Here is a 56,420-nt window from a genome sequence, read left to right as displayed (position 1 = left end):
GTCCCCGTTGAAACTGCAAAATCTATCGCAGAATCAGTTAAGCGCTCCTTATGATTGAACAAACACTCACAGTGTCTGAGCTAAAAGGAAACACTGCTTGGCTGATCTCAGAGCAAAAACCTGCCTGTGAGGGCTGCAATGGTAAATGCGGCTCTCAAGTTTTTAGCAAGCTTTTTGGTACTCATAAAAAAGCATTCCCACTCTCTATCCCCCAAAAATTGAGTGTTGGTCAAAAGGTAAAATTGGCGCTCGATGACAGCAAGGTTGTACAGCACGCGCTTTGGGTTTACCTCTTACCTTTGATCATGGCATTTATTGGTATGTTCGGTGCCTTACTTCTTTTTTCATTATCAGAACCCGGGCAAATTGGCTTTGCAGCCTTTTTTGCGTTTTTAGGCTTTTTGATGGCGAAAAAGAAGGGGCAAAGCCTAAAACATGAGGTGAAAGTGATAAAAATTTATCCAATTAGCCTTCCAGTCACGCAAATAGATGGTGATTAAGTCAAATAAATTGTAAAATCGTCGTTTAATCTCTATTTGTGAATAACAGAAGTTTAGAATCCAGTATATGAAGCATATCCGTAACTTTTCAATTATAGCCCATATAGATCATGGAAAATCGACACTTTCGGACCGCTTAATCCAGGTATGCGGTGGCTTGTCAGACCGCGAAATGCAGCAGCAAGTACTGGATTCAATGGAACTCGAGCGTGAGCGCGGTATTACGATTAAAGCGCAAAGTGTTACCTTGAACTATACAGCACAAGATGGCGAAACCTATCAGTTAAACTTTATCGATACACCAGGACACGTTGACTTCACTTATGAAGTATCACGTTCATTGGCTGCCTGTGAAGGTGCATTATTAGTTGTCGATGCAGGTCAAGGTGTAGAGGCACAGACGCTTGCCAACTGTTACACAGCAATTGAAATGGACTTAGAAGTCGTTCCAATTCTGAATAAAATTGATTTACCTCAGGCCGATCCTCTGCGCGTTGCAGAAGAAATCGAAGAGATCGTAGGTATTGATGCGCTAGAAGCTGTGCAATGTAGTGCGAAGACCGGTATTGGTATTGATGCCGTTCTAGAAGAGATTGTAAAGGAAATTCCACCACCTGAGGGTGATGTGAATAAGCCATTACAAGCGTTGATCATCGACTCATGGTTTGACCCTTACCAAGGTGTTGTATCACTTGTACGTATTAAGCATGGCCAACTACGTAAGGGTGAAAAAATCAAAATTATGTCTACGGATCAAGTTCATATCGTAGATAAAATTGGTATTTTCACGCCAAAGCAAACCGAGACAGGTGCGCTAACGAGTGGTGAAGTGGGCTTTATCATCGCAGGTATTAAAGACATTCATGGTGCACCAGTTGGTGATACGATAACCCTTGCAAAAGCGCCAGCAGAAGAAACACTGCCGGGCTTCCAGAAAGTGAAGCCGCAAGTTTATGCGGGTATGTTCCCAATCTCTTCAGATGATTACGAAAACTTCCGTGATGCACTGAATAAATTGAGCTTGAATGACGCATCTTTGTTCTTCGAGCCTGAAAACTCTACGGCACTTGGTTTTGGTTTCCGCTGTGGCTTCTTAGGTATGCTACACATGGAAATCATCCAAGAGCGTCTAGAGCGTGAATATGACATGGATCTTATCACCACTGCGCCTACAGTGGTCTATGAAGTTGAAACCAAAGATGGTGTTATTCAAATCGATAACCCGTCTGATTTACCACCGGTTAATGACATCTTAGAAATCAGAGAGCCGATTGTAGAAGCCAACATCTTGGTACCACAAGAGTATTTAGGTAATGTGATTACGTTATGTATCGAGAAGCGTGGTGTACAAACTAAGATGAGCTATCACGGTAATCAGGTTGCAGTAACATATGAATTGCCGATGGCTGAAGTGGTTATGGACTTCTTCGATAAATTGAAATCGACGAGCCGCGGCTTCGCATCGCTTGACTATAACTTCAAACGTTTCCAGGTATCTGACATGGTTCGCTGTGATATTCTCATTAATGGTGATAGAGTGGACGCACTTGCGATCATTGTTCACCGTGATAATGCACAGAGCCGTGGCCGTCAGTTGGCTGATGCTTTGAGAGAGTTAATTCCAAGGCAGATGTTTGATATTGCGATTCAGGCTGCGATTGGCAACCACGTAATTGCCCGTACAACGGTAAAACAGTTACGTAAAAACGTAATTGCGAAATGTTATGGTGGTGACGTGAGTCGTAAGAAGAAGCTATTACAAAAGCAAAAAGAAGGTAAGAAACGCATGAAGCAATTAGGTAACGTTGAAGTGCCGCAAGATGCGTTCCTTGCAATATTAAAAGTAGGTAAGTAACAGGAATTATTATTTATGGCAGGTTATTTTTCGGTCTTTCTCGTGCTGTTGACTTTGGGATCGGGCCTGATCTGGTTGATAGATCACTTAGTGTATGCACCAAAACGTAAGGAACGTATTGCCCTTGCCCAAGGCGCTTCAGAACAGCCTTTGGATCAAGAAGTTATTGACCAGATTGCACCTGTGCCTGCCATAACTGATAGTGCAAAGTCTATCTTTCCAATGATTGCGGCGATCACAGTGTTTCGCTCATTTATCTTTGAACCCTTTCAAATTCCGTCAGGTTCAATGATGCCAACGTTGTTGGATGGAGACTTTATTTTGGTGCAAAAATATGCGTACGGCATTAAAGACCCGGTTTGGCGTTCTCAGCTAGTTGATGTTGGTGAGCCAGAGCGTGGTGATATTGCTGTATTCAAATTCCCGTTGGACGAGCGTATTGACTTTATCAAGCGTATTGTCGGTTTGCCTGGCGATCGAATTGTTTATCGTAATCGTCAGCTTTTCATTCATCCAAAATGTGAAGAGGGCGAGCAAAGCCGAAATGGACTAGCGTGTGGAGAGTTCAACAAGATTGACGTTGAGATTGTTAATCGTGATGAATTTAAGCAAGGCTCTATGCCACTAGTACGTTTGACAGAATCTCTACCTAATGTTGAACATGATATTTTAATTAACCCGAAAGCACTGGAACTGTCAGAGCGTTATTACCAGCAACCTGGTACTCGCCGAGATGAGTGGGTCGTTCCAGAAGACAGCTATTTTGCTGTCGGCGATAACCGTAACAATAGTCAGGACAGCCGCGTATGGGGCTTTGTTCCTAAAGAAAACTTAGTTGGAAAAGCTGTATTCATCTGGATGAGTTTTGATTTTGATAACGGTCCAGATAGCTTATTGCCAGGCTGGGTTCCAACAGGTGTTCGTTTTGAACGCCTAGGTAATATTCAGTAACAATGAAAAAGAACGTCACAGAATTATATAAAAAGATAGGCTACGATTTTGCAGAGCAAGCATTGCTTGAACAGGCAATGACACATCGTAGCCATAAAGGTCAACATAATGAACGCCTAGAATTTCTAGGCGATTCTATTTTAAGCTTTGTTATTGCAGATGCTTTGTATCACAAATTTCCAAAAGCGCGTGAAGGCGATTTGAGCCGTATGCGGTCAACTTTGGTACGTGGACAGACACTTGCAGAGTTTGGTGTTGAGTTTGGCTTAGGGGATTACCTAAGGCTTGGTCCAGGTGAGCTCAAAAGCGGTGGCTATCGCAGGGAGTCAACTTTGGCTGATGCGGTAGAAGCGATTATTGGCGCGGTGTTTTTAGATTCAGACATCGAGACCTGTAAGACGCTTGTACTTAAGTGGTATAAGAGCCGCTTAGAAGCTATCTCTCCAGGACATAACCAGAAAGACCCGAAAACGCTACTGCAAGAGTATTTGCAAGCCAGAAAGCTACCATTACCTGCGTATCAGGTAATTGATACTAAAGGGCAAGCACACAATCAGACATTCACGGTTGAGTGTACTGTAAAGGGTATGGATAGTATTATTTCTGTGGGCAGTTCGCGTCGTAAAGCAGAACAAAAGGCCGCAGAGCAAGCATTGAAGATTTTAAAAGATGAATCCTAACACCCATTGCGGCATGATTGCGATTGTTGGCCGCCCAAATGTAGGTAAATCCACTTTGCTCAACAAAATTGTTGAGCAAAAGGTCAGTATCACATCTCGCAAACCACAGACCACGCGTCATAGAATTATGGGGATCCACACCGAAGATAACTATCAAGCTGTCTACGTGGATACACCAGGCCTTCATATTGAAGAAAAGCGTGCCATTAACCGTTTAATGAACCGTGCTGCAAGCAGTTCAATTGGTGATGTTGAACTCATTATTTTTGTCGTTGAGGGGACGCTTTGGAACCAAGATGATGAAATGGTTCTAAACAAGGTAAAAGACAGTGGTCGCCCTGTTTTGGTCGTGATGAATAAAAGCGATCAAGTTAAAGAAAAAGAAGAGATTTTGCATCATATGCAATGGCTCAGCGAGCAGCATGACTTTGTTGGTATTGTGCCAGTCTCTGCGAAAATCGGTAAAAACATCGACATGGTAAAAGAAGAGGTTAAAAGCCGACTTCCAGAATGCGAGTTTTATTTTCCAGAAGATTATGTCACAGATCGCTCCATGCGTTTTCTTGCGGCGGAAATTGTCCGTGAAAAGCTAATGCGCTTTATGGGTGATGAGCTACCTTATTCTGTCACGGTTGAAATTGAACAGTTTAAGTGGCAAGACAATGGTGTTTGGCAAATTAATGCGTTGATTTTAGTTGAACGTGAATCACAAAAACGCATGGTGATCGGTAACAAAGGCGAAAAGCTTAAAGTGATCGGCCGAGAAGCACGTCGTGACCTTGAGGACATGTTAGATAATAAGGTGTTCTTAGAATTGTGGGTTAAAGTGAAATCTGGCTGGGCTGATGATGAGCGTGCGCTACGAAGCCTAGGCTACGGAGAAGACTGATTGGATAGTGACTTTCGACAAGCATATTTGCTCCACCGGCGACCGTATAGAGATTCGCAAGTGATGTTAAATATGCTCGTTGAAGGCATTGGTCAGCTTTCTATGTTGGCCAGGATTAAAGGCAAACGCGCATTGCGTCAAAATGCGTCTTTACAGCCTTTTACTTGCTTGCTGATCCGATACGCGGGCAAGTATGATCTGAAGTTTTTAAATGACTTTGAAATCCAATCTCCACCCCTGATGTTTAAAGGCACAGATTTGTATTGTGCTTTTTATCTTAATGAACTATCCCATCGTATTATCCCTGTTAATGAGCCGCTCGATCATGTATTTTGCTTGTATCAGGAGCACCTCAGACAGCTCTATAGTAACGCCCACAATATGGCAATAGTCGCGCATGGACAACCGTCAAAAAGTCCTGCGAATAGTGAACACATTGAGACCATATTGCGTAACTATGAGTTTAAGCTTTTATATGAGCTTGGGGTCGGCATCGAATTTGATTACGATGCGTTTGGTGCCCCTATTGAGGCAGCGAATTATTATCAGTTTGTCAGAGAGGTGGGATTTTGTCCCAGTGACGATATCCAGCGTAGTTTTTCAGGTGAAACCCTGCTTGCTATCGCATATGGAGAGTACAGCTCGCTCCTCTCTAGAAGGCAAGCTAAAGCATTAAGCCGTTATTTATTAAAACCTTTGCTAGGTAGTAAACCACTTAAAAGCAGAGAACTTTTTCAACCAAGGTAGAGTAATGAAAGATATTTTATTAGGTGTAAATGTCGACCATATTGCGACGTTAAGACAAGCTCGTGGTACCAGTTACCCTGATCCAGCCCATGCAGCGGCTGTGGCTGAGCACGCAGGTGCAGATGGCATCACTATCCACTTACGAGAAGATCGTCGACACATTCAAGATAGAGATGTGTATGTCATGGCAAAAACCATTCAAACACGAATGAACCTTGAAATTGCGGTGACAGATGAAATGTTGGATATCGCTTGTGAAGTAAAGCCTGAATATGTTTGTCTTGTGCCTGAAAAGCGTGAAGAGTTGACAACGGAAGGCGGCTTAGACGTGATTGGTAATCAGCAAAAAGTGGCTGAAGCGGTTGAAAAGTTGAGTGCAGCGGGCATTAAAGTGTCTTTGTTTATCGATGCGGATAAAGCACAAATCGATGCGGCAAAAGCGACACAAGCGCCTTACATTGAAATTCACACAGGTGCTTACGCTGATGCCGAATCAGACAGTGAGCAGAGTGCGGAACTTGAGCGCATTCGTGAAGGTGTGCAATATGCCGATTCTATTGGCATTATTGTCAATGCTGGTCATGGCCTCCATTACCACAACGTAAAACCCATTGCACAAATGCCTGAAATATATGAGTTAAACATTGGTCATGCGATTATTGCCCGTGCAGCGATTGATGGCTTAGAAAAGGCTGTAAGAGATATGAAACGCATTATGCTTGAGGCAAGACAAGCTTAACTAGTCACAGCGAAGTGATAGCGATAAAAAAACCCAGCTCTAAGCTGGGTTTTTTAATTATTGAGCTGACAGATGGTCAATAACCACTTGGTGGTGCTCTTTTGTTTTGAACTTATTAAATACGTGCTTGATTACACCGTCTTGTCCAATTAAGAAACTAATACGGTGAATACCATCATATTCTTTACCCATAAACTTTTTCAGGCCCCAAACACCGAATGCATCCGCAATGGCGTGGTCCTCATCTGAAAGAAGGTCAAAATTGAGCTCTTTTTTGGTTTCAAAGTTCTTAAGCTTTTTAACAGGATCTGGGCTAATGCCAACAGCGACCGTATTAAGCTCAGCAAGTTGTTCTTTGTGGTCGCGAAGTTGCTCTGCTTGCACTGTACAACCTGGTGTGAGTGCTTTAGGGTAGAAATAAACTAAAACCTGGTTTGCTTCGAGCAATGTGCTCAACGCCACCGTTTCACCGTTTTGGTTTTCTAATGTAAAACTAGGTGCGTTATCACCTGCTTGTAATGTATTCATTAATGATCCTTAGCGAATGCGTCTGAAAACATAATGTACGTTTGAAATACTAGATAGTTCTTCAAACTTTATTTTAAATTGTTCGAAATCTAATTCTGCGGGGGTATTGAATTCTAGCTCGCAGCGCATGCGTAGCTCGTCGTCTTCCTCAAAAGTATCAGATTTAAGTGAGCAGATACTGATATTTTGCTCAGCAAAAAAACGTGTAACGCGGCTTAACGTGCCTTGTGTATCAATGCCAGTATATTCTAGTGTGTATCCTGCACTAAAATCGTTCTCTGTATGACTTGATGTTCGCTTCATCATCGTGAGCAAGCCCAACTCCATACTTTTTACAGGTAAAGTGTGCTCAACTCGACTTATAGCGGCGATATCACCAGAGAGTAACATCGTAAACGTAAATTCGTTACCGAGAATCGCAATCCTGCTATCAATGATATTACAATTACACTCACTGACAAGTTCAGTGAGCTCACTGACAATGCCAGATCTATCTTCCCCTATTGCAGTTAAAACAAGTTGATGTGAAGTAAAAGTAGTCATATCGACGTCCTAGTTAGCTGTCGTCAAGTGAGTCATAGAGGTTACGTATATTTGTACAGCGGCGAATACTATCATAGATTAAATGCCAGTCCTACTTGTTCGCCGTGATTGCACCGCCTCACGGATTAGACAATTCAAACGTGTGTTTCTTGTGTTTGCCCAGTTTGCCAAGTAACATAGTGCAAATTTTTTTAAATTTACCCATCAGACTAAAAAGAAAATTAGTGTGATTGGCAGTGAACCATTTCAGCATTCCTTAATCTTAAGTGAAAGAATAATTACATAGTGGGTTTGCTAAGGAGTTTTATTAGTGCAGTATTGGGTCCCTAAAGCGCTAACGTTAGGCGTTGTACTCGGTTTATCAGGTTGTAGTGTATTTACAAATGACACGCATCAAAAGAAAAACTATCGTGTCCATGAGTCTGTGCAAGTTCCCGCAGATCTCGAGCAACCGTATCAAGATAAAGAATTCCAAATGAATGTTGCTGTCTACGAAAATGATGCTGAGCCTCAGAGCTTCCGCCCGCCACAGCAAGTTCTAACGTTGGCGAAAGGCAGCTGGGCTGAAGATAAAGAAGATGTTGCGCGCATCTACTTCGATAAAAATGATGGTATAGAAGCACTCGATGATTTTATTTGGGCTGCGGTTGAAGGTGTCATCAATAACCATCAATCTTCAATTGAGAATGACGATCGACGCAATGGCAAGCTCACCACTGGTTGGTATTCCATTATCGAAGCAGAAGATGGTTGGTTCTGGGAGACGGTGACCGAAGTATCTAAACAGAGATTTGAGTTTACCCTTTCTCAAGAAGATCACCAACGTACAGCTTCTTTAGAAGTTAAATTGGTTGATTACCAAAGTGATAAAGTAGCATTAGACGGCATGCTAAGGCAGCAACTTGAAGTACGCGCATTGAATGAAGTTGTGGCTGAGTTCGATTATAGATATCGCTTGTTAGAGGTTGAGTTACGTAAGCAACAAGGCGTGTTGTCACTTGATCTTGGGTACGATAATGCAGGTAATGCTGCGCTGATTACGCTTGCAGATAGAAGCACGGTTATGGAGCGATTGTCTAACTTCTTAGAACGCGTCAATTTCACGATTATACGTATCGACGGCGAAAGTAATGAAGTACTGGTTAGATACAAAAAACCTGAAAGTAGCGTTTGGGATTCAATATGGGGTGAAGAGGCGTCGACTCTGAATTTGGCCGATGGTGATTACACTATCTCAGTCGGGGTGACGGATGATGAACAGACTTCGCTCACTTGGTCTGATGCTGAGGGTAATGTACTTGATGCAAAAACCATGGAAACGCTTCAACAGGGGTTGGTAACGGCCCTGCGTAATCGCGGACTAAGTATATAATTACAAACCGCTAAGTAGTTCAGGAAAGAGCGAAAGCTCTTTTCTTTTTTTTGGGATTTAGAAATGATGTCAGATACAACGCAAACATCGCCTGTGAATTGGCGAACTTGGTTCGCATTCATTGTACCGTCGCTAATAGGGGTGTTCCTATTTATGACACCTGTTGCAATAGGTGATGCGATGACGATTCCGATTGCTGTGCTAGCAAAAGAGCTACAGAACTTAACCAGCCCTTTCATACACGCACTCATCGTCTCAATTGTCTGTATCACAGGTGTGTTGAGTATCGTCATTAAGGTGTTTAAACCTGCCGCGCTATTGAAGAGCGATTTAGTCAGACATCTTTTTGATGTGAGCTGGATCTGGGTTGTAACACGCCTTTTTGGTATGTTATTTATCCTGATGACATTTTTCAAAGTCGGCCCTGAGTTAATCCATTCAAGTGGTACTGGGGCGTTGGTTTTAAATGACCTGCTGCCTGTGCTGTTTTCTGTGTTTGTTTTTGCCGGCTTACTGTTGCCACTGTTATTAAACTTTGGTTTGTTAGAGCTGGTTGGCACATTACTTACCAAGGTCATGAGACCGTTATTTGGTGTTCCTGGTCGAAGTGCCGTTAACTGTGTGGCTTCATGGCTCGGAGATGGTAGCGTTGGTATTTTAATGACCTCTCGTCAATATGAAGACAAGCATTATACACAACGTGAAGCGGCTATTATTGGTACGACGTTCTCTGCTGTATCTATCACTTTTTGTCTAGTGGTAATAGGACAAGTCAAGCTAGAGCACCTATTTGCACCTTTTTACCTGACGGTATGTGCCGCTGGTGTAGTAGCCGCAATCATTGTGCCTAGACTTCCTCCTTTGAGTTTCAAAAAAGATATCTATGTTGATGGCACGACGCATAATCAAGATTCTGAGGCGGTCCCAGAAGGCAAGACTCTATTTGGACATGCGTTAGATGTTGCTTTGCAAAAAGCACACAATGCGCCAGGTGTAAAAGGAACGGTGAAAGAAGGCGTATCTAACGCGCTAGACATGTTATTTGCAGTATTGCCCGTCGTGATGGCTGTGGGCACATTTGCATTGATTATTGCTGAAGAAACACCAATCTTTCAGTTTTTAGGTCAGCCTTTCATTCCATATCTAGAGCTACTACAGGTACCTGAAGCGGCAAAAGCGGCTGAGACCATTGTGGTCGGTTTTGCTGATATGTTTATACCATCTATTTTAGCGGCGAGTAATATTGAAAGTGATGTGACGCGCTTTATTATTGCGGCATTGAGTGTGACACAGCTCATTTATATGTCAGAAGTAGGTGCGCTATTATTGGGGAGTAAAATCCCAGTGAATATCTTTGAGTTATTTGCAGTATTTATCTTAAGAACGTTGGTCACTTTGCCTGTGATTGCTTTGATGGCGCATTGGTTAGTCGGCTAGTGTTTGCTAGCAGTGAGTACAGTAACGTACTCACTGCTTATTTACGCTCTTCTTGTTCTGTTTTTTTATCGTTGTCTTCTGTTTTTTCAGGCTTTAGTTGCTTATCTAATTTTTCTTTCACATTAAACTTATTTGCATATTTTAGGAGCATGATATTGCCAATGACATAACCGAAAACGGCCACGATGATTAATACTACTTTCCACGTTTCTAACTTTTCCAAAATGTCACTCACTTTTGTGTTCAGCCTAGATAAATCTAATTTTTATAGGCTAATACTAATTGGTATTATTCAGTGTAATACAGTCTACTAAAATCATTGTCATTGTACGAGTTTATAACTTAGTCCGGTTATCGTTTGGTATATATGTAAATTGTGTGAGATATTCGCAGCTTTTTATGTTTACACTTGGTATCATCTTGCGAGTGAGTTCTTGGTACTCAGCAAAAGTAACTTTGATAATTTTATTTAAATGGTTTGTGCATCCATGGAGCAAGTTTTAATTTGGCCTTCTCAATTTCCCCTATTGCTAAAAGGCCTGGTGGAAGATAATGGTGCATTCATCCTTGATGCACTTGAAGCATGGCCCGAGTGTGACGTGCTTAAAGATGAGCAGGGCGTTATTTCTCAGGTTTTACCACCGATATTTTATGTTGCATGGTTAAAGCCCCTAGATCCTTTTGAGTCGTGTTTTTTTCAACATATAGATGAATACGATGCTGAACAGCATAACTATGTGGCGGAATTACTTAAGCATATTGAACAAGCAGGGATCAGTCGTGATGATTTAACCATGAAGCTACTGAGCTGTTTGTCACAGTATTCAAGCATTGCCTCTCAGGCAAAAATTCAAAGCAAAATATCATTTGTCGACTTATTACTTAAAAATAAGCAATTTAAGTCTTTGTGTTGGTTATTACCTAATGGATTTAAGCTCACACCGTCACAAACCTGCGAGCTTTGGTTACAGGGGGGAGAGCAAAGCCAAGCATGTCTCACCGAGCATCATAAAGATGTGCTAGAAAATATGGCATTGACGCAAGCCGAAGCGGTTAAATACCTTAACGAAGGCCATGACTGTGAAGGGTTACTGACACTTTTGTGTAATGAGGAAGAGCGCTTACAGATCTTGGATAATGCCTTGTTAGAGCAGGTGATGTCTGGGGCAGCTAAACAGTCAAATATGCTCTCTTTAATAGAAAAGGGAGCAAGAGGCCATGGTGCGGACAGCGCGGGCAAATCAGCAATGATGTGGATTGTTGAAAAGGGCTTTGTCAGTGCTGCACAAGCGCTCAGAGAGTTTCACTGTGGCGTATCTCTAGACGACCTAGGTCGAAACTTGATGCATTATGCAGTGTTATCTAATTCTCGTCCTATGCTTGAGCTCGTAGAAGATATGGGCGTCGATCCAAGGCTTGCGGACGCATCTGGTTGTACTCCGTATCGCTTGGCGACAGAGAATCAGTCAGTTAACGCTAAAAAATATTTGGAAAAACGCGGAATCATCGAGTTAAGTGACCAGGCTAAATATCAACGCATACTGCGAGTTTACGCACTTAAAGCATTGACAATATTACTGTTACCATTACAGGTTGTGCTGTTTTTAGATGCCACACGAGATAATAAGTTATCTATGATATTACTTATTTCGAGCGCAACCTTATTTATTTTTGCACTTGCTAGGTTATTAAAAAATAGACGACTTTTTCCTGCTACTAAGTTGCCACTGAGCCTAAGGTGCTTAGGGGCATTGAGCTGGGTGAGTTTATCGATCCAAGCTATCTTCACATTGGTTATGTGCTTGGCAGTAGTGAGTATTTAAAAGCTTAGAGAATGGCTGAATTGAACATAAAAAAGGCAGGTATAAAACCTGCCACGCTATAAGTTAGCAGATAAACTAGTTGTTTAGTGGTGTATTAAACTCAGCGGGGGGGTCAAAATCCCCTGTCAAACTAACTAATTTATCGTTTTCAAAGTGTACCACTAAGCTCTTGCGTATTTCTGAGTCTCTATCAATGTTAAATACGTAACTGTAGTGCCATTTTGAAGAATTAAAGGCATCTTTTGCAACTGGAGTACCTAGGACGAACATGACCTGTTCTTTAGTCATTTCGATTCTGAGCTTATCGACGTCGGATTGCTCTAAAAAGTTGCCTTGAGGTACATTTATCCTATAAACCCAGCTTGAACAACCGGACAAAAATATAGTCATGATGGCGGCTACTAGCCAAGTCAAAAGGGGCTTATTGTACTGCATGTATGTGTATCCTTATTTTAGGTTATTACGAATGATACAGATTGCATTAAGAAGGTAAAGTAGATTGTGCATTTCGACTGTGCAATTTGTAAAAAGTTTCTAAGATAGAGAAATTTAAATGTGAGTGAAAGTAATCAAACGAAGTCAGACTGGTATTTATATATTGTCGAAAATAGGTTGGGACAATGGTATACGGGGATAACTATCGATTTGGAGCGTCGTTTACGACAACACAATGACGGCACGGGCGCGAAAAGTTTACGCGGTAAAGGGCCTGTTTCATTAGTTGTGGCTGTATCACACTTATCGAAAGTCAATGCTGCTAAACTTGAGTGGCAAGTCAAGCAGCTGAGCAAACATAAAAAGCGTCAGTTAGTCGCTGAGGTATTATCTAGCACCTGTGAGCGCACAAATTTGGTGATTGCGTTTGATACTTGTGTCAGCTTGTCAAAATTGATTTCATCGAATGAATCTTTGACAGAGTGATGGTGCTTGTCCATGCCTGTACCAAAGTAGATAAATGGGATATCTGCTCTGTGAAATGGGTAGTGATCACTGGCTCTGAGCCAGTCGATTTGAGGTGCATTCAATCGTCGAGCCATGATTTTAGCCGAAAAGAAAAGCCGAAACTTTATTGGTGTGGCGTTAAATGTGGTAGTGATGTCACTTTTTAATGGCTGTAAAGATCGCGATGCCAACGCATATAATTTATTTTTTTTCTGTAAGTCGAGCATATCGAGATTGATGTTCATATAGATAGCGCGATCTCCCCACTGCTTTACGAAGGCCTTCGCACCGTGAAGCCCTTTTTCTTCTGCATCAGTTGCGACATAGATGATGTCACGTGAGATATCTAGATTATGCAATTGTTTTGCTATGTCTATCATGACCACTACGCCAGATGCATTGTCATTTGCTCCTGGGTAGTATCGGCTACCTCGCTGACCAAGATGATCATAGTGTGCGGTGATCACAAGTGGTGGTTGGCATTGTGTGCGTTTGCAGTATTGTGTTGCAACGACGTTATGGCCAGTAGCAGAGTCAAAAAAGCCATATTCAAATTCAAATTTTTGGAATTGAACATCTAACTCATATTTTTCGAATTGACGAGTAATATAATATGCACTGCGGTGAGGCTTTGCCCCGCCTGAAGGTCTGCCTTCAAATTCGGGGCTTGTTAAAATTCGCATATCCCGCTCCAGTGAATATGCATTAGCGCTAAAAAATGCGCAAGCGAACAAGCTAGTTCTTAGCCACTGCATCTAACCATTCCAGTTTGCCTCTGTATTGAACTTGATTGTGTTCAAATTCGGCTAAATCTAGTGCCCGTTTCATATGTGTTTTGGTTAGCTTTAGATCGCCTTTGGCGTAATATGCCTTAGCCAGAGCAAAGTGGCCTTCATGCAGGCGATTGTTCAGCTTGAGAGCATTTCTATAATGTCTGATTGCCTTAGCAATGTTACCGTCTTCCATCGCCTGATTGCCTAATGTCAAAATATAATAAGGATTGCTTTTTCTGAATTGATGCAGCTGTCCTCTGATGTTCTTTGCCTGTTCTTCTCTATTTGTCAAATCGTAAAGCACAGCCAAATTGCCTTTGGCGGTATTATTATTGGGGTTCAGAGCTATGGCTTGATTATACAGGCGCTCAGCTGTCTCTAATTGGTCAGAGAGTCGATAAAGAATTGCTAAATTAGCCCACGCACTCGAGTAATTTTCATCAATGTTTATGGCCGCGTTAAAATAGCTGAAAGCTAAGTCATACTTGTTTTCAACCATATGAATTGCGCCTTTATTATTGTAGAACATAGCGGTGACCCTATCTTTGCTAATGGGGGTGGTCTTGAAAGCTTGCTGTCTACTATTGGGATCAAAGTCAATGGTCAATGTTCTTGGGGCTGTATGGAGTACCTTTTTTGTATAATACTTCGTGCGATCTTCATGGATTTTCAAATTAATGTGTCCGCTGAGGAAGTTGTATCCGCGGCTCGAAGCCCAGTATTCAGGTACGTGTACTTTTTGAAACTCAGCTTCTAAGTTCAAGAAGTCAGATAGGCTATAAGCCAAGATAGACAAAGATAAGCAGTTGGCATTTAGATTTTGATATGTTTGTGAAGCCGTCAGGTTGGCGTCGCTCATATACGATAATGAGGCATCGCCATTTTCAAGTAAAAATTGCATTATCATTTGTGCATGTTTAATTTCAGGTTGTGCATCTTGCCGAAAGTGTTGTTTTAGCGAGGCAATAATTTGCTCGTCTAGGACAAAAATCTCTTCTTGGGACTCAACTTCTAGGACTTTGAAGGGGGCGTGTTCAAGTAGGGTAAGATTGTGTTGATCGACAGGTTGAGTAGATTGACACCCACTCATTAGCCCAGTTGTGGTTATGACAGATACAGCCAATAAAACGCTCTGAAAACTCATTTTCATCATATTTACTCCCAACAGCCTTTCTTACTAGACTAGCGAAAGTTGGGAGTAAATAAAGAAAAAATTGTTACAAAGCGTTGCGTAATATTTGGCTAATTACTTTAAAAGCTAGCAACTAACTTATCTAGCGCTTTGGCAGAGTCGGCTAATTGCTGGATAGCTTGTTCAGTACTGAGCTGGTCATTCATTACTTCATCACTAATGACGCTGATTTGTTCAATGCTTCGACCTACATCAACGACTACGTTGCTTTGTTGCTCCGTTGCTGTCGCGATAAGTGTAGTCATATCATTGATCTGATTTGCCGTTTCAGTAATTTTATCCATGAGCTCAACAGATGTCTGCATCTGTGACACGCTCTGTTCAGCCTGCTCAGATGACAGGGCGATTTGCTCTACTATAGAATCAGACGCTGCGGTCAGCTCGGTGATAGTCGCTTGGATCTCATCGGTTGATTGAGATGTGCGACTGGCGAGTGCTCTGACTTCGTCTGCTACAACTGCAAACCCTCTACCGTGTTCACCTGCACGAGCTGACTCAATTGCCGCATTTAAAGCAAGTAGATTCGTTTGCTCAGAGATGGCCCTGATAACGTCCAAAATGTTTGCAATTGACTTGGTCTTACTGGCAAGCGTTTCTACCTGTGTCGCCATATTTTGTATATCCGTAGCCAATTCCATTAAGGTTTCTTGGCTGGTTTGAACACAGCCATGGCTTTCTTGAGAGCTTTCTTTACTTGCTAGCGTAAGCTTCGCCGTGTTATTCGCGCTCCCAGCGATTTCTTGTACGGTTGCAGCCATTTCATTAATGGCTGCGGCAACGGATATCGTTTGATTTTTTTGCTCATCTAACGATTGTGAATTGCGCTGTGACTGCTCAAAGACTAACTCACTGGCCGCGCGAATGTCTCGGCTTTCAGTCGCAACTTTGCTTATCGCACTTTCAATTTTATCAATAAATTGATTGAATCCATCTCCGAGCGCTGCCAATTCCGGTTGCTCGGAGCGCGGTACCCGATAGTTAAGGTTGGCGTCACCGCTGCCAAGTTGCTTGAATACGTCTGCCATCTTCAAAAGAGGGGCACTTAACGTACGGGCAAGTAATACACTGAAAATGCTCGCAACTAATGCGATGAACAGTGCAAAAGTCACGATTTGCCATTGCAACTCAGTGACCTGAGAAAAGACTTCCTGCTGAGGTACTTGGGCTATGACATATAAGTCGGTGCCTGGAATGGGGTTAGCAGCAACTAGCACAGCCTGATTTTCTGTTGTTAACTCTAGAATGTTCAATCGTGAATTATTGAGCAGCTCTGTTGCCGAACGTACGCCATAAAAATCAGACAGGTTTGATTTTGCGACAAGGCTAGCATCTGGATGGAGCTGAGTTTGTCCTTCCTGATTAACAACAAAAACAAACCCGCTTTGCTCTATGCGCATATTGGCGAGCTTTTGTTGCATGTCGTCGATGCTTTTAGCTAATCCCGCAAGGCCGATGCCGTTTGTCTGTTGGTGGTTGACAAACATTTTCACATCGCCGGGAGATTCTTGGAATATACTAATAGAGTAGGCTTTTCTACTTTGTGTAAATGCAAAGAACCAGCCGTCTTGCTGCGTGTTGAGTACCCTTAAAAAACCATCTTGGTTCCAGTACTTGTTATTTTGTCTGTTTGCCCAAGATGCTGTTGCTAAACCATACTGTTGCTGTAGTCTTTTGAGTTCACCCAGTAATAAGGTCTCGTTGAGCTGACCATTCTGCGCAGCGTCGACAATAAACTGATTACTCGAGAGTTGCTCTGCCGCATTTTTCAATACCGCAATCTCTTGCTCAAGTGATTTGGTGATACTTTCAACTTTACTAGGAAGCTCTGATCCAAGCATTCTGGATTCAACCATAGACTTAGACTGATAAATTGAAATAAAGCCAATTAAGCTGGCAACTAATATTGCCGTGGCACTACCTAGGATGGTGATTTTTTGAGTGATTGTAAAGCTTGTGTTACTCATTTAACCTACAGAAACTGATTACCGCGTGGCGATAATTCTACCATGGTCAATAATTAACACATATAGATTTATTTGTTATGTCGTATATATTTCCTAGTTTATCGTGCCTTTTATCGCTTAAATGTATGAAAAAAAGCCCAAAGTTTTCACTGTTGGGCCTTGGTTCTAACAAGCGAACTGGTTTATACGATCCGTTTCATGGCAGACATATAGCCGCGCAATTCTGTACCAACAACCTCTACAGGGTGGTTTCTAATTGCGCTATTAATTGAGATAAGTTTCTGATTATCAACATAGTTATCTTGTTGGTTTAGCCCAGCACCGATGACGTCACTGTTGATTTTTTCCATAAATGGTTTCAGAAGTGGCAGACACGCATGGTTATACAGGTAGCACCCATATTCAGCCGTATCCGAGATAGTTCTGTTCATCTCAAAAAGCTTTTTACGTGCAATTGTGTTAGCAATAAGTGGCGTTTCGTGTAATGACTCATAATAAGCCGACTCTTCAATGATGCCCGCTGCGGTCATCGTTTCAAAAGCCAATTCCACACCTGCTTTGACCATGGCAACCATCAAGATGCCTTTGTCGAAAAAGGTTTGCTCTGAGATGTGTTGCTCAGTATTGGCCTGTTTTTCAAATGGGGTTTCTGCTGTCTCTGCTCGCCATGCTAATAATTTTGCATCACCTTCCGCCCAATCTGCCATCATGCCGCTAGAAAACTCACCGCTGATGATATCGTCCATATGCTTGTTATACAGCGGTGCCATGATGTTTTTGAGTTCTTCACTCAATTCAAAAGCTTTGATTTTTGCTGGGTTAGATAACCTATCCATCATATTAGTTATCCCACCATGTTTCAGCGCTTCTGTAATCACTTCCCAGCCATATTGGATCAACTTGGATGCATAGTCTGGGGCGATACCTTGCTCGACCATTTTGTCAAAGCACAGTAAAGAACCAGTTTGCAGCATACCGCATAAAATAGTTTGCTCACCCATTAAGTCAGACTTCACCTCAGCAATAAAGGATGAATTCAGGACACCTGCTTTGTGACCGCCCGTACCAGCTGCATATGCTTTTGCTTGAGCGAGACCTTTTCCTTCTGGATCATTCTCTGGGTGCACAGCAATCAGCGTCGGTACGCCAAAGCCTCGTTTATATTCTTCTCTTACCTCACTGCCAGGACATTTTGGCGCAACCATGATAACTGTAATGTCATCTCTGACTTGCATGCCTTCTTCAACGATATTGAAGCCATGAGAATAGGCTAGTGTAGCGCCTTGCTTCATCATTGGCATGATGGCTTCTACAACCGCTGAATGTTGTTTGTCAGGTGTTAAATTCAGTACTAAATCAGCAGTGGGAATTAATTCTTGATAATTGCCTACGACAAAGCCGTTATCGCTGGCGTTTAAGTATGATTGTCTTTTTTCATCGATGGCAGACTGTCTCAGTGCATAAGCTACATCCAAACCTGAGTCTCTGAGGTTTAGACCTTGGTTTAAGCCTTGTGCGCCACACCCTACAATCACCAACTTTTTACCTTTGAGTACTTCGACACCATCATTAAACTCAGATGGGTCCATAAACTTACATTGAGCCAATTGCGCAAGTTGTTCGCGCAGCGGTAAGGAGTTGAAATAATTCGCCATGTTAGGTCCTGCTTTGTCGTTTTAAAGTTACTTTTATGTGTTACACCTAAGATAGAGATAAGTAATGCTTGCGTAAAATGATATATTTAAATTATTGTATTTCATATTTTGAAATATTGAGGCATTTTGATGGACCATAAACAGCTCAACTACTTTTTGGCTTTGGCTGATACACTGCATTTCTCCCGTGCGAGTGAAAAATGCTACATTAGCCCGCCAACACTGAGTCGCCAAATCAAGCAGTTAGAAACTGAGGTGGGTACACCCTTGTTCATTAGAGATAACCGAAGCGTATCTTTAACGCCACAAGGTAAAGCATTTGTGCATTATGCTCAGGCCACACTGGCGAGTTGGCGGCAATTTAAAAGTGAATGTCAAGACGACTCAAAGCCTTTGACTGGTGAATTAAGCTTGTATTGCTCAGTCACTGCTTCTTACAGTTTTATTTATGATTTATTTGCGCTTTATCGTAAAGAGTATCCCCATGTGGAGCTCAATTTAATGACGGGTGATCCTGCTTATTCTATTTCTCAAGTACAGGGCGATTTGGCCGATGTTGCGGTTGCCGTTAAACCGGCTTCGTTACCTCAGGGTATTGAGTACCAGTCAATCGGCCGTTCAAGGTTGGTATTTATCGCTCCTACGATGACGTGCCCTTTAACTGAATTATTAGATGAACATCGCAACGGTACACCTCCTTGGGGACAATTACCTTTTATTGTGCCCGAGCAGGGTGTACTTAAAGAAAGAATTGATAACTTTTTTAAACGCATGTCCATACAGCCTCAAGTGTACGCACATGTTTCTGGTCACGAAGCCATGGTGGCATTAGCAAGTTTGGGGTTTGGCGTAGCGTATATCCCAGAAATAGTGCTGTCACAAAGCCCGTTTAAAAATCAAGTTCAACAACTAAATCTACAATCCGAAGAGATTGATATTGGGTTAGTTGCGAAGAAAAAACGACTTCAAGATCCGGTAATTAATAAATTGTTTTTGGTATCTGAAGGAATATTTAATTCGTAAAGCTGATGTTCAGGTAAGAGGAGTAGACTCGCAAAAAATTAGGTGTTTAGAACAGGGGTAAGTAGTGCATACCGTACTGATCGCAGAGAGTAAAAGTAATAGTTTGGCAGTGCCTCAAGCTGCACTTCAAAATCAGGGATTTGATGTGCAAACCATGGTTTTAGAAAATTTAGATCACGTAAATCAAAAAAGTAGCAAAGGAGTTGTTAGTAGTATTGTCATTGATCAGACTATTGCAACCAGTGCAAAGTTCGACACGATCAATACGTTAAAAAGCTATTACCAGGCACCTGTTTTTGTCTCGGTAGATGACAACAATGATGATATTCAAAGTCTCCTGCTCGAACTGGGCGCAGATGATGTGATAGCGACCCACGCCAAACCAAGGTTATGGCGAGCGCGTTTAGAAGCCATGTTACGAAAGTGCCAAGCCGTTGCAGAGCAAAATAGTAATAATGAAGACAAAATACTCACTTTTGGTGCGCTGACCATTAAAGGTGATGAGCGCACTGTGATGTTAGAAAATACATTGGTGAGTTTGACAACGCACGAATTTGATCTAATTTGGTTATTGGCCTCTCAAGCACCTCAAGTGGTGAGTCGAGAGGAAATTTATAAAAAGATTATCGGCCAAGGGTATCAAATAAACAGCCGAACGATAGATGTGCGTGTATCTTGTCTTCGCAAGAAGCTTGGGGATAATGCAACCAGCCCGCAAAAGATAAAAACTGTTTGGCGTCAAGGGTATCTCTTTGTAAAAGAAGCGTGGTAAATATTTATAGTTCGAATTTTTCGAACTATAAATCAACCAAACCCTGTGAAAAATATATAACAAAATATTCTATAATTTGTATTTAAAAAATCAAAATCCTTTCAAAACAGGTTGTTACAAATTATTTCAGATTTAATGCTATTGACTCTCATTTTCTCTTCTATATTTAGTCTTAACTCTACCTGTCAATTTGTATACTTTTAACAACGCAAATAATATTGATTGCTATTTAGGTAAGTGTATACTTTGTTCCGTTAAATAAATGCAAATACAAATAATTTTCATAGGAAGACGTCTAATGGCATTAAGAAAGTCTCTGCTTGCAACTGCAGTTTTAGCAGCAACAGTTGGTTTAACAGGTTGTGGTGGCTCTAGTAGTGATAACAACACGGTCACTACTCCAGAAACACCTGCAACAACAACTCCTTCAAACAAAGCACCAACGATTACTGCAGATAGCGCATCAGTTATTGAAGATACGTTAGGCGCTGAAGTGACTGGCGTTGTATTTGAAGATGACAGCGATGAAGCGAGTGCATTAACGTATACTGTGAGCGATGGTCGTTTTGAAATTGTTGAAGGTAAGTTAAAGCTTAAAGCGTTCAACGCATTAAACTTCGAGCAAGAAGCCGAACAGAAAGTTGGCTTAACAGTTACTGCAACTGATTCAGCTGGCGAAAAAGTAGAGCAGGCGATTGAAGTTGCTATTACAGATATGGAGCCAACGGCTGGTAAAAACCTGTATGCGTTTGTTAATGAAGGCAACTCAAGCGTAGCTTATTCAGGTCAAACATCTCGTCATGCAGCTATGGCTGAGGCAAAGTCTTTGCTTGGTAAGCTAACGACGGACGTAAGCGTTGATGACCGTAATACGACACTTACTGTGGCTGAAGGTTTTATCCTAGCACAAGATGAAAGCTTCCACGGTTCTGCATTCACATTCACTGAAGGTAAAGGCGTAGCACAAACCAACTTAGGTGAAATCAGCAGTAAGAAAACAGTTGCAGGCGCAGGTGGTAAGATTGCTGGTAGTGATGCTTCTCCAATGAATAAAGAGTGGAATAATGGCACATCATTCGTAGGTTGGACTGAGTTTGGCACGTTTGAAAAAACGCCAAATGGCTTGGTTGAGTACTACTTTGACTTAATTAAAAAGCAAGTAGAAACAGCGAATGGCGGTACTAAAATCTTTGCAGAGCATAATGAAGGCAGTGTTGAATTAACAAAGCTATATGTAACTCCTGAAGGTTTAGACGTTGCACAGCTGATCCAAAAGCACTTAAATGGTGCTGTTTCATTGTCACAAGGTGCTGATGATTATATGGATGAGTTGCTATTCAGTAATCCAGAAGGTAACACAGAGATCTCGCCTGCGCAGAATGCTGAAGTTGACGCTGACAAAAATTACACTGATATGGAGCATAAGTGGGATGAAGCTTATGGCTACTTTGGTGCAGCAATCAACTACCTAGAGTACTCTGATGACGAGATTGCTGGTAAAGGTGGTCGCCCAGAATTTGAAAATGGTTACAATGACTTTGATGGTCAAAACGGTATTGACCTGAAATCTGAGTACAACTTCGGTAACTCAGGTAATGCTGCAAAACGTGACCGTGGTACGAAGAGCAATGCAAACCCAACTGATTTCAGTGCAGCAGCACAAATTGCATTCATCAATGGCCGTGCAATCATTAATAAAAACGTAGGTACTAACATTGATCAGTGGTCTGCTGAAGACCAAGCTGAGCTTAAAAAGTACCGTGACCAAGCGCTTCTTTACTGGGAAAAATCAATCGCAGCGACAGTAGTTCATTACATCAATGACACTATTAGCCATGAAGATGGTGACCTGAAAGATATTGCAGGCGGTGCTTACACAGCTGAGCAGTTCTACGCTGTTGCTAAACATTGGTCAGAGATGAAAGGCTTTGCATTGAACTCACAGTTCAACCCTCATTCACCAGTTACTGATGAGCAGTTTAAAGAAATTCACCAGTTAATGGGTGATGCACCTAAGCTTGCAGCAGCAGACGTGGACGCATACATTGCAGACTTAGAAAAAGCACGTGACATCATTGCACAAGCATATAACTTTGATGCAGATAATGTTGCTAACTGGTAATCTGTTTTATTATTTATAACGTAAAGGTTAGCTGCTTAAGTAGCTAACCTTTTGTTTTATTTATAGGTATCAAAAAAGAGAGACGCAATGAGAGTGTTAACCCCATTGAGTGCAGTCGCTGTGGCAGTCACCTTGCTATTAAGTGGCTGTGGAGAGAGTAGTTCGAGCACAGCAGGCTCTGAGTTTGCAGGTGGTAATGGTACGACTAATCCGACTACACCAACAACACCGACTACTCCAACTACGCCGACGACGCCAACGTCGTTCGATGAAGCTGCGTTGGTTGCAAACTTGGTTAATAATGTATTGACCCCAACATTAACTCAATTCGATCAATTTGCCAGAGCACAGCAAACACAAATAGCAGAATATTGTGTGGCAGAAAAGGCGCAAAGCGATACTGCATCTGAGCTCCATGACAAAGCGAAAGACAGCTGGCGTGCAGCTATGGCTGGTTGGCAATATGTTGAATTAATGCAAGTGGGTCCATTATTAGAAAATGGTAAAGCATTAAAGAGTAATATTTACTCTTGGCCAGCTGGCGGCGCGCTTTGTAGTATTGATCAGGATATCGTTTATCATGAGGATGGGGTTATCAACGGTGATCCAAGCAAACCTTATGATATCAAAGCACGTACATCAGACAGAAAAGGTTTAATTGCGATTGAACATGCGTTATTTAATACGAACTATGACCACAGCTGTAGTTTTGCAAATGAAGCACTTGCTCCATGGAACAGTCGCACAGTCGAGGAGCGAAAAGTGGCGCGCTGTGAATTTGCCCATACAGCAGCTGGTGATATTGTAGTAAACAGTACTGCCATTCTTGCGCGCTGGCAAGGCGACAATGGCTTTGCTAATCAATTGATTAACGCAGGCAGCTCAGGTTCGCAATTTGATTCAGCACACACCGCGTTGAATGAGATTTCAAAAGCACTGTTTTACATGACCAAAGAACTTAAAGACCAAAAGTTGGGTGAGCCTTTAGGTTTATTTACCAACAGTTGTGGTTCTAATATCTGCCCGCAGGATGTTGAGTCTGATATCTCCGAGCATTCAAAAGAAAACTTACTTGCCAATATCCGCGCATTCAGACAAATCTTTACGGGTGAAGGCAGTAATGCAGACAATACGCTAGGCTTTGATGACTTCCTTGATGCGGAGCAAGGCTCAGATGTAAAACAGCGCATGTTAACAGGGCTTAATGAAGCAGAAGCTGCTTTGTTGGCTATTGATGGCTCTTTAAAAGACACAGTTGAAAACAATACTGCCGCTGTGACTGAAGTACATGACAAGGTGAAAAATGTCACTGACGAGCTTAAAAATGACTTTATTAATAAGCTGGCTCTAGAACTTCCTCAAACATCGGCAGGTGATAATGACTAAGTACACACGTATGAATAAATCATTACTGGCAATGGCGGTTGCTGTTGCGTTACCAAGTGCTTACGCTGATGAAACAGCGAAAGATGACATCGAACATATACAAATTATCAGTCACTATGACAAATTAAGGACTGAAGCCGGTTCTGCGACGTTGCTGACGGAAGAGCAACTCGGTGAGTACGAGTATGATGACATACATCGTGTACTTTCGTCTGTACCTGGTGTCAATATCCGTGAAGAAGATGGCTACGGTTTGCGTCCCAATATTGGCTTTCGTGGTGTAACGCCTGAACGTAGTAAAAAAATTACCATAATGGAAGATGGTGTTTTAATTGGTCCAGCACCCTATTCAGCGCCGGCAGCATACTATTTTCCACAAACAACACGTATGACAGCGGTTGAGGTATTCAAAGGGCCTGCGGCGATTAAACATGGTCCACAGACCATTGCAGGGGCGTTAAACCTAGTAACGCGCTCAGTCCCTGAATTTACTGAAGGTGCAATTGATATTGCAGCTGGTGGCGATGGTTATACTAAAGCACATGGTTATTTTGGCTCAGTGGTCAATAACGTTGGCTTTTTAGTGGAAGCCGTGAATGTTCAAGCGGATGGATTTAAAGAGCTTGACGGCGGCGGTGACACTGGCTTCGATAAAAACGATATTTTAGCTAAATTTAACTATCGTTTACAGCAAGGTGACATCGAGCATAATTTCGGCTTAAAGCTAAGCTACGCAGATGAGATCTCAGATGAGACTTATCTTGGTTTGACCGAAGCTGACTTTGCTGAAAATCCATATCGTCGATACGCTGCAACAGCCCCGGCAAAAATGGATACCCAACATCAGCAAGTGATGTTCACCCACAGTATGAGCACAGACAATTTGAGCTTAACAACACGTTTATATCGTAATGATTATGAGCGTGCTTGGCTGAAATTAAATAGTGTTGAAGGCAAATCACCTCAGGAAATATTGCTCAACCCTGAAGCAGAAGACAACCAACGTTTGTATGAAATCCTAAAAGGCGAGCAAGACTCTGTTGTGCCAGGTGCAGCGAACTTCTTAACTATGGGTACGAATGACCGGGAGTATTATTCACAGGGTTTACAAGTTGATGGTGACTTTGCATTTAACCTATTCGATTTAAATCATGACTTATCATTTGGCGTGAGATTCCATGAAGATGAAATCGAACGTAAGCACTTTGAAGAAAGCTATGAAATGAAGTCTGGTGTATCGTCTTTAGTGGAAAATAGCAAGCGTTTCACTTCATTGAATACAGAGCATACAGAAGCATGGTCTGTTTATGTTGAAGACAAAATTAAATTTGATGCATTAACGTTGGGTGTGGGTGTTCGTGGCGAGATCATGGATATGCACTACCAAAACAACAGCAACCCAAATGACTGGTTAGATAAAACGACGCGGATCTGGTTACCAGGTCTAAGTGGCTTTTATCAGTTAAGTGAAGACTCGGGATTGTTGTTTGGTGTACATCGCGGTTTTTCACCTGCCTCTCCGGCACAATCTTCAGAGATTGAAATTGAAAAAAGTACAAACTATGAGTTTGGTGGTCGTTTCAATGATGGCGTCACTGAGTTTGAAGTTGTGAGCTTTTTCAATGACTATAGCAACTTAAAAGAAAGTTGTGGGCAGTCTAATTGTGGTGATAGCACACAACAGGACGCTGAGTTTAACGGTGGTGCAGCGCATGTTTATGGCCTAGAAGCACAGTTCTCACAACGTTATCCTTTAAATTTACAATTGGATATACCGTATAGCCTAGTTTATACGTATACCAAAGGTGAGTTTAAGAATGACCGCCGCACTACGTTCGCGCAATGGGGTGAAGTGAGAAGTGGCGATCCATTACCATATCTACCTGAGCATCAAGTTAGCTTTAACATTGGCTTGAGTGCTGAAAAGTGGCGTACTTCACTGGCTATTAAGTATACTGGCTCTATGCCAGAAGCCGCTGGACGTAGTTGGGTAGATGGGTCACAGGAATTCACACTGTACTTAGAAGGACAAGAAGTGCCTTCTTCAACAACAGTCGACTTATCTGCTAGTTATGATTTCGATGACTACGGTCAAGTCTACTTAAAAGTAGACAACTTATTGGATGAGGATAAAATTGTTAGCCGTAGGCCATATGGCGCACGTCCTGGCAAGCCAAGACAAGTGACTGTCGGATATAAATACGCATTCTAAAGTGGCATATTCGAGCACGTTATTTTGATATAAGGCCACTTAATGTGGCCTTTTTTAAATTTATCAGGAGACATTGAATTTAATGATTGAGACTATTTGGCAAAGTATCTCAACCTTGCCAGGGTATTTAGTCGATGCAAATAAACGTATCTTTTGGTTATATTTGGCTTCGGCAGTTGCAATGGCATTTTTTGTCTACTACGCCACCAGTCAGTCACGATCTGTAAAGGGGTTCTGGCAGTTTTTATTTCCCAAAAGAGTTTGGTTGCACGAAAGTGCCAAACAAGATTATGGGTTGTTCATTATTAATCGTATCATCAAAGCGCTGACTTTTGCGCCTATCGTATTGACCATGGTACCTGTTGCCATAGGGATTTCTGATCTACTAGAAACAGTATTTGGTCCCTCTCTGCATTTGCAGTGGCCCTCATATGTCGTAGTTGCTCTGTTTACCTTAATGTTATTTTTAGTGGATGATTTGACACGTTACTTACTCCACTTGGCGTTACATAAGGTGCCTTGTTTGTGGGAAATTCACAAAGTACATCACTCAGCTAAAGTCCTTACGCCATTCACTATCTATCGTTCTCACCCTATTGAAAGTTATTTTTACGCGTGTCGCATGGCGTTGACACAGGGGATAGTGGTTGGATTGGGGTACTTCTTTTTTGGCTCAGCACTAAGTATGTTTGATATTCTGGGTGCCAATGTATTTGTATTTATTTTTAATATATGTGGCTCAAATCTACGTCACTCTCATATTTGGTTTAGTTGGGGGGATAAGCTTGAAGGGTGGTTCATCAGCCCAGCTCAGCATCAAATTCATCATAGTGATAATCCTAAACACTTTGACACCAATATAGGTTCTGCTTTGGCTATCTGGGACCGTCTAGCAGGCAGCTTGATCCGAGCGTCAGAGGCTCAAAATATTTCGATTGGGGTTGGGAAGTATGATGCAGGTCACGATTCATTGTGGGCTATTTACTATAAACCTGTCATAGAGGCAGTTAAAACTGTGATACCGAAGGCGACGGTAAAGAAAAAGCAAGATAGTTGAGGGAAGAAGGTAGGCTGGCGACGGGCATGGCCAGCCTATTTTAGAGGGAGTAGGCCCTCAAAAAATCGGTTGCTTAGTGCATCACTCGTGAAGAAGCACGATAAAAGCCTAAGTCATTGAGTTTAGCAATGAGGCTTGGATCATCTAGGCGATCAGGCGTAGACTCACTACGTAGAAAATGGTCCTCAGGAACAGCATGTAAATCCAGCATTTTGTGAAATAAAATATTACGAATTGCCAACGCTGTCATACCAGAGTCTTGAATATCATCTAGGCGTTTTTGGATGTCGGCAAATGGGCCTGCATTGACATCGTCAACAGCTGCTGGAAAGTACGAATTTAACTTATTTTTGCTCATGCAAACCCTCATAAAATATCTTGTTAGGATCCTTGGGTGTCCCCAAAAAAGGATACTAAGTATAAGATTTAAGTACAAAAATTTAGAGAGTCTCTCTCTAACTGACACAGCCAGTGTACTCTGTTTCGGTGTCGAATTACTAACTTCGTTGTAAAGTTTTGTAAATCGCACTAATACAAAAAAGTACTAAGAAGAGGGTGTGTTTTTAGACGTCTAGATGTAACTATATGACAGGAAAATAAAAATAGTTCTCAGTACCTTTTAGGGGGTCTGAGAACTATTTGTCTAATTTAGAATAATTTTTCTTTCACGTGCTCCGCGAAACCACTACCAGCTTCTAAATAGAAGTTATAAGTTGAATGAACACCCATATCTTCTAGTTCTTTTTGCTGGTCTGGATAATTCGCAATTGCCGTAACCTGACCGGTATAGCCGGAGGCTTGTAGCTGTTCCAGTGCGTATATATTTTGCATGTGCTTGGGCATTGCTAACATGACCATTTCAACATCAGAGTGGTTTACGCGCTGCCAGAAGTCTGGGTCAGTTGCATCGGCCAGCAGTACGCGCCGACCTCTCGAGATGTGTTTATCTACCACTTCAGGTTTGATGTCGATACCGGCTACAGAGCCTGGGTGGGTGCAATGAATTGTCTCGTAGGCACCGGTACCGATCCGACCCATACCAAAAATAACGATTCGGGTGTCAGTGAGGTTGACTGGTAGCTCTTCCTCAAGACGTTTTGGGTTTTCAAATTTTTGAAGAATGTGTTCAAATTTGACATAGATTTCGTTAGCACGTTTGTTCAAAGGCGATGCCAGAATGAAAGTAATGGACACAGCAATGGCTACTACGGCTAACCAGTCTGGGGCAATTAGGCCCGAACTTGCTGCAACGGCACAAACAATAAGACCAAACTCACTGTAGTTTGAAAGCGTAAAGGCACTGAGTAAGGAGGTACGTGCGCGCAGTCTAAACATGTTGGTTAAGACGTAATACAACGTAACTTTCACAGGTAAGACTAACACCAGAAGTAAGCCGATAAGGAAAGCATTCAAAGAAATACTGGCGTTTAAACCGATATTCAAGAAGAACCCGACCAACAACACATTTTTGAGATTAAGTAAGGACTTTGCAAGCTCGCTTGCTTTCTTATGTGGAGCGAAAATCATACCGATGATCAGCGCACCTAAGTCTCCTTTTAAGCCTGCGAATTCAAACGCATGGTAGCCAACAACCAGAGCAAAAAAGAAACCAAATAGGGGGAGTAATTCACCATGTTTTGAGCGGCTAAGTACCCAGAACATTACTTTTCTAAATACAACTAAACCGACAATCAAACCCAGCGCCCACACATTTGGCATTTTACCTGTACTGATTGCCAGAAAAACCACGGCAAAGATATCTTGCATAACTAATATACCGATGGCTATTTTACCGTGTAAGCTAGCCATCTCACCACGTTCTTCAAGTACTTTGACGGCAAATACAGTACTGGAGAAGCTAAATGCAAAGCCGACGAGTAGAGCGCTTTGCAGGTCTAGTTCATTGAAAAGGGGTAAATTAAATACACATAACAGTAATAGTAGAGACGCGAAAAAGGCACTACTTAATATAATATGCAAGGTCGCTGGGGCCCACACTTGGGGCTTCACCAAGTTCTTTACTCGCAATTTTAAGCCGATGCTGAATAGCAGGATAGTGACACCTAAATCAGCCAATTGAGAGAGTAATGGGGTGGTTTGTTGTCCCATTAGGTTGAGAATAAACCCCGCCATCAAGAATCCAATCAGAGGTGGTAGCTTTAATTGATAAATTGAAAAACCACATGCGAAGGCAATTGCAAAATAAAGTAGTTCCATAAGTTACGCTGGTAGTGTTTGGTAAATTGATTCTATCAAATCAAGCTAGTTTATAAATCTATTCTGGACAAAAGTATGGCGCTGTTCGTATTAGTTCTATTCAACTCAGCCTATATTTATCAAAAATAGGCAGATTTTCACTGACAAGCTGTAATAAATGTGTTTAAGATGCCTTAACGGAACATCCTCGAGAGGAGTAATGATGTTTAAAAAACTCTTAGCATCTGTCGGAGTAGGTGCAGCAAAAGTAGACACAATACTAGAAACGGAACATTTACACCCAGGCCAGAAATTCCAAGCACAGATCATTGTGATGGGTGGTGATGTAGAACAAGAAATTTCAGGGTTAGAACTGGCCTTAATGACTAAGGTAAAAGTTGAGTCTGATGAGAGTGAGTATTTTACTAATCATGTGATTGAGAAGTGGCGTATTCCAGAAGAGTTCACTATTGCACCAGGCGAACAAAGGGTAATCCCATTTGAGGCGCGTTTGCACTCTGAAACGCCGATCACGCAAATTAATGCACCATATAATCATTGCCATGTATGGCTTGAAACGGGCTTAGACATCGATCTAGCGCTTGACCCATCAGATAAGGATGCATTGCATATTTATCCAAATGAAGCAGTGAAAGCAGTGCTCAGCGCGATGGATAAACTTGGCTTCCAATTAGTGAAGGCGGATGTGGAAAAGGGGTATTTGCGTGCTTCTAGCTTTCAGTCGATTTCAGGTTGCTACCAAGAAATTGAATACCGCCCCAGCAGTCGATCGATGTTTGGATTACAAGAGGTAGAATTGTCCTTTGTGCCTGAAGCACATAAAACGCATGTCTTAATTGAACTCGATCGTGCTTTTCGTAGCGATGGATACGTAGATTTAACCATTGAACATGATCAGGTGAATCTGTCACGTATCTGCGATCAGCTTGAGCGTCTATTTGCATAACAGACACATAAGGCCTACTAATCACAATGACTGAGTTTAAAGTAAAGTCATTTTATGAGCTCAGTAACGATGAGCTCTTTGAAGTCTTTAAATTACGTGTTGATATCTTTGTTGTTGAACAACAATGTCCTTACCCAGAAATAGATGAGATAGATCGTATCTCATCGACTCGCCATATTCTATTTAGTGACGATAAGAAGGTAAAAGCGTATGCGCGCTGTTATCAAAAGGGTAAAGACACTGCCGCTATTGGCCGTGTGTTAATCTCGTCAGATGCGAGGGGAAGTGGCATTGCTTACGAACTGATGGCGCAAGCGATTCAGTGTTGTAAAGGTCATTACCCAGACATGCCTATTGAAATTGCTGCACAGACGTACTTGCAACCCTTCTATCAAAAGGTGGGGTTTAACAGTGTAGGTGAAGCTTATTTGGAAGATGGTATTGAACATATTGACATGAAATACAGCCGTTAAATGACTGCTTAAATTGACTTAATACCAAGAGTAAAAAAGGCGCTTATGCGCCTTTTTTTATAGAGAATTGAGGAAAACCAGGGCAATAGCCAAAGGGCAAACAAATTTAATATACCAAGGCCAGATCTTCCAAAAGAAGCTATTTTCTACGCCATCATTCCCTTCTTTAATCGCATTTAATAATTTGCCTCTATGCCAGATCCAACCGGCAAAGATGCAGCAAAGCATACCTATTAAAGGCTGTGCAAACTGTGTAGTGAGCTGGACGACGAACCCGAATAAGCTGTTGAAGTTAAGTATTATAGTAACACTGACAACGCTGACAATAACACCAATCAATCTCGTTGCGTGCACACGTGCTAACGCAAATTTTTCTACCACATACGAAACAGGCGCTTCTAACATTGAAATCGAACTCGTTAAAGCTGCGATGCTCATTAGGGCGAAGAAGGCAAAGCCAATGAAAATGCCAACACTGCCCATGCTATCAAACAACGCGGGTAGCACTTGGAAGACTAAAGTATCTTCAGATAACAACTCTCCTGTTTGAGAGAAAATTTCTACGCCTTGGGCTTGAGCAACATACATTGCTGGAATGATGAGCATACCTGCAACAAACGCAATGAATACGTCAATTAGAGTGACATAAGCGCCCAGTGACACAAGATTTTCTTGCTTACTGATATATGAGCCATAAATGATCATCACGCTGGTCCCTAAAGAGAGCGAGAAAAATGCTTGCCCAAGGGCACTGACTAGCAAGTTAGGGTCTAATATAGAGCCAAAATCTGGGACCAAATAGGCTTTTAATCCTGTCATTGCGCCTTCTTGCGTGAGTACATAACCTATTAGGGCAAATAAAATAAACAGTAGCGCAGGCATCAAACGTTTAGACCATTTTTCAATTCCGTTTTCAACCCCTTTACTGATAATTGCAACGGTCAAAAGAATAAACGCAGCAGTAAATAGAAGGTTTCTAGATAGTGATTGCTCACTTAGCCAGCTAGTAGCTTGCTCGCTACCACTTATTACAGCAATTGGTTCCAAGGTTGCACTGAACATCCAACCAGCGACGATTGCATAAAAACTTAAAATTAAGCCTGAACAAATAATACCGCCAAAGCCGACGATAAAAGCAAAGCGCTTTTGAGTTGCGTTATTTGCGAGCTTTTGCAATGAGGCCACCGCATTTGCTTGACCATGACGCCCTATTACCAATTCAGCCATTAATGCTGGGTATGCAAGGCAAAAGGCCAATACCAAATATACAAGTACAAACGCAGCGCCACCATTGCTTGCTGTTTGTGTGGGAAATCCCCAAATATTGCCTAGACCCACTGCAGAGCCTGCAGCGGCCATAATAAACCCAAACCGAGAACTAAACTCTCCTCGAATACTGCTCATGTTTTTATATTTCTCTTTTTTTGAAGACGGCCGCAACAATCTACTGTAATTGAAGCGAAATAAAAAGGTTTATCTGCACTGATCTAATACAAGTTTTTGATGGAAAAAACAGCGTGGATTTGAGTATCCATAATTTTTTCTTAAGTTTAAAGTTAAGGTGCTGTTTTTAATTAACTTTATGTGGATTGCTAGCTGGGGTGTCAGTCACTCTGTACAGCCTGTGAGACCGCTTTACAGGGCAGAATTAACGTAAATTTAGCGCCGCCTAATAACTCAGAACGACCTACAGAGGCTTTTCCGTGATGCCAGTCGACCACTTTCGACACAATCGCCAAGCCCAAACCATAGCTTTTACCTGCTCGATTCCTATGACCTTGCTCTTGGAAAAAGGGATTAAATACCTTGTTCCAGTTTTCTGGTTCAATACCGGGGCCGTCATCTTCCACGGTGATTTCAATTTCGTGATCATGTAATTTGGCACTGATAAATAGCTGCATTTGAGCAAAGTCACAGGCGTTACTGAGTAGGTTAGATATGGCCCGTGCTAACCAGTGTAAATCGGCTTCCATCATGAGATCAGGTTTTATCGAAAGGTTAGCTGTTAGACCGTTTTTCGACATTTTAGGGTGCATTTGCGCCACAACGTCAGATATATACCCTTCGAGTTTAATTGGCTCAAATTTTAATAGATGCGATTTTTGCTCTAGCGTGGCAAAGGAGAGGTAACTTGACAGCATGTCTTCCATTTGGTCGAGGTCCTTTTCCATGCGCTCAAGCAGGTGATGTATTTCGTCAATGTCGTTTTCTTCTAAGGCTGCATCAAAACCAAACCGCAGACAAGCGACGGGTGTTCTTATGTCGTGAGATAAACTGGATGCCATGAGTTTATTCTCAGCGAGTAACTTTTCTATTTGGTTTGCCATTCGGTTGAATGTGAGTTCTACATCTTTGATATAAGTAAAGTGGTTCACTTCAATGCGGGTGTCGAGGTTGCCGCCAGCAAATTGCTTCGCTGCGTGCGTCAGCACTGATAGCCTTTTTGCTAAAGGCGCTAATACAAACCACATGAATGCGCAGACACCTGAGTAAAAGGCTAGGGTAAGGAATACATCGTAACTGTTCCTCTCTGGGGGCTTTTCTAATTGTAGTTCTATGTAGTCCGGTTTGATGGCTGGGGTTGATTTTAATAAATAAAAGTAACCTTCATCAGAGTCGATAAGCAGGCCTTGTGGGCGATGCATCTGTTCAGTTAATTCAGCCGGAAGGGCCAGAGAGGTGCCCAAATGGTAGGCGATTTTTAAGTCAAAATCTTGGCCTGCTTGCTCTATAAATACAGTGCGTTTGTCGAGTGCTTTGTCACCAGCTTGGTTCGCGATACCGACGAGCAACTTCGCCTGCCAAAAAAAATTGTCTTCATCTGGTGCGGTTTGCTCACTAAAGGTATCAATCAGCCATCCCAATAAGACAATTGAGATGATCACGCCAGTTAACAAAGATAAATACAGTTTTCTCATTATTTAGCTCCAATGAGAGTAACGCAGAGCCATAAAGAACGGAGGTATAATTTGTACTGTAGCTTCAGCAAGTTTGAAGCTACAGTCACGTTACCATGCAGATGGTACGAGTAAATAACCTTTACCCCAAATTGTTTTAATTTTTTCTGGGTTTTGCGGGTCATCATCAAATTTTTTACGAAGCGCTGAAATGAGCACATCTACGCTGCGATCAAGACCATCGTATTCACGACCTTTCGTGGCTTTAAATACGGCATCTCTAGACACGACCTCACCGGCGTTTGAAGCTAAAAAGTGAAGCAGTAAATATTCAGCACTGGAAATAACCACTTCTTGTTCTGAAACGAGGACTTTGCGGGACTGTGTATCTATTTTTAAGTTGCCCACAGCTAATATTGCGCTGTTGGACTGCTCATTACTGCCTGAGTCTTGGGCCGCTCGCGCGTTGGCTTTGATTCTTGCAAGCAAAGCTCTTGGCCTGACCGGCTTAATGACATAGTCGCTGGCACCGACTTCAAGGCCGATGACTTCATCCATTTCTTCATCTTTTGCCGTTAACATGATGATAGGTTTGTTGTAAAACTGTCTAAGCTCTCTACAAACGCTGATCCCATCTTGGCCTGGCAGCATGATATCTAGTAATACTAGATCTGGGTTGATTTGCTTTACCATTGAAATGACTTCATCGCCACGGTGACAACAATGTGTGGTGTAGCCTTGATTGTTTAAATAGTCAGCAACCCACTGTGCAAGTGATTCATCGTCTTCGACCAGTAAGATAGTCCCATATTGCTCCATGAACATGCTCCTTTAATCTAACAAGTGTTCACAAAAGGTGACACTTATTCTGTAGTAAAACCATACTAACGCTTTATTTTAATCGCGCCAATTATAATTATTGTGCAGGTAAAATTTGTAATGAAATGTATGATTTTGTTGGCTATTGAACATTAAGTTTGTCAATTAAGCCCTCAGTTAACTTAAACATCATTTTGGGTGTGAGTGCGTTGACTTCTTCTTGTGTGCATGCACCAGCAACTTTTACTAGCGGGGTCTGTACTGGCTTTATACTATAAGCTGGCACGTCCACAGGCGTATGGTAGCGTGCTTGTCTTGCTTCATCTGTATTTTGCTCTGTGATGAAGTTAAGCACCTCCTGCTCATTCGTAATTCGCTGCGTTTCTGTGAAAGTGTATTGCATCGGTATGCCCTGAAAACCTGCGCTATCAACAGAAGATTTTGCAAACCAGACTACATCGCTGGATTGGTTGTGTGTTAAGCGCATGCTCAAAGATGCGGTGATGTTACTGCATTGCTTAGTGGGCATAGTTTGAGATATTTTGGCGATATATGCGTGTTCACTACTTGGTTTGTTTAATACATAAACCTTATCTTTTCCGTACGTTAGGTCAGCTTGCTGAATAACCAAGCGGTAGTCGGTATCTTCGCTATTATTAACAATTAAACCTTTCTTGCTCAGTATATTTATCAATTTGTTGTGTAATTGATCGGTGATCGTCACTTTACTGGTGTCAATAAAAACGGAATCACGTTTCTTGACAGCATGTGCAGGTAATTGAACAGACTTGATGCGCGCGGAGTCGAGCTCACTACTGTAGCTTATCTGAAAAATTGATTTTTGTAGCAGGGGCTTAGGTGGAGTGCTTAGCTTTGGTGCAAGGGGCTGTGTTAGCATACAACCAGCTAGCCCTGTTAATGCAATACCGCCTATAATTACTCGCATTATTAAACACCTCGAATTACTTTTCTTCATTATCATCTACAGCCAATGTGCTAAATTCTACCTTGTATTCATTAGTCACTTACAGTCTAAAAATGTTCAAGATTGTAACTAGTTATATCCTGTAACTTTTTTCTACAAAAAAGATTAGCGGTTTTAAATTATTGTATGTCGTGAGACAGCAACTTACGTGATACCATAACATCGCGTGTTAATGAACTGAGTCATTATGAAGTCACTATTTATATTTTCAAAATGCTTAATTTTGATGGTTTTATCTCAGCCTGTTAAAAGTAATGAGATAGACAGAGCAAAAGCGTGGGAGCATTTTGTAAACGACTATTCTAAGCAAGTCAGACAAAAACTAAAAGAAAAATCGGTGCCTGGTGCAGCTTTGAGTATTACCCATTTAGAATTTGGTGATTTAGCTAAGGGTTATGGAAAGACTCAAGTTAAAAAAGGGCGTAAAGTCGACGGTAAAACGCGTTTTCGATTGGCGTCTGTATCGAAAACGTTCGCTGGGTCTTTGGCTGCGAAGTTAGCTGCTGAAGAGCGGATTGATTTAGATAAATACGTTGCCGATTATCTGCCAATATTTTTAGACAGCCAATATTCCACACTACGAGTATATCATTTATTGACTCATTCGAGTGGCTTGGTACCCAACGCTTATGACAATTTAATTGAGTCTAGGATGTCGTATGAAGACATCTACCCTCGATTATTAAAAGTAGATCGCCTATGTCGACCAGGCATTTGTTATGGCTATCAAAACGTGATGTTTAGCTTAGTGGGAAATGTCATCGAACAGGCAACAGGGCTTAGTTACGAGACTTGGCTTAATGAGTTTATGTTCAAACCGCTAGGCATGAAAGATGCTGGCGTTGGTTATGCGCACATGACACAAAATGAGAATTACGCCTTACCTCATGTGAAAGGTCGTAAATATTGGCATACAGCGAGATTAAAGAAGCATTATTATAAAGTGGCGCCAGCTGCGGGGGTAAATGCCAGTGCAGAAGACATGGTTGCTTGGTTGAAAGCACAGTTAGGTGTCTATCCAAGTGTATTATCGCTCGATGCGTTAACTATCCAATCTCGCCCATTTACGCGCACTAAACGAGAACTTAAGCGCAGGGTGTGGCGTAAATATGTAGAACATGCCCACTATGGGTTAGGTTGGAGGATTTACGACTTTGAAGGGGAAACCCTTTACTATCATAGTGGCTGGGTGCAAGGTTACAGAACGGATGTGGTTGTGCTGCCTTACTTAGGGATCGGCTTTAGTTTGTTGCTCAATGCAGAGAGTGGTGTAATTAATCAACTTACCACCAATTTCATTCGTGATGCGATTAAAGTGGCGAGAAAGATAGAGCCGCAATAGCGGCTCTTTTTCACTAGTTGCGAGGAAGAATTATTTTTTTCTCTTCGCTTTGACGATAAAGTACTAAGATATGACCGATTGATTGAACTTTATGAGCACCAGTCTCGCGGACAATTGCATCAAATATAAGCTGTTTGGTTTCTCGGTCATTAGTAGGGACTTTAACTTTGATCAATTCGTGAATTTCTAAACACTGTTCAATTTCTAACAATACACCCTCTGTTAGGCCGTTACCGCCAAGTAAAACGACAGGTTTTAGAGCGTGAGCTAGCCCTTTAAGGTGCTGCTTTTGTTTATTTGATAAAGTCATATTGGTACAATTTACTAAATTAAGGCTTGAATTCTCGTTATTCTAACGCCATCTAAAGAAGATTACTAATGAGTTGCAGTGAATATGGCAAATAAAAAACACTCAGCGAGTTCAAAACGCTGGTTAAAAGAGCATGTAGACGATCCTTTTGTTCATGAAGCACAAAAGCGAGGTTATCGCTCACGGGCTGTATTTAAGCTTGAAGAGATACAACAGCGAGATAAATTAATACGCTCAGGCATGCATGTAGTTGATTTGGGTGCTGCTCCGGGAAGTTGGTCGCAATACCTAGCGGAGCAAGTGGGTGACAAAGGCGAAGTCATTGCGTGTGATATTCTGCCTATGGATTCATTACCGGGTGTTGCTTTCTTGCAAGGTGACTTTCGTGAAGAGAGCGTTCTAAATGCGTTATTAGATCGTATAGGTGGAAAAAATATTGATGTTGTATTCTCTGATATGGCACCAAATATGAGTGGAAATAACGTAATAGACCAAGCTGGTAGTATGTACTTGGTGGAACTTGCACTAGACATGTGCCATCAGGTACTGAAATCAAATGGTGCTTTTGCGGTTAAAGTTTTCCAAGGAGAAGGATTTGATCAATTTGTACAGGAAGTGCGTAATGCATTTAAAGTTGTAAAGATCCGTAAACCAAAAGCGTCTCGACCAAGGTCACGTGAAGTATATATAGTGGCGACAGGATACAAACTGTAGTACAGTTGAGGTGCATTAAAGATGATTTTAAATAAATTGGATACAAGAGGTTAACCCCTTGAGCGATATGGCGAAGAACTTAATTCTCTGGCTTGTCATTGCAGTTGTGCTTATGACAGTGTTTCAGAGTTTCAATGGTGGCGAGCAAATTGATCGTCAAACAAGTTACACTCAGTTTGTAAAAGAAGTACGTAGCGGAGCGATCAGAGAAGCAAATATTGATCGTACGGCAGGTACTATTTCAGGGATAAAAAGTAATGGTGAACGTTTTCAAACAATCATGCCGTTATATGATGAAGACCTAATTAATGATCTGTTAAAAAATGATGTAAACGTCAAAGGCGTTGCACCAGAAGAGCAGTCTTTCTTGGCGAACGTTTTTATTTCTTGGTTCCCAATGCTGCTGTTAATTGGTGTGTGGATATTCTTCATGCGTCAAATGCAAGGCGGTGGCGGTAAAGGCGCGATGTCATTTGGTAAGAGTAAAGCTCGCTTGATGAGTGAAGACCAAGTCAAAACGACATTTGCGGATGTAGCCGGTTGTGATGAAGCGAAGGAAGATGTAACAGAGCTTGTTGATTTCTTACGTGACCCTTCAAAATTCCAAAAGCTTGGCGGTAATATCCCTAAAGGGGTATTAATGGTAGGTCCTCCGGGTACAGGTAAAACATTACTTGCTAAGGCGGTTGCTGGTGAGGCAAAAGTACCTTTTTTCACAATTTCTGGTTCAGACTTTGTCGAGATGTTTGTAGGTGTTGGTGCGTCTCGCGTAAGAGATATGTTTGAACAAGCGAAAAAAGCAGCGCCTTGTATCATCTTTATCGATGAGATTGATGCTGTAGGTCGTAAGCGTGGTGCAGGTATGGGAGGCGGTCATGATGAGCGTGAACAAACCCTAAACCAGATGCTTGTTGAAATGGATGGTTTTGAAGGTAACGAAGGCATCATTGTGATTGCTGCGACAAACAGACCTGATGTTTTAGACCCTGCATTATTAAGACCCGGCCGTTTCGACCGCCAAGTTGTTGTAGGTCTGCCTGATGTACGTGGTCGTGAGCAAATTCTAAATGTTCACATGCGTAAAGTGCCACTAGATTCAAATGTTGAAGCATCATTGATTGCTAGAGGTACTCCTGGTTTCTCAGGTGCAGATTTAGCCAACTTGGTTAATGAAGCTGCGTTATTTGCTGCTCGTGGTAACAAGCGAAAGGTTAGTATGGCCGAGTTTGATGCTGCGAAAGACAAGATCATGATGGGTGCTGAGCGCAAGTCAATGGTAATGTCTGAGAAAGAAAAAGAGATGACCGCTTACCATGAAGCTGGTCACGCGATTGTAGGTAGATTGGTACCTGAACATGACCCGGTTTATAAAGTGTCTATCATTCCACGTGGTAGAGCTTTGGGTGTGACCATGTATTTACCTGAACAAGATCGTGTAAGTCATTCGAAAGAGCATTTAGAGTCAATGTTATCTAGTTTATACGGCGGTCGTATCGCAGAAGCCATCATTTATGGCGATGACAAAGTAACGACTGGCGCAAGTAACGACATTGAGCGTGCTACAGATATAGCACGAAAGATGGTAACACAATGGGGTTTAAGCCCTGTATTAGGTCCACAAATGTACATGGAAGAACAAGGCGAAATGTACATGGGTGGCAGCAGTTCAAGAATGGCTGGGGTTTCAGATGAAACCGCCAAGTTGATTGATGCTGAAATTAAAAAGTTTGTGACAAACAACTACGACAGAGCAGAGCAGATCTTAAAGGATAATATGGATATCCTTCATGCGATGAAAGATGCGCTAATGAAGTATGAAACCATTGATGCTGGACAGATCGACGATTTGATGGAGCGTAAAGAAGTTCGTCCACCAAGAGATGCACATGATCGTAAGTCAGATAAAGATAATGGCGTAAACAACGACACTCCAGCACCTAAAGCTGAAGAGACAAGTTCAGAAATTCCGCCTCAATCAAATACAGAACTTGATGACAAGCCTTAATAAAAGGTAAAATAAAACTGTAGGAATTCAGGCCTCGAGCTTTCTCGAGGCCTTTTTGTATCTAAAAACAATCTTTACACCTGTTTTTTCTCTGGCTAACTTTATTTTTAGTGAATCTAATCAATAATCTGGAAGGGGCAGGTAAAGTATGCTTAGATACAATCAGCAGGAAGGTAACACATGTTTCAACTTTCATTACCCCGAGGTCGCACTTTAGACCTTTCTAGCCCACAAATCATGGGTATCGTTAATACTACTCCAGATTCATTTTCTGATGGCGGCAAGAACTACAAAAATGATAGCGCTGTCATAAACTCGCTTTTGCTACTCGATGAGGGGGCGACGATTCTTGATATCGGAGGTGAGTCAACAAGGCCAGGTGCTGCAGATGTTGCGCTAGATGAAGAGCTTGAACGCGTCATCCCAGTCATTGAAGGGATCAGAGCGAAGTCAGATTGTGTGATATCAATCGACACGAGTAAAGCAGAAGTGATGCGCCAAGCACTTCTCGCGGGCGCAGACATAATCAATGATGTAAGAGCGTTGCGAGAGCCGGGTTGCTTATCTGTTGCAGCACAATTCCCGGATGTACCGATTTGTCTTATGCATATGCAAGGCCAACCAAGAACAATGCAGCAGGCGCCTCAATATGCGCATTTAATCAATGATATAAAGCGCTTTTTTGAAGCGCGTATTGCTGTGTGTGAAAAAGAAGGGATTGCACGTTCAAGATTAATATTAGATCCAGGCTTTGGCTTTGGTAAATCACTTGAACATAACTTTGAATTACTTGGCAAGTTTCAGCAGTTTGCTGATTTCAATTTACCTGTCTTGGCAGGCTTGTCACGTAAGTCAATGTTTGGAAATCTATTAAATAGGGATACGAGTGAACGTTTACCTGCAAGCTTGGCAGGTGCGTTAATATGTGCACAAAATGGTGCAGGTATCATACGCGTTCACGATGTAAAAGAGACCAATGATGTGCTGCGGGTATGGTCTGCAGCAAACCATGGAGTAACTAAATGACAACAAGAAAGTATTTTGGCACAGATGGTGTTCGAGGGCTTGTAGGTGAGTTCCCAATTACCCCTGAATTTGCCTTAAAGTTAGGCTGGGCAGCGGGTAAAGTCTTATCTAAATCAGGCACTAAGAAAGTGATCATAGGTAAAGACACCAGAATTTCTGGCTATTTACTTGAAACTTCACTTGAAGCAGGCTTGATTGCTGCTGGTATTGATGTGGTATTGCTTGGCCCAATGCCAACGCCAGCTGTTGCGTACCTGACGCAAACATTCAGAGCTGAAGCGGGCATTGTTATCAGTGCTTCTCATAACCCTTACCACGATAATGGGATCAAATTCTTTGGTGGTAATGGTAAGAAGTTAGATGATTCAGTAGAGCTGGAAATAGAGGCGATGCTCGATGAACCAATGACATGTGTGCCATCTGAACTGTTAGGTAAAGCACGACGCTTAGACAGTGCAAGCGGTCGCTATATTGAGTTTTGTAAGAGCCAGTTCCCTAAAGAGTATTCTCTAGAAGGATTGAAAATCGTACTAGATTGTGCAAACGGTGCTACTTATCATATTGCACCATCTGTCATGCAAGAGCTCGGTGCAGAAGTGATAGCGACAGCGTGTGAACCTGATGGGATGAATATTAATGCGCAGTGTGGTGCAACACACGTGGATGCGCTTAAGCGTCAGGTATTAGAGCACAAAGCTGATGTTGGCATTGCCTATGATGGTGATGGCGACCGCGTCATGATGGTCGATCACAACGGTCGCGTTTTTGACGGTGATGACATTGTTTACATAGCTGCATTACAAGCTAAGTTTAATGGCACGCTGAAAGGCGGCGTCGTCGGTACTGTGATGTCTAATATGGGCTTAGAAAATGCATTGAAAGCGCAAGATATCCCGTTTTTACGCAGTAAAGTGGGTGATCGCTATGTATTAGAGTTGTTGACCCAAGAGGGCTGGAACATTGGTGGCGAAAGTTCGGGCCATGTTCTGAATCTTGACCTCATTGCAACGGGTGATGGCATCATTTCTAGCCTTCAAGTATTGGCTGCCATGGTAGCACAAAATAAAACACTCAAAGATCTTGGTACTGGCTTTACCAAATACCCAATGAATATGATCAACGTTCGCTATGCAAAGGGCACTGACCCTGTCAGCAATGAAGCCGTACAGGCTGCTGTGAAAGACGTTGAGGCAAAACTTGATGGTAAAGGAAGAGTACTACTTCGTAAGTCAGGCACAGAGCCAGTAGTACGTGTCATGGTTGAAGCTGAACAAGAGAAGCAAGTAATCGATTTCTCTCAGCAAATCGCAGAAGTTGTTGAATCTGTGAGCAATTAAACCATAAAGCTAAAATTTTTCTTGTAACTTAGGGTGAGTAGCGTTAGTATCTCACCCGCTTTCTGACGCGGAGTATCGAATGTTGAAAAGAAAGCCTATGGTGGCAGGTAATTGGAAAATGAACGGTTCTGTAGAATTAGTTCACACAATTACAAGCGCAGTTAAAAACGTCAATAACCAAGATGTTGAGATTGTTGTTATTCCACCAACTGCACTATTAAGTAACGTGGTTGCGTCAGGCGTAGTCGCTGGAGTGCAGACAATTTCAGAGTATGAACAAGGTGCTTACACTGGTGAAGCTCAAGCTTCTTTAGTAAAGTCTCTTGGTGCGAAATTTACGCTTGTTGGTCACTCTGAAAGACGCAGTATTTTTGGTGAATCTAATGAAGATGTAGCCAATAAATTTGCTCAAGCCCAGGCTAATGAGTTAACACCAATCTTATGTGTCGGTGAAACTGAAGGTCAAAGAGAGCAGGGGCAGACTGAAGAAGTCGTTGCAGGGCAAATAAATGCTGTAATTGACAAATTAGGTATAGCATCACTGGCTAACTCTGTGATAGCATACGAGCCTGTTTGGGCTATCGGGACTGGTAAAACAGCTACCCCAGAGCAAGCTCAGGCAGTACACAAGTTTATAAGAGATTTAGTGTCTAAATATGACGCTGAAGTTTCTGAAACGCTACAAATACTGTATGGTGGTAGCGTTAATGAAAGTAATAGTGAATTATTGTTCGCACAAGCAGATATCGATGGTGGTTTAATTGGTGGCGCAAGCCTTAAACCAGATTCATTTACCTCTATCTGTGAGAGTGCAAAGGGATAAGTAAATGTACGAAATTCTTTTGGTTGTCTACTTAGTCGTTGCTTTAGCGTTAGTTGGAATGATTTTGATTCAACAAGGTAAAGGTGCCGACATGGGCTCTTCGTTTGGAGCAGGTGCATCAGCAACCGTATTCGGTTCATCAGGTGCAGGCAACTTTATGACCAAAACAACGACAGTACTTGCAACCGTGTTTTTCGTGTTAAGTATTGCATTAGGTAACCTTACTGCAGGCCAGATTAAACAAACTGACCAGTGGGAAAACCTAGAAGCGCCTGCGGCAGTAACTGCCCCAGCAGCGACGGACGTACCAGCTTCTAACGAAGAATCGGACGTACCAAACTAAAAAAGATTTGCGAATGTGGTGGAATTGGTAGACACGCCATCTTGAGGGGGTGGTGAGCTATGCTCGTGGGGGTTCAAGTCCCCCCATTCGCACCAAATAAAACACTTAAAAATCATAGTGTTACTTAAAAAACCGTGCTCCTTATGGGTCCACGGTTTTTTGCTATTTAAGGTACAAAAACACATAATGGTAGACACGAATGGTACTACTGACATACTCTATAAATTCATGAGTATGGCGAGGGAGTATGTTTCATGGCTAAAATCAATCTATCTGTTAGCGCAATAGCTAATCTCAAAATCCCGAATAATAAAAATTATCTCACAGCAACATTTTCTGGTTTCCCAGGTCTTCAGCTTTATCTGAGGTGGGAGTCAAAGCACGTCCAGCCCGAGGGCTTAGATTCTGTCGAGAGACAATCAAAAACCGTCTACAACTGGCGATATCGTTATCAAAAACCAAACTCAACGCAACGTACCGCAGTTTCTCTCGGTAACTACCCAGATGTGAGCATTGACGAGGCTAAAGCTGAACATGGCCGTTTAATGGCCCTTGTCAAAGCGGGAACGGATCCGCAAATAGAAGTGTTACAAGACAAGTTGCGCCAAAAAATGCTGGCGTCTATGGTTGACGGGTTCACAAAAAAGTCCTCTGTTAATCATGTTTTTATGGAGTTTAAAAAAGACTGGGAGCTGACCGGCGGCACTGAGCGTGCTTTAAGAAATTACGAGCTTTCGTATGAAAAGTATATCTTACCGCATTGGAATGGGCGGGATATGAAGTCTATATCACCACGAGAGTGGGATGAATTTGTTTTGAACATTGCTAATATTCAAGGCAAAAAAGGCGCAGCAGAAGCCGTACATAAAGCCATGCGCAGGCTCTTTAGTTACGCTGTTGAAAAAGATATCGTAGCATCTAACCCGCTTTTTGGTCGTAAAGCGGTTCTTCCTAGCATTGCCAGTACACCGGATGAAACATATTTGGAAAGCCGTGATGTACATAAATTACTGACGGAGCTTGACGAGCAGCCATGTGAACCAATGCTCAAGACGCTGATCGCCTTGATGTTAAGAGTTGGTGTGCGCTCTGAAGAGTGGACGCGTGTAAAATTGGGGTGGATCAACTTCCAAAAAATGCGTATTGAACACCCGCCCGAGGCGATGAAAAATAGGAAAAAAGCGTGGACACATTTACCTGAGAATGTGATCACTTTACTGATTGATTACATTGGCACATTGAAAGACAGGTATGGTGAATTAGACAAAGAAATGTATCTTTTTCACGAACATGATCCTCACTCTCAATTAGAAAGAGACTATTTCTCTCGGAAAGTTAGCGAGCTTAGCGGCTGGTTAAAATTTACGCCTAAAATTTTCCGTAAAACCGTATCTACTCACTTGCAAGAAAGAGGCTGCCCTAGTGAAGTCCTTCGAGCTATTCGGAACCAAACTCTCGCCAAAGGCACTGGCAAGAATTATGAGTTTGGTGATTTGTTTCAGTTGAAAAAAGAATGGATTGACCGTTGGCAGTTAATTTTAGAAGAAGTAAAGCACGACCCTGAAGCGCTTATTGGCGAAAAAGAGTCTCAGTTAAACGATGAGTTATCATCAAAAGTCAATGACTTGTTTGCTTAAGCTTGCCGCCTAGGTAGTTACCTAGGCGTGTTTAAGACGTTTTCAATACCTTGCTGCACACCTTCTATGACTACTAATTTAATAAATCGAGCTAAGTTTGGCGGTATTTCGTCAAACTTGAGCTCTTGTCCTTGTGATTTGCCAACGTATTTATAAATGTCGGACTTTCTCCATAGTTTTGTTCTTGACTCGCTTGGGATTGGCTTCGGAATTTCGCCTCTGACCATTTTAGTTTGCAATGTGGCGTTTGTGTTTCCAGTAATTATCATCACTTCTTGCGCTGTCAGTACTTCACATTCTACGTTCTCTTGAGCATTTGATTTTTTTGACATGTTATTACCCCTCATGTGTAGTCAGCGGAATTGCAAACCAAGCAACTGGTCCGCAGTCTGTTTCATGAATTGAAATGAGAAAAGCACTTTTTACATGGCATTCAGGTTGCCAAGATGAAACATTGGTTTCGCCTTCGTTGTAGTAGCAGTGATACAAGTCACTTCCTTCTTGCAAATAATCTTTGTAAAGCATTAGCCCTTGATTCATCAGCCAACAGTCAATTTCTTCTTCTGTTGCACTCTCCCAGAATGGCAGGTCGTCATGCGTCCAATAACCATTACAGTCTTTTTCGACCTGCACTTGATCGAGTTTGACGACATTAGGTAGGGCGCGTACCAAGATATCTTTTGCAGCCTGCGGATCATGATTTATCTTTTCTAATGCGCTTTTTATGAGCGTATCCATGCTTGCAATTGTTGTTGCAAGTTGGCCCGTTGCCTGAATAACCCAATCGTGAGGCTTGAAACTTTCTGCCTCTTCTTTTGTAGTGGGTAGATAGCTTTGCTCGTTTCTCATGCCAGCATTTAGCGCATGGTCTCTTAGTACTTTTTGGATATAATTTGGTGTCATGCTGCTTCTCCTTTAGCATCAAACTTGCTTGTTTCATTTCCCCATACTGACCAACCAGGTGATGAGGTGCGAGCAAATAGCTCGATTGTCGGCTTGTCACCTGCTAACTCTTTACACTTTTGTCTGAACTCGTCAGGTTTACGACTATGCTCGAGGATTTGGTAATTACCAGTGAAGCTTATGAACTGAAATATTTCACTGGCGTCTAAAAGTTCGTGATTTCCAACAGCTCTCACGGATCTTGATGCGACTTTTGGCTTTCCTTTTGTAGCAATGATTGCGCACTCTAAACCGGCTCTGGTATATGCGCCCATGCCGAACACAGGCTTTCCATTGACAGTTAACTTGTTCCAGTTAAAGCCATTCATATTTTTAAGAGTGAAACCCCACGCTTTGACAACGGCAATAGCCTCTTCAGGCATAGCGCCCACATACCACATAACCAAAATGCAATCGTCGGCCGCAATGCTATCGACAGGCATTGCTTTTAACTCATCTACGCTCATTGTGTCGTAATGTTGCGCTGCACCGGATTTCATAGAGCCGCCAGTTTTTTTGCTGTTAAATTGCCATGCGGGGTCTGCGTAAATCAGTCCGAATTTTTGGCCTTTAAATTCATCAAACATGCGTAACCTCGTCATGTGTAGTTGTTTCTATTAATACCGAGATATTTAACCTGGTGAATGTTCCCTCATGATGCCAGTCATCAAGGGTTTGCACTTCCGTTTTACCTTTGAAGAGGTACACGCCGGCAGTCTCGGGCAAGTCGATCTTGTGGAATAGATCTTCCATGTCACAAGCGTACGCTTGCAAATCAGTATTGAATTGTGTATTTGTTTTTAATACCTCTGTTACCGCGCCATCTACGCCAGTTGAGCCAATAGCAACAACCGCTTCAACGTCACTCAGTGTCATTTCGGCTTTTTCATAAAGTTCGTTACACATGATTTTTCCTTTGGTTGCTGCCCCGAAGGGCAGCATGTATCAGTTTAAACTCGGCCAATGTACGTCTTGAATGGACACGCTTTAAATTCAGTAGTTAGCAGTTCTTTAAAGCGTTCAGTGATCTCTTCTTGCGTTGATTCGAGTCGCAAAATACGGAAGCTGATCTTTGGGCGGTCACCACCGGTTAAAATGCCGACTCGAACAGTAAACGAAAACTCGCCTAAGCCGTTGTAAGGTTCACATTTGAATATAATTTGATTTGGCAGTGTGTCCTTGTTTTTAGCTTCAATGCTATCCATTGCCGACATTGAGGCGCCAAAGTCTTCCACCTTTGAATTGAGTTGTCTGGCGCTGTCTATTGAAAGGTCTCTAAGGCGTTGAGCCGCAATTGCTGGTGCCATATCGCCGCCGTTCATGTCTGCAACAGTAATTAAGTCGCTCCAATCTTCAATAAATTCTGCCGCAGTTTTTTGGCTAAGCGAGTCGTCACCGGTTGCCAATAGTGCTTTGTATGGCCCTGTTTTTTTCAATGCCACGATAGCTTTGTGATCTTGGTGCAGTGGTACTTCAGTGGTCCCAATATCAAAAACTGTTTCAGCGCTCATTGTTGAAGAATCAATAAAGCAGCCTGAATCGTCATTTCCATGTTCGATGCTGTAGGCAACAAAGTCGTTGATGCTCTCAGTATCAAAGTTCAGTCTTAGCCTTGAACGAACTGCCATAAACTTTTCTAAGTCTTGGACTTTAAAGCTGCCTGGCACTAGAGCTAGAGGAACATTTGTATCTTGCAACTGCTCAGTAAAATGGGCTGCGTTGGCTGTTTCTTGAATGTGTTGTACTGCTTCTTTAGATAATGACATGTTTGATTTCCTTATTGTTTAGTTGATGGTTTAGTTTTGTTGTACTAGGGTAAATTGGCCGTTGAACTCTTCTTGCGGCTGCTCAATTGTGAGAACGCCACCTTTACCCACATAAAACGGGGTCTCATTAGATGCTGTTTCTGATTTGCTTCCTCTCCTTGTAAGCGTTGTATGTGTGAGCTTACTTGAGACCATTACCTGGTTGTTTTCGCCGACACGTTGAAAAGTTAAGTCGATTGTCAATTTACCTTTTCTGTTACCAGCGCCGTGTACAACTTGGCCGAGAGCTACATCGCTAAGTAAGTGCGATACTTTCTCTTTAAAAACTCCGGCCTCAAGACTACTGATGAATGTTTGTATATCTGTCGTATTACTCATTGCTGTTGCTCCTGCTGAAATTTTATCTATTTAAAAACGATGTATTCCTCAAAAGGGAATATCATCGTCAAAGTCGATGGGTGGCTCCATTGGGTTATTTGGACCGCCTAAGTTACTGTGCTCAGAAGGCAAACCTGCCGCCTCACTAGTGTTTTGATGACCATTACCTTGGTTTGCGTTGTTTTGTTGCTGCTGGTTAAAGCCACTGCGCTGATTTTGGTTGTTTCGGCCTTGTTGTTGAGAATTGAAGCCTCCGCGCTGGTTTTGGTTATTTTGATGACCATTGCCATATTGCGCGTTCTGTTGCGGGTAGTTTTGTGGCCCGTAGTGCTGATCATTGCGGCTACCCATCATTTGCATTTGACCGTTTATGTCTACGACTACTTCTGTGGTGTATTTGTCTTGTCCGCTTTGATCAGTCCATTTGCGGGTTTGTAATTTACCCTCAATGTAAACTTGCGAGCCTTTACGCAGGTATTCGCCTGCAACTTCTGCCAACTTTCCGAAGATCACTACGCGATGCCATTCGGTGCGCTCTTGCTGCTGACCACTGTTTTTATCTTTCCAAGACTCAGATGTTGCAATACTTAAGATAGCAACGGCGTTACCGTTAGGCATATAGCGAACTTCTGGATCTTGGCCTAGGTTTCCAACAATGATTACTTTGTTTACACCTCTACCCATGTTTAACCCCGGCTTGTAATGTGCTTAGATGGTTTTGGGAAATACGAACCACTTTTTTGCAGGTTTCCACGTCAAACATTCCGATGTGGCAATCTCTACCGTTAATCCCCAGCTTTTTAGCAAGCCATTTATATGCGTCTTGGCGCTTCATGTGACCATTTCTCCATATCTTGTCAAAAGCACTGTGAGCGTTACTTTTTTCGGCTCTTAATTGAGCGTTAGCTAATCTGCCCATAGGCTTGTCAGTTCCTTTGTGGCATCCGACATATGCATCGCAACTCTGGCAGCTGTAAAAAGTCTTTTTAAATAAATCGGGTCTATGAGGATAAATCTCTCGACCTGATACTTTTTTCGAAAATTGGCCGCAGTAACCGCAAATTGGTGTAATTCCTTCCATTCTTTTAATACCTTTTTTGACCTTGTAAGAGGGCGCTAGGCGCACCTCATTGGTTGGTTATGCTGCTTGCTGGCTAAGCATTTCTTCTAGAAGTTCAATGTGCTTTTCTGCTTCTTCGAGCTTGCTGCAAACTGTTTCTAACTCGTAGCTTTGTGCTCTGCTTGCATGGCTAGGCCAACTATTAAAACGTTCGTATTTAATATCAAAGCTCTCGCTTGTATCTTCATCAGCCGCTAGTTCCGGTTGGTCATCGTTTGCTGCTTTAGTCGTTGGAGGCTGAGCTGCTTCACGCGCTTTAGCCATGTCTAAAATTTGGTTTAATTGAGATGTTGCGTTATGAACAGCCTGTTTTGCTGCGCTGATATCGCCGTATGTTTCCTCGTTGATAACAGTTGCATCCAATTTAGCTATGGCTGCTTTAATGTCTTCACTAGAAGAGTTAAACATCGTCATTGGCGTGTTTGAAATTTGGCTTAATGCGTCACGTTGATCTGCTTCTTTTTGCTGTTCAGCTAGGCGTTCACGTTTTAGAGCATCTTCACGTAAGTTGTATAGTGCTGTAGTAACATCGTCTTTCACTTTAAGAGCTTCATGTATCAGCTCAGGATCAAAGTGATCCACTTCTATTATGCTCACTGCTTCTATACAGCCGGCGATATACTCTGATGATTTATTGGCGCAGTCAGGGACAAAATTCCGAATAGCTTGAATTTCATCCCTCTGCGAATTAAGAAAGGCTTCTCTTTCCGCTGCTATACGAGCTGCTTCTTTTTTCCGAGCTGTGTCCTCTGCCTCGAAAGGTTTAACGATAACTGAGTAAATATTTTCTACTCTAGCAATCAATTCATCACCTTTGCTTTTTACATCTTTACCAATTTCAATTCGACGTTTGTTAATTGCGTCAGTAAGCTTGTTTCTTTCAGTCCTTATTTTCCTAGCTTCTTTGAACTGTTCGTCATCTTTCATGTTGTAGACAGTGTCGGCAGGGTACTTTTCCTCAAGCTCTTTAAGTTTTTCTTCCGTGATCTGATTTTGAAAAACAATGCTTAACACATCTGGATTTACTATATTATTCGACGACATATTTACTCTCCTTGGATTTTTGTAATTGTTGCCGCTCTTACGGCTTTTAATTGGTTTTGATATTCAGAGATATCCAAGCCTAAAGACTTGCACTGACCTTTAAGCTCTTGTAATAACTGGTTGTAAGTCATTTCTAAAACAGCTTCGTTAGGCTCTTTTTGCAACTGATCTAACTTCTTGCTGAACCATCTTTCGAACCTATCAAATGACTCTTTTTGTGATTGCTGCTTGGCGTGTTTGATTTCAGACATGCGCTGTTCTCTAGCTGCCTTTATCTCATGTCTAAATACATCGCTATTCTGTGCTTCGGCGCATTTGATAGCTGTGGAGAATGCTTTCTTTAGTTCCGTTTCTGTTTTCGCTGCATTTATGCTTTTAATAAATGGGCTAATATCTTTCACTGGTAAAGCCCATGCCGGCAATAAAGGAGAGGACCACTGTGCGCTTAAAATTGCGTATTGATTGTCACTTTCTGAATGCTTGAAAGTGACATAGTTTTCTGTGCATTCGTTTCTATCGCTTATGCGTTGGCATTCGATAAAAACAGGCTTTACTAGGTGTAGATATCGACCAATTCCAAATTGAACAGAAGCACGCTTCATTGCGCTTGATAATGCGCCTTTTAGCGGCTCAAAATCCGTGTAAGATGCACCGTCCCATTTGGTGACCCAGGTGTTACCCACTTTGATACTCAAGCCACAAATTTGACCACCTTGACCGTCTTTGAATTCATTTTTCCAGCCATCTAGCCCCAGCACTTCGTCTAACCTATGTTGAACAGCACGGTTTGTAATAAAAGGAACGACCTCAACCCAAAGTGTGTTTTTATTTATGCCTTTTCTATTCACCAGCCATTCAACTTCATGATCATTGAATGGAGCGCTGAGCTTCTCTTTAATTTCTTGTGCAGTCAGTGTCATTTTTGAATCCTTCACTATTGCGCCGCAGTTGTTGAGTGATGACTATTTGCATAGGCAATCAGTTTGTTTAGCTGTTTTTCAGCATCCGGTGAATTTAAAGACACCGTGGACATATCAATAACATTGGCATCCGGTTTCCCTTTATTCACCGTATGGTCATAAGTGACAACGTCGATCATGTGATTGCGTGGATATGTATTAATTGAAATTGATACTCTGTCATGCTGTTGGAAGCTAGCTAGAAGCAATTCAGCTAATTTGTGTATCAATACCGTTTTCATGATGTACAATCCTTTACTGTCCTCACCCATATGAGTGATAGTTATCTTGATGTTGTGTATTATACTATGTATTGTATAATGCGGATGTCAACATTTGATGTGATGTTTTTTTGAAAGGAGTAAATATGAAAACTCAAGTTTTGGCAGAGATTCCGTCCCATGCATTGAAAGAAGTTGTAGGCGGAACAAGTGGCGGAGGCTTAGATCCAAGTCAAAAATCCTCCGCTTTAGTTGTTGATTTAATTATCAAAAAAGGAAAATCCACAGGAGGGTAAATGTACACAGAATTAGAGCAGCACCTTTTATCTTTGATTAATCATTCGATGATTGCATATATTGTCTTGTGGGCAGCCTATATCATTAAGTTTAAGAGAATTGATAGCTATAGTATTACACTGACAGTGTTCGTTCTTTTTTCAAGCTTAATGACTGTATTGACGCCTTATATATTCAGTTATTCTAAAGGTGGAGAAGGAATTTTTTATAAAGCTATCTGGCATGGCTTTTTCGTAGCTGCTCATATTATTGAAATTATTTCTATCACTAAGCTTCATGAGAGTTTTAGATTAAAAATCAGTGCATTATCTTTGGTTTTTGTAGCTCTTCTTGGAGTGCAAGCGTCTCTTCACTTGGTTAGACTGGTTGAAAAGAGCTTATTTGATTCAACTTATACGGCTTTTATTTATACAGAAGGTATAAAGTTTGTTAATTTAGTGTTTGTATTTGTCTGTGTATTATGTATTATCTTAGGTGTTATTAGAAATTATCAGCTAGATAAGAAGTGTGTATAGATGGATGCTTTAATTACATGCGCTGCTGTCATGCTAATCCTTATCTTAGGATTAGCATTGGCAATGGCAATAAAGGGCGCTTTTTCTTCGTATTTTTACACGAGAAGTAGCAAGGAACATTCTAACGTTTATGATATGAAATTGTACTTAGAAAAGAAAGCTTTAAGCTACCATATGGCGGCTGAGGTTTCAGACAGTTTGGTTGAAAAAACGATTTTACTCAAAAGGAAAGATGAAACACTAGAGAGGCTAAGTGAGCGTTTTTAAAGGAATGTATAATGAAAATATTAATAAAAAAGTGTTTGTTTAGCTTGGAAAAGCCAGTTAGATCGCTGCAAAGCTTAGATAAATCGAAACTGAGGTTTATCAGTGGCGGGACTAATGGTGGAGGGATAGACCCTCATTCTAAATAAAAAAAGGGCCGAGCAGCCCTTTTTTTATTTGCTAAAGGTTTTTTAAAATTCCCAAAAAAACCTCATTATTCTGATTTCTTAGTTACCAAACTTCCTAAGTGTGCTTTGCACTTTTTCTTCTCTCTCGGCCTTTTGAACCTTAAGGATTTCATAAATTTCAGCAACTTGAGACGGGTTCATTTTTTCATAAACACTGAAAAATTTTGTGATTTCTCTTTCGCTTAAGTTTAGCTGTCTTGCAATAGTTTGGAATGTTTCTGTTAGAAGTTCATGATCAACATGTAGCTCAGGCTCTTGGTTATTGATTAAGTCCAAGAAGTAATTTTTACCAACATCTAAAACTGCGGCTAACCTTTCTAGCTGCTCATTAGAAGGAGTATACCTACCCGCAAAATAGTGACTTACTCCACCTTGTGAGCTCACCTCAAAGACATCTACCAAGTCTTCTTGCTTTATTCCTTTGGCACGCATCAAACTCCGCGCCTCTTTGGCCCAATTGTTGTTCGCCATGTCTTAAATGTTTTGCTGTTCGAATACAAACATAATACATGTTGCGGGTTATTTTTCAAATAGCTAGTTATTTTTTTATTGAGTGCTTGCTATTTCTGTATTATAAAATACATAATATATAAAAATTTAAGGAGTGAGTACTATGAAGCTGGCACCTTGGCTAGAAGAAAATGAATACAGCTTAGAAACGTTAGCGTCCTTTCTAGGCAAGTCGTTCTATACGGTTAGAAGTTACATTTATGGACATAGGAGAGTCCCAAAGGCTGTTGGCGAGAAAATTCATGAGCTTACTAATGGGCAGGTAACTCAAAAAGATCTCGACGCCCAGTATGAAGCGTTTAATGACAGAACTGAGAGGTTTGGAATTGTAAGGATTAATGGTAAGAAATTCGGAAATCCTATTACTACGATAAACATCGAAGACTCAGATGATAAAAAAAAGAAATTCATCAAAAACGTACATGATTTGGTGTTAGCTACTAGCAGTGAAGATAACAGTCTATGCGCTTAACTCGAGATGCGGTTAATAATATCTTTATTGGAACCTTGCCAGATCGCCAAATAAACCCTTTTTCAATCAACAATCAAGAGCTAGTCACTATTATGCACTCGGGCATTAGCTGTAAGGATCCTTCTAGCCTAGTACTAGGACATAGTAATGAATAAAACGATTTTAGAAAGTGCGCTTCTTAATGAAAGCTTTATTAGTTACTTCAAAAGGACTGGCGGAGGCTTTAATCCTCTCGACTGCGAGTACATCACATTGGAAGAGCGGATCACTTCATGGCTTATGTCAGATGATGAATATATGGCGGCACCTCACTACTTTGTACCGGTAGGAAGCGAACAACCCAAACAACGAATTGTTCCTAAACACATGGTGGCAACCGGCCTTAAGTCTAGAAATATTGGAATCGCTAAAATGTGGCGTTTTTTTATCGGCTTCACTCTTCAGAAGCCGCCCATGTGCAGCGAGGTTAGCAAACTGTATGAGGCTTTAGGGTCTCAGGATATTCATTGGACTATGACCTGTGAACAAATTCAACAATTTCAAAATAAAAGGACTATTGATGAACTCAGTATTTATTAACCCTTTGGAATGGCGAACGCCAGGTCCTAAAGCGGTAGTTGGCCTAGTGACTTATGTCGTAGAGGGCGGAGCTACAGTAACACAGCCACTAACACTTAATGAGTTAAAGCTGATCTGTGCTTCAAGAGAGGAAGAGTATCAAGCAGAACAGTTAGAGAAAGAACGTTTAAAAAGAGAATGTTCGGTCTACGGCTGTGACAGCATTGAAAAACAGTTTTCTTTCAAAGAGTTTGAAAAAATTCTACTCCTCTCACTTGCTAGTCATTTGAAAAACCACGATGAAGACTTGGAGAAATTAGCTACTGAGCTGGTGGCACCGATACAAATCCCGACAAAAAGCGGTGTATTGGAAACAATCGACGGCTGGTTGTGTTGGGCAGACAAGATAAAGGATCCTCAGCAAAGAATTGCTGTTATGAAATCCATCGCAAGTGCCAAGGATTACATTCTAAGAGCTGAGCGCTTGATGCAAGGCGCGAGAATAACAGTTAGTTAAAGCGGTTTTTAATAAAAGAAACTTATTAAGGAAAGAAACAATGCGGTACTTGAGTTTATTTTCGGGAGTGGAGGCGGCTACTCTAGCATGGGAAGAACTTGGTTGGGAGGCCGTAGCATTTGCACAGTTCGATCCAGATCATGATTATTCAAGAGGGCCAGACTTTGCGTCTGCTGTTTTGGATTTCCACTGGCCAAATGTACCAAACCTTGGTGATGTCACAAAAATTACAACGAGAACATTAAAGCAGCTAGGTCAGATTGATTTGGTTGTTTTCGGAAGTCCTTGTCAGGGGCTTTCAATTGCAGGGAAAGGAGATGGATTAAATGACGAACGAAGTGGCCTATTTAAAGAAGCAATCAGAATTGTCAATTTGTGCAAGAAACACTGCGGAACAAGATTTGCTTTGTGGGAGAATGTGCCCGGATCATTTTCAACCAACGGAGGGAGTGATTTTTCAGAAGTTATCAAATTACTCTCAGGTTCTAAGTTTGATTGCGAAAAATGGCAAACCAGCGGTCTTGCAATCGGCGAGAAAGGGCTTGTCGAGTGGGCTACTCTTAATGCGCAATACTTCGGAGTCCCGCAACGCCGCAGGCGCGTGTTCGCTTTCGCAGATTTTGGAGACTGGGAAAATAGAAGAGAAGTACTTTTTAACAGCCAAAGCGTGCCAAGGGATCTTGAATCGAGCCGAGCGGCGCAAAAAAAAACTTCCAGAGGAATTGCAAATGGCATTGGAAACCCAAGCCATTGGGACAATCGATTAGCACCGCACCCAACACTAAGCCAAAGTCATAGCACAGGCGGAATTGCACAAAGCAATCAGGAACTGTTTTCTCAAAGAGGGGCAGGCCTTGTTATGTCTATTCACCAAAATAATCGAGGAGAAGTTCGGTTATCAAAAGTAGCTCCAACTCTCCAAACTTCAGGTGGGACAGTAGGACAAGGCTACCAAGCAGTTACTTTCAAAAAGCTGAATTCGGCTAATAGCTCTATATACAACGAGAGCGGATTTGGACTGTGGAAGGAAGGAATAGGTCCGCTTCGGAGTAGTGGTGGGACTGTGGGAGGAGGAAGTGAAAACCTGACGATAAACAAGCCTGCTTGCTTTAATGAGCTCGCATACTGCTTGCAAACCACCTGCAATGATTACTCCCGAGCTGACGGATTTAATATGGTAATTCATGGAACACAGGATCCCATCGTGTCTAGTTCTGCACATTGCTTAGGTCGAAACTCGGGTCAGGAAAATGCACTGCTCAATTTAAACGGGCGGGTTAGAAAGCTTACTCCTATTGAATGCGAGCGACTGCAAGGAATGCCAGATGATCACACCAAAGTCCCTTGGATGAATAAAAGTACTCATAACTGTCCAGATGGACATAGATACAAAGCTATTGGTAATAGCATGGCTGTGCCTGTCATGAAGTGGATTGGGCAGCAAATTCAACTAGCAACCCAATAAATTGCTAAGTAAGCGATAGGAGTAACTATGTTTGAAAATTTATACGAACAACACCCTGAGCATAAGCCAGGTAAAAGGAAATGCGAACGAAATAAAAGTGCAGACAACTCTAATAGTTGCAGGTGCGGAATGGCTAAACAAGAAAGAAAAAAGCCTAGATAAAACAAA

The 56,420-nt window shown here is 41.9% G+C and carries 63 protein-coding genes and 1 tRNA gene (1 of these 64 running past the window's edge); 37 read left to right on the top strand and 27 right to left on the bottom strand.

Translation table 11 applies throughout. The features are described from left to right. From N473_RS13320 to pdxJ, 8 genes are all read left to right on the top strand, one after another. Positions 1-54, top strand: the 3' portion of a protein-coding gene (locus tag N473_RS13320; protein WP_419555153.1) for a MucB/RseB C-terminal domain-containing protein. The gene continues 852 nt to the left of window position 1, outside the view; 54 of the gene's 906 nt are visible here — the last part of the coding sequence; the start codon falls outside the window, past its left edge; the stop codon is at positions 52-54. Beyond that, the gene (locus tag N473_RS13315) at positions 51-500 is read left to right on the top strand and encodes a SoxR reducing system RseC family protein (protein ID WP_063368343.1); all 450 of its coding nucleotides are present in this window, start codon (positions 51-53) and stop codon (positions 498-500) included. The genes N473_RS13320 and N473_RS13315 overlap by 4 nt, the downstream gene beginning before the upstream one ends. A 67-nt stretch (positions 501-567) precedes the next feature. Next, positions 568-2,355 (top strand): translation elongation factor 4, encoded by a 1,788-nt coding sequence (gene lepA, locus N473_RS13310; RefSeq protein WP_063368342.1) that lies wholly within the window; start codon positions 568-570, stop codon positions 2,353-2,355. A gap of 15 nt (positions 2,356-2,370) precedes the next feature. Next, positions 2,371-3,306, top strand: a complete 936-nt coding sequence (gene lepB, locus N473_RS13305; protein ID WP_039608713.1) for a signal peptidase I — start codon at positions 2,371-2,373, stop codon at positions 3,304-3,306. 2 nt (positions 3,307-3,308) lie between these two features. After that, entirely contained in the window at positions 3,309-3,986 is a 678-nt protein-coding gene (gene rnc, locus N473_RS13300) for a ribonuclease III (RefSeq protein WP_063368341.1), read from the top strand. Further along, the gene (era, locus tag N473_RS13295) at positions 3,976-4,875 is read left to right on the top strand and encodes a GTPase Era (RefSeq protein ID WP_039608715.1); all 900 of its coding nucleotides are present in this window, start codon (positions 3,976-3,978) and stop codon (positions 4,873-4,875) included. Before rnc ends, era begins: the two co-directional genes overlap by 11 nt. Next, positions 4,876-5,622, top strand: coding sequence for a DNA repair protein RecO (gene recO / locus N473_RS13290; protein WP_063368340.1), 747 nt, complete (start codon positions 4,876-4,878; stop codon positions 5,620-5,622). Positions 5,623-5,626: 4 nt separating this feature from the next. Next, positions 5,627-6,361, top strand: coding sequence for a pyridoxine 5'-phosphate synthase (gene pdxJ / locus N473_RS13285; RefSeq protein WP_039608717.1), 735 nt, complete (start codon positions 5,627-5,629; stop codon positions 6,359-6,361). A gap of 57 nt (positions 6,362-6,418) precedes the next feature. Here pdxJ and bcp read toward each other — a convergent pair whose 3' ends face one another. Together bcp and N473_RS13275 are read right to left on the bottom strand one after the other, a co-directional pair. Further along, complete coding sequence (bcp, locus tag N473_RS13280; protein WP_063368339.1) at positions 6,419-6,889, bottom strand: thioredoxin-dependent thiol peroxidase; 471 nt, start codon at positions 6,887-6,889, stop codon at positions 6,419-6,421. A 9-nt stretch (positions 6,890-6,898) separates the two neighbouring features. Next, the gene (locus N473_RS13275) at positions 6,899-7,432 is read right to left on the bottom strand and encodes a glycine cleavage system protein R (protein ID WP_039608719.1); all 534 of its coding nucleotides are present in this window, start codon (positions 7,430-7,432) and stop codon (positions 6,899-6,901) included. A 310-nt stretch (positions 7,433-7,742) separates the two neighbouring features. Between N473_RS13275 and bamC the strand changes: the two genes are divergently transcribed. Both bamC and N473_RS13265 read left to right on the top strand, forming a co-directional pair. Then, positions 7,743-8,804, top strand: coding sequence for an outer membrane protein assembly factor BamC (gene bamC / locus N473_RS13270; RefSeq protein ID WP_063368338.1), 1,062 nt, complete (start codon positions 7,743-7,745; stop codon positions 8,802-8,804). 66 nt (positions 8,805-8,870) lie between these two features. Continuing rightward, complete coding sequence (locus tag N473_RS13265) at positions 8,871-10,241, top strand: YjiH family protein (protein ID WP_063368398.1); 1,371 nt, start codon at positions 8,871-8,873, stop codon at positions 10,239-10,241. Positions 10,242-10,278: 37 nt separating this feature from the next. Here N473_RS13265 and N473_RS13260 read toward each other — a convergent pair whose 3' ends face one another. After that, positions 10,279-10,476 carry a DUF2897 family protein gene (locus N473_RS13260; RefSeq protein WP_231099570.1) on the bottom strand — a complete coding sequence of 66 codons (198 nt, stop codon included), beginning with the start codon at positions 10,474-10,476 and terminating at the stop codon, positions 10,279-10,281. A gap of 253 nt (positions 10,477-10,729) precedes the next feature. Here N473_RS13260 and N473_RS13255 point away from each other — a divergent pair, with 253 nt between their 5' ends. Further along, a complete protein-coding gene (locus N473_RS13255) occupies positions 10,730-12,064 on the top strand; it encodes an ankyrin repeat domain-containing protein (protein ID WP_063368337.1) in 1,335 nt (444 codons plus the stop codon). A gap of 75 nt (positions 12,065-12,139) precedes the next feature. On the opposite strand, the gene N473_RS13250 is transcribed toward N473_RS13255, so the two are convergent. Continuing rightward, complete coding sequence (locus tag N473_RS13250) at positions 12,140-12,499, bottom strand: outer membrane protein assembly factor BamE (protein WP_063368336.1); 360 nt, start codon at positions 12,497-12,499, stop codon at positions 12,140-12,142. Positions 12,500-12,619: 120 nt separating this feature from the next. Here N473_RS13250 and N473_RS25865 point away from each other — a divergent pair, with 120 nt between their 5' ends. Next, complete coding sequence (locus tag N473_RS25865) at positions 12,620-12,985, top strand: GIY-YIG nuclease family protein (RefSeq protein ID WP_081221165.1); 366 nt, start codon at positions 12,620-12,622, stop codon at positions 12,983-12,985. Here N473_RS25865 and N473_RS13245 read toward each other — a convergent pair. From N473_RS13245 to ilvC, 4 genes are all read right to left on the bottom strand, one after another. Next, positions 12,868-13,689, bottom strand: coding sequence for a M28 family peptidase (locus tag N473_RS13245; RefSeq protein WP_196766412.1), 822 nt, complete (start codon positions 13,687-13,689; stop codon positions 12,868-12,870). The two genes, N473_RS25865 and N473_RS13245, sit on opposite strands and share 118 nt — an antisense overlap. A 52-nt stretch (positions 13,690-13,741) precedes the next feature. Beyond that, a complete protein-coding gene (locus N473_RS13240) occupies positions 13,742-14,932 on the bottom strand; it encodes a tetratricopeptide repeat protein (protein WP_063368335.1) in 1,191 nt (396 codons plus the stop codon). 98 nt (positions 14,933-15,030) lie between these two features. After that, on the bottom strand, positions 15,031-16,935 hold the full coding sequence (locus tag N473_RS13235; protein WP_063368334.1) for a methyl-accepting chemotaxis protein: 1,905 nt from the start codon (positions 16,933-16,935) through the stop codon (positions 15,031-15,033). A gap of 182 nt (positions 16,936-17,117) precedes the next feature. Next, positions 17,118-18,590: a ketol-acid reductoisomerase gene (gene ilvC / locus N473_RS13230; protein WP_063368333.1), complete on the bottom strand. Its 1,473-nt coding sequence runs from the start codon at positions 18,588-18,590 to the stop codon at positions 17,118-17,120. A 129-nt stretch (positions 18,591-18,719) separates the two neighbouring features. On the opposite strand from ilvC, the gene ilvY reads away from it, so the two are divergent. From ilvY to N473_RS13200, 6 genes are all read left to right on the top strand, one after another. After that, on the top strand, positions 18,720-19,613 hold the full coding sequence (gene ilvY, locus N473_RS13225) for an HTH-type transcriptional activator IlvY (protein WP_063368332.1): 894 nt from the start codon (positions 18,720-18,722) through the stop codon (positions 19,611-19,613). 64 nt (positions 19,614-19,677) lie between these two features. Continuing rightward, the gene (locus tag N473_RS13220; protein WP_063368331.1) at positions 19,678-20,385 is read left to right on the top strand and encodes a winged helix-turn-helix domain-containing protein; all 708 of its coding nucleotides are present in this window, start codon (positions 19,678-19,680) and stop codon (positions 20,383-20,385) included. 298 nt (positions 20,386-20,683) lie between these two features. Next, on the top strand, positions 20,684-22,507 hold the full coding sequence (locus N473_RS13215; protein ID WP_063368330.1) for a DUF4856 domain-containing protein: 1,824 nt from the start codon (positions 20,684-20,686) through the stop codon (positions 22,505-22,507). A gap of 87 nt (positions 22,508-22,594) precedes the next feature. Then, positions 22,595-23,893 carry an imelysin family protein gene (locus N473_RS13210; RefSeq protein ID WP_063368329.1) on the top strand — a complete coding sequence of 433 codons (1,299 nt, stop codon included), beginning with the start codon at positions 22,595-22,597 and terminating at the stop codon, positions 23,891-23,893. Beyond that, entirely contained in the window at positions 23,886-26,105 is a 2,220-nt protein-coding gene (locus N473_RS13205; RefSeq protein WP_063368328.1) for a TonB-dependent receptor family protein, read from the top strand. Before N473_RS13210 ends, N473_RS13205 begins: the two co-directional genes overlap by 8 nt. Before the next feature lie 82 nt (positions 26,106-26,187). After that, positions 26,188-27,162 carry a sterol desaturase family protein gene (locus N473_RS13200; RefSeq protein WP_063368327.1) on the top strand — a complete coding sequence of 325 codons (975 nt, stop codon included), beginning with the start codon at positions 26,188-26,190 and terminating at the stop codon, positions 27,160-27,162. Positions 27,163-27,235: 73 nt separating this feature from the next. On the opposite strand, the gene N473_RS13195 is transcribed toward N473_RS13200, so the two are convergent. After that, positions 27,236-27,520: a hypothetical protein gene (locus N473_RS13195; protein WP_063368326.1), complete on the bottom strand. Its 285-nt coding sequence runs from the start codon at positions 27,518-27,520 to the stop codon at positions 27,236-27,238. A gap of 290 nt (positions 27,521-27,810) precedes the next feature. Beyond that, positions 27,811-29,379: a cation:proton antiporter family protein gene (locus N473_RS13190; protein WP_063368325.1), complete on the bottom strand. Its 1,569-nt coding sequence runs from the start codon at positions 29,377-29,379 to the stop codon at positions 27,811-27,813. Positions 29,380-29,581: 202 nt separating this feature from the next. On the opposite strand from N473_RS13190, the gene N473_RS13185 reads away from it, so the two are divergent. Together N473_RS13185 and N473_RS13180 are read left to right on the top strand one after the other, a co-directional pair. After that, positions 29,582-30,325, top strand: coding sequence for a sporulation protein (locus tag N473_RS13185; RefSeq protein ID WP_063368324.1), 744 nt, complete (start codon positions 29,582-29,584; stop codon positions 30,323-30,325). A gap of 26 nt (positions 30,326-30,351) precedes the next feature. Beyond that, on the top strand, positions 30,352-30,798 hold the full coding sequence (locus N473_RS13180; RefSeq protein WP_063368323.1) for a GNAT family N-acetyltransferase: 447 nt from the start codon (positions 30,352-30,354) through the stop codon (positions 30,796-30,798). 57 nt (positions 30,799-30,855) lie between these two features. Here N473_RS13180 and N473_RS13175 read toward each other — a convergent pair whose 3' ends face one another. The 4 genes from N473_RS13175 to N473_RS13160 form a co-directional block, all read right to left on the bottom strand. Further along, positions 30,856-32,202: a sodium-dependent transporter gene (locus tag N473_RS13175; RefSeq protein WP_063368322.1), complete on the bottom strand. Its 1,347-nt coding sequence runs from the start codon at positions 32,200-32,202 to the stop codon at positions 30,856-30,858. Positions 32,203-32,402: 200 nt separating this feature from the next. Further along, the gene (locus N473_RS13170) at positions 32,403-33,716 is read right to left on the bottom strand and encodes a sensor histidine kinase (protein ID WP_063368321.1); all 1,314 of its coding nucleotides are present in this window, start codon (positions 33,714-33,716) and stop codon (positions 32,403-32,405) included. Positions 33,717-33,806: 90 nt separating this feature from the next. Next, positions 33,807-34,514, bottom strand: a complete 708-nt coding sequence (locus tag N473_RS13165; RefSeq protein ID WP_039608738.1) for a response regulator transcription factor — start codon at positions 34,512-34,514, stop codon at positions 33,807-33,809. 142 nt (positions 34,515-34,656) lie between these two features. Further along, positions 34,657-35,460, bottom strand: a complete 804-nt coding sequence (locus N473_RS13160; protein ID WP_063368320.1) for a hypothetical protein — start codon at positions 35,458-35,460, stop codon at positions 34,657-34,659. 226 nt (positions 35,461-35,686) lie between these two features. On the opposite strand from N473_RS13160, the gene N473_RS13155 reads away from it, so the two are divergent. Then, a complete protein-coding gene (locus N473_RS13155) occupies positions 35,687-36,841 on the top strand; it encodes a serine hydrolase domain-containing protein (protein ID WP_063368319.1) in 1,155 nt (384 codons plus the stop codon). A 13-nt stretch (positions 36,842-36,854) separates the two neighbouring features. Here N473_RS13155 and yhbY read toward each other — a convergent pair whose 3' ends face one another. Next, positions 36,855-37,151, bottom strand: coding sequence for a ribosome assembly RNA-binding protein YhbY (gene yhbY, locus N473_RS13150; protein ID WP_039608741.1), 297 nt, complete (start codon positions 37,149-37,151; stop codon positions 36,855-36,857). Between the two features lie 84 nt (positions 37,152-37,235). Here yhbY and rlmE point away from each other — a divergent pair, with 84 nt between their 5' ends. From rlmE to N473_RS13110, 8 genes are all read left to right on the top strand, one after another. Continuing rightward, on the top strand, positions 37,236-37,865 hold the full coding sequence (gene rlmE, locus N473_RS13145) for a 23S rRNA (uridine(2552)-2'-O)-methyltransferase RlmE (protein ID WP_063368318.1): 630 nt from the start codon (positions 37,236-37,238) through the stop codon (positions 37,863-37,865). A 67-nt stretch (positions 37,866-37,932) separates the two neighbouring features. Then, positions 37,933-39,870: an ATP-dependent zinc metalloprotease FtsH gene (gene ftsH / locus N473_RS13140; protein WP_063368317.1), complete on the top strand. Its 1,938-nt coding sequence runs from the start codon at positions 37,933-37,935 to the stop codon at positions 39,868-39,870. 180 nt (positions 39,871-40,050) lie between these two features. Next, entirely contained in the window at positions 40,051-40,896 is an 846-nt protein-coding gene (gene folP / locus N473_RS13135; protein WP_063368316.1) for a dihydropteroate synthase, read from the top strand. Further along, a complete protein-coding gene (gene glmM, locus N473_RS13130) occupies positions 40,893-42,233 on the top strand; it encodes a phosphoglucosamine mutase (protein WP_063368315.1) in 1,341 nt (446 codons plus the stop codon). Before folP ends, glmM begins: the two co-directional genes overlap by 4 nt. A gap of 79 nt (positions 42,234-42,312) precedes the next feature. Then, positions 42,313-43,056 (top strand): triose-phosphate isomerase, encoded by a 744-nt coding sequence (tpiA, locus tag N473_RS13125; protein WP_063368314.1) that lies wholly within the window; start codon positions 42,313-42,315, stop codon positions 43,054-43,056. Positions 43,057-43,060: 4 nt separating this feature from the next. Further along, the gene (gene secG / locus N473_RS13120; RefSeq protein ID WP_039608747.1) at positions 43,061-43,399 is read left to right on the top strand and encodes a preprotein translocase subunit SecG; all 339 of its coding nucleotides are present in this window, start codon (positions 43,061-43,063) and stop codon (positions 43,397-43,399) included. Positions 43,400-43,408: 9 nt separating this feature from the next. Then, a tRNA-Leu gene (locus N473_RS13115) sits at positions 43,409-43,494 on the top strand. Between the two features lie 159 nt (positions 43,495-43,653). Next, a complete protein-coding gene (locus N473_RS13110; protein WP_063368313.1) occupies positions 43,654-45,036 on the top strand; it encodes a tyrosine-type recombinase/integrase in 1,383 nt (460 codons plus the stop codon). 17 nt (positions 45,037-45,053) lie between these two features. Here the strand turns inward: N473_RS13110 and N473_RS13105 are convergent, their stop codons facing one another. The 11 genes from N473_RS13105 to N473_RS13055 are packed head-to-tail and all read right to left on the bottom strand — an operon-like array spanning position 45,054 to position 51,487. Next, positions 45,054-45,368, bottom strand: coding sequence for a helix-turn-helix transcriptional regulator (locus N473_RS13105; protein WP_063368312.1), 315 nt, complete (start codon positions 45,366-45,368; stop codon positions 45,054-45,056). A 4-nt stretch (positions 45,369-45,372) separates the two neighbouring features. Beyond that, the gene (locus tag N473_RS25860) at positions 45,373-45,939 is read right to left on the bottom strand and encodes a hypothetical protein (RefSeq protein WP_081221162.1); all 567 of its coding nucleotides are present in this window, start codon (positions 45,937-45,939) and stop codon (positions 45,373-45,375) included. After that, a complete protein-coding gene (locus tag N473_RS13095) occupies positions 45,936-46,565 on the bottom strand; it encodes an MT-A70 family methyltransferase (protein ID WP_063368311.1) in 630 nt (209 codons plus the stop codon). Before N473_RS13095 ends, N473_RS25860 begins: the two co-directional genes overlap by 4 nt. After that, a complete protein-coding gene (locus tag N473_RS13090) occupies positions 46,558-46,884 on the bottom strand; it encodes a hypothetical protein (protein WP_063368310.1) in 327 nt (108 codons plus the stop codon). Before N473_RS13090 ends, N473_RS13095 begins: the two co-directional genes overlap by 8 nt. 44 nt (positions 46,885-46,928) lie before the next feature. Then, positions 46,929-47,744 carry a DUF2303 family protein gene (locus N473_RS13085; protein ID WP_063368309.1) on the bottom strand — a complete coding sequence of 272 codons (816 nt, stop codon included), beginning with the start codon at positions 47,742-47,744 and terminating at the stop codon, positions 46,929-46,931. 30 nt (positions 47,745-47,774) lie between these two features. Further along, positions 47,775-48,122 (bottom strand): hypothetical protein, encoded by a 348-nt coding sequence (locus N473_RS13080; RefSeq protein ID WP_063368308.1) that lies wholly within the window; start codon positions 48,120-48,122, stop codon positions 47,775-47,777. A 48-nt stretch (positions 48,123-48,170) separates the two neighbouring features. Beyond that, the gene (ssb, locus tag N473_RS13075; protein WP_063368307.1) at positions 48,171-48,806 is read right to left on the bottom strand and encodes a single-stranded DNA-binding protein; all 636 of its coding nucleotides are present in this window, start codon (positions 48,804-48,806) and stop codon (positions 48,171-48,173) included. Beyond that, complete coding sequence (locus N473_RS13070; RefSeq protein ID WP_063368306.1) at positions 48,799-49,203, bottom strand: zinc-finger-containing protein; 405 nt, start codon at positions 49,201-49,203, stop codon at positions 48,799-48,801. Before N473_RS13070 ends, ssb begins: the two co-directional genes overlap by 8 nt. Positions 49,204-49,260: 57 nt before the next feature. Further along, positions 49,261-50,286 (bottom strand): hypothetical protein, encoded by a 1,026-nt coding sequence (locus N473_RS13065; RefSeq protein WP_063368305.1) that lies wholly within the window; start codon positions 50,284-50,286, stop codon positions 49,261-49,263. A gap of 2 nt (positions 50,287-50,288) precedes the next feature. Continuing rightward, positions 50,289-51,206, bottom strand: coding sequence for a Rad52/Rad22 family DNA repair protein (locus tag N473_RS13060; RefSeq protein ID WP_063368304.1), 918 nt, complete (start codon positions 51,204-51,206; stop codon positions 50,289-50,291). A 14-nt stretch (positions 51,207-51,220) separates the two neighbouring features. Further along, positions 51,221-51,487: a hypothetical protein gene (locus N473_RS13055; RefSeq protein WP_063368303.1), complete on the bottom strand. Its 267-nt coding sequence runs from the start codon at positions 51,485-51,487 to the stop codon at positions 51,221-51,223. A 125-nt stretch (positions 51,488-51,612) separates the two neighbouring features. Here N473_RS13055 and N473_RS26235 point away from each other — a divergent pair, with 125 nt between their 5' ends. From N473_RS26235 to N473_RS26905, 4 genes are read left to right on the top strand one after another with little or no spacing between them, the layout of a single operon-like run. Beyond that, a complete protein-coding gene (locus N473_RS26235; RefSeq protein WP_155735608.1) occupies positions 51,613-51,762 on the top strand; it encodes a hypothetical protein in 150 nt (49 codons plus the stop codon). Continuing rightward, positions 51,763-52,278, top strand: coding sequence for a hypothetical protein (locus N473_RS13050; protein WP_063368302.1), 516 nt, complete (start codon positions 51,763-51,765; stop codon positions 52,276-52,278). It begins immediately after the preceding gene. Next, positions 52,279-52,545: a hypothetical protein gene (locus N473_RS13045; protein WP_063368301.1), complete on the top strand. Its 267-nt coding sequence runs from the start codon at positions 52,279-52,281 to the stop codon at positions 52,543-52,545. It abuts the gene before it with no gap. 11 nt (positions 52,546-52,556) lie between these two features. Further along, positions 52,557-52,691 carry a hypothetical protein gene (locus tag N473_RS26905; RefSeq protein ID WP_269202344.1) on the top strand — a complete coding sequence of 45 codons (135 nt, stop codon included), beginning with the start codon at positions 52,557-52,559 and terminating at the stop codon, positions 52,689-52,691. A 78-nt stretch (positions 52,692-52,769) separates the two neighbouring features. Here N473_RS26905 and N473_RS13040 read toward each other — a convergent pair whose 3' ends face one another. Continuing rightward, a complete protein-coding gene (locus N473_RS13040) occupies positions 52,770-53,201 on the bottom strand; it encodes a helix-turn-helix domain-containing protein (RefSeq protein WP_155735607.1) in 432 nt (143 codons plus the stop codon). 142 nt (positions 53,202-53,343) lie between these two features. On the opposite strand from N473_RS13040, the gene N473_RS13035 reads away from it, so the two are divergent. The 4 genes from N473_RS13035 to N473_RS13020 all read left to right on the top strand — a co-directional run bounded on the left by N473_RS13035 (position 53,344) and on the right by N473_RS13020 (position 56,252). Continuing rightward, positions 53,344-53,712, top strand: coding sequence for a hypothetical protein (locus N473_RS13035; RefSeq protein WP_063368299.1), 369 nt, complete (start codon positions 53,344-53,346; stop codon positions 53,710-53,712). 147 nt (positions 53,713-53,859) lie between these two features. Then, on the top strand, positions 53,860-54,291 hold the full coding sequence (locus tag N473_RS13030; protein WP_063368298.1) for a hypothetical protein: 432 nt from the start codon (positions 53,860-53,862) through the stop codon (positions 54,289-54,291). Beyond that, positions 54,272-54,787 (top strand): hypothetical protein, encoded by a 516-nt coding sequence (locus tag N473_RS13025; RefSeq protein ID WP_063368297.1) that lies wholly within the window; start codon positions 54,272-54,274, stop codon positions 54,785-54,787. Before N473_RS13030 ends, N473_RS13025 begins: the two co-directional genes overlap by 20 nt. A 40-nt stretch (positions 54,788-54,827) precedes the next feature. Beyond that, the gene (locus tag N473_RS13020) at positions 54,828-56,252 is read left to right on the top strand and encodes a DNA cytosine methyltransferase (RefSeq protein ID WP_063368296.1); all 1,425 of its coding nucleotides are present in this window, start codon (positions 54,828-54,830) and stop codon (positions 56,250-56,252) included. Positions 56,253-56,420 lie beyond the last annotated feature (168 nt).

Origin of the sequence: Pseudoalteromonas luteoviolacea CPMOR-1, assembly GCF_001625685.1 — a bacterium.
In the GTDB taxonomy this organism is placed as follows: Bacteria; Pseudomonadota; Gammaproteobacteria; order Enterobacterales; family Alteromonadaceae; genus Pseudoalteromonas; species Pseudoalteromonas luteoviolacea_K.
The sequence above is the reverse complement of the archived record's forward strand: the minus strand, read 5'-3'. Positions and strand labels throughout refer to the sequence as shown.

What these genes read in the sequence shown, in the direction of transcription:
- N473_RS13315 (WP_063368343.1), top strand. Translation starts at nt 51, where the DNA reads ATGATTGAACAAACACTCACAGTGTCTGAGCTAAAAGGAAACACTGCT.
- lepA (WP_063368342.1), top strand. Translation starts at nt 568, where the DNA reads ATGAAGCATATCCGTAACTTTTCAATTATAGCCCATATAGATCATGGA.
- lepB (WP_039608713.1), top strand. Translation starts at nt 2,371, where the DNA reads ATGGCAGGTTATTTTTCGGTCTTTCTCGTGCTGTTGACTTTGGGATCG.
- rnc (WP_063368341.1), top strand. Translation starts at nt 3,309, where the DNA reads ATGAAAAAGAACGTCACAGAATTATATAAAAAGATAGGCTACGATTTT.
- era (WP_039608715.1), top strand. Translation starts at nt 3,976, where the DNA reads ATGAATCCTAACACCCATTGCGGCATGATTGCGATTGTTGGCCGCCCA.
- pdxJ (WP_039608717.1), top strand. Translation starts at nt 5,627, where the DNA reads ATGAAAGATATTTTATTAGGTGTAAATGTCGACCATATTGCGACGTTA.
- bcp (WP_063368339.1), bottom strand. Translation starts at nt 6,889, where the DNA reads ATGAATACATTACAAGCAGGTGATAACGCACCTAGTTTTACATTAGAA.
- N473_RS13275 (WP_039608719.1), bottom strand. Translation starts at nt 7,432, where the DNA reads ATGACTACTTTTACTTCACATCAACTTGTTTTAACTGCAATAGGGGAA.
- N473_RS13265 (WP_063368398.1), top strand. Translation starts at nt 8,871, where the DNA reads ATGTCAGATACAACGCAAACATCGCCTGTGAATTGGCGAACTTGGTTC.
- N473_RS13255 (WP_063368337.1), top strand. Translation starts at nt 10,730, where the DNA reads ATGGAGCAAGTTTTAATTTGGCCTTCTCAATTTCCCCTATTGCTAAAA.
- N473_RS13250 (WP_063368336.1), bottom strand. Translation starts at nt 12,499, where the DNA reads ATGCAGTACAATAAGCCCCTTTTGACTTGGCTAGTAGCCGCCATCATG.
- N473_RS13245 (WP_196766412.1), bottom strand. Translation starts at nt 13,689, where the DNA reads ATGCGAATTTTAACAAGCCCCGAATTTGAAGGCAGACCTTCAGGCGGG.
- N473_RS13240 (WP_063368335.1), bottom strand. Translation starts at nt 14,932, where the DNA reads ATGATGAAAATGAGTTTTCAGAGCGTTTTATTGGCTGTATCTGTCATA.
- N473_RS13235 (WP_063368334.1), bottom strand. Translation starts at nt 16,935, where the DNA reads ATGAGTAACACAAGCTTTACAATCACTCAAAAAATCACCATCCTAGGT.
- ilvC (WP_063368333.1), bottom strand. Translation starts at nt 18,590, where the DNA reads ATGGCGAATTATTTCAACTCCTTACCGCTGCGCGAACAACTTGCGCAA.
- ilvY (WP_063368332.1), top strand. Translation starts at nt 18,720, where the DNA reads ATGGACCATAAACAGCTCAACTACTTTTTGGCTTTGGCTGATACACTG.
- N473_RS13215 (WP_063368330.1), top strand. Translation starts at nt 20,684, where the DNA reads ATGGCATTAAGAAAGTCTCTGCTTGCAACTGCAGTTTTAGCAGCAACA.
- N473_RS13210 (WP_063368329.1), top strand. Translation starts at nt 22,595, where the DNA reads ATGAGAGTGTTAACCCCATTGAGTGCAGTCGCTGTGGCAGTCACCTTG.
- N473_RS13205 (WP_063368328.1), top strand. Translation starts at nt 23,886, where the DNA reads ATGACTAAGTACACACGTATGAATAAATCATTACTGGCAATGGCGGTT.
- N473_RS13200 (WP_063368327.1), top strand. Translation starts at nt 26,188, where the DNA reads ATGATTGAGACTATTTGGCAAAGTATCTCAACCTTGCCAGGGTATTTA.
- N473_RS13195 (WP_063368326.1), bottom strand. Translation starts at nt 27,520, where the DNA reads ATGAGCAAAAATAAGTTAAATTCGTACTTTCCAGCAGCTGTTGACGAT.
- N473_RS13190 (WP_063368325.1), bottom strand. Translation starts at nt 29,379, where the DNA reads ATGGAACTACTTTATTTTGCAATTGCCTTCGCATGTGGTTTTTCAATT.
- N473_RS13185 (WP_063368324.1), top strand. Translation starts at nt 29,582, where the DNA reads ATGTTTAAAAAACTCTTAGCATCTGTCGGAGTAGGTGCAGCAAAAGTA.
- N473_RS13180 (WP_063368323.1), top strand. Translation starts at nt 30,352, where the DNA reads ATGACTGAGTTTAAAGTAAAGTCATTTTATGAGCTCAGTAACGATGAG.
- N473_RS13175 (WP_063368322.1), bottom strand. Translation starts at nt 32,202, where the DNA reads ATGAGCAGTATTCGAGGAGAGTTTAGTTCTCGGTTTGGGTTTATTATG.
- N473_RS13170 (WP_063368321.1), bottom strand. Translation starts at nt 33,716, where the DNA reads ATGAGAAAACTGTATTTATCTTTGTTAACTGGCGTGATCATCTCAATT.
- N473_RS13165 (WP_039608738.1), bottom strand. Translation starts at nt 34,514, where the DNA reads ATGGAGCAATATGGGACTATCTTACTGGTCGAAGACGATGAATCACTT.
- N473_RS13160 (WP_063368320.1), bottom strand. Translation starts at nt 35,460, where the DNA reads ATGCGAGTAATTATAGGCGGTATTGCATTAACAGGGCTAGCTGGTTGT.
- N473_RS13155 (WP_063368319.1), top strand. Translation starts at nt 35,687, where the DNA reads ATGAAGTCACTATTTATATTTTCAAAATGCTTAATTTTGATGGTTTTA.
- yhbY (WP_039608741.1), bottom strand. Translation starts at nt 37,151, where the DNA reads ATGACTTTATCAAATAAACAAAAGCAGCACCTTAAAGGGCTAGCTCAC.
- rlmE (WP_063368318.1), top strand. Translation starts at nt 37,236, where the DNA reads ATGGCAAATAAAAAACACTCAGCGAGTTCAAAACGCTGGTTAAAAGAG.
- ftsH (WP_063368317.1), top strand. Translation starts at nt 37,933, where the DNA reads ATGGCGAAGAACTTAATTCTCTGGCTTGTCATTGCAGTTGTGCTTATG.
- folP (WP_063368316.1), top strand. Translation starts at nt 40,051, where the DNA reads ATGTTTCAACTTTCATTACCCCGAGGTCGCACTTTAGACCTTTCTAGC.
- glmM (WP_063368315.1), top strand. Translation starts at nt 40,893, where the DNA reads ATGACAACAAGAAAGTATTTTGGCACAGATGGTGTTCGAGGGCTTGTA.
- tpiA (WP_063368314.1), top strand. Translation starts at nt 42,313, where the DNA reads ATGTTGAAAAGAAAGCCTATGGTGGCAGGTAATTGGAAAATGAACGGT.
- secG (WP_039608747.1), top strand. Translation starts at nt 43,061, where the DNA reads ATGTACGAAATTCTTTTGGTTGTCTACTTAGTCGTTGCTTTAGCGTTA.
- N473_RS13110 (WP_063368313.1), top strand. Translation starts at nt 43,654, where the DNA reads ATGGCTAAAATCAATCTATCTGTTAGCGCAATAGCTAATCTCAAAATC.
- N473_RS13105 (WP_063368312.1), bottom strand. Translation starts at nt 45,368, where the DNA reads ATGTCAAAAAAATCAAATGCTCAAGAGAACGTAGAATGTGAAGTACTG.
- N473_RS25860 (WP_081221162.1), bottom strand. Translation starts at nt 45,939, where the DNA reads ATGACACCAAATTATATCCAAAAAGTACTAAGAGACCATGCGCTAAAT.
- N473_RS13095 (WP_063368311.1), bottom strand. Translation starts at nt 46,565, where the DNA reads ATGTTTGATGAATTTAAAGGCCAAAAATTCGGACTGATTTACGCAGAC.
- N473_RS13090 (WP_063368310.1), bottom strand. Translation starts at nt 46,884, where the DNA reads ATGTGTAACGAACTTTATGAAAAAGCCGAAATGACACTGAGTGACGTT.
- N473_RS13085 (WP_063368309.1), bottom strand. Translation starts at nt 47,744, where the DNA reads ATGTCATTATCTAAAGAAGCAGTACAACACATTCAAGAAACAGCCAAC.
- N473_RS13080 (WP_063368308.1), bottom strand. Translation starts at nt 48,122, where the DNA reads ATGAGTAATACGACAGATATACAAACATTCATCAGTAGTCTTGAGGCC.
- ssb (WP_063368307.1), bottom strand. Translation starts at nt 48,806, where the DNA reads ATGGGTAGAGGTGTAAACAAAGTAATCATTGTTGGAAACCTAGGCCAA.
- N473_RS13070 (WP_063368306.1), bottom strand. Translation starts at nt 49,203, where the DNA reads ATGGAAGGAATTACACCAATTTGCGGTTACTGCGGCCAATTTTCGAAA.
- N473_RS13065 (WP_063368305.1), bottom strand. Translation starts at nt 50,286, where the DNA reads ATGTCGTCGAATAATATAGTAAATCCAGATGTGTTAAGCATTGTTTTT.
- N473_RS13060 (WP_063368304.1), bottom strand. Translation starts at nt 51,206, where the DNA reads ATGACACTGACTGCACAAGAAATTAAAGAGAAGCTCAGCGCTCCATTC.
- N473_RS13055 (WP_063368303.1), bottom strand. Translation starts at nt 51,487, where the DNA reads ATGAAAACGGTATTGATACACAAATTAGCTGAATTGCTTCTAGCTAGC.
- N473_RS26235 (WP_155735608.1), top strand. Translation starts at nt 51,613, where the DNA reads ATGAAAACTCAAGTTTTGGCAGAGATTCCGTCCCATGCATTGAAAGAA.
- N473_RS13050 (WP_063368302.1), top strand. Translation starts at nt 51,763, where the DNA reads ATGTACACAGAATTAGAGCAGCACCTTTTATCTTTGATTAATCATTCG.
- N473_RS13045 (WP_063368301.1), top strand. Translation starts at nt 52,279, where the DNA reads ATGGATGCTTTAATTACATGCGCTGCTGTCATGCTAATCCTTATCTTA.
- N473_RS26905 (WP_269202344.1), top strand. Translation starts at nt 52,557, where the DNA reads ATGAAAATATTAATAAAAAAGTGTTTGTTTAGCTTGGAAAAGCCAGTT.
- N473_RS13040 (WP_155735607.1), bottom strand. Translation starts at nt 53,201, where the DNA reads ATGGCGAACAACAATTGGGCCAAAGAGGCGCGGAGTTTGATGCGTGCC.
- N473_RS13035 (WP_063368299.1), top strand. Translation starts at nt 53,344, where the DNA reads ATGAAGCTGGCACCTTGGCTAGAAGAAAATGAATACAGCTTAGAAACG.
- N473_RS13030 (WP_063368298.1), top strand. Translation starts at nt 53,860, where the DNA reads ATGAATAAAACGATTTTAGAAAGTGCGCTTCTTAATGAAAGCTTTATT.
- N473_RS13025 (WP_063368297.1), top strand. Translation starts at nt 54,272, where the DNA reads ATGAACTCAGTATTTATTAACCCTTTGGAATGGCGAACGCCAGGTCCT.
- N473_RS13020 (WP_063368296.1), top strand. Translation starts at nt 54,828, where the DNA reads ATGCGGTACTTGAGTTTATTTTCGGGAGTGGAGGCGGCTACTCTAGCA.